General features: G+C 55.6%; 57 protein-coding genes (2 of these 57 cut by a window edge). 37 read left to right on the plus strand and 20 right to left on the minus strand.

The genetic code is table 11. From position 1 onward, the window contains the following. Both QMG90_RS01290 and greB read right to left on the minus strand, forming a co-directional pair. Positions 1 to 397 carry the 5' portion of a Tex family protein gene (locus QMG90_RS01290; protein WP_283282416.1) on the minus strand. It extends 1,937 nt beyond the left edge of the window, so only the first 397 of its 2,334 coding nucleotides appear in the window; the start codon lies at positions 395 to 397; its stop codon lies off the left edge, out of view. Positions 398 to 484: 87 nt separating this feature from the next. Continuing rightward, positions 485 to 958: a transcription elongation factor GreB gene (gene greB, locus QMG90_RS01295; RefSeq protein ID WP_283282417.1), complete on the minus strand. Its 474-nt coding sequence runs from the start codon at positions 956 to 958 to the stop codon at positions 485 to 487. 227 nt (positions 959 to 1,185) lie between these two features. On the opposite strand from greB, the gene ompR reads away from it, so the two are divergent. Together ompR and envZ are read left to right on the plus strand one after the other, a co-directional pair. After that, positions 1,186 to 1,905: an osmolarity response regulator transcription factor OmpR gene (gene ompR / locus QMG90_RS01300; protein WP_001157751.1), complete on the plus strand. Its 720-nt coding sequence runs from the start codon at positions 1,186 to 1,188 to the stop codon at positions 1,903 to 1,905. Further along, positions 1,902 to 3,254: a two-component system sensor histidine kinase EnvZ gene (gene envZ, locus QMG90_RS01305; protein WP_283282418.1), complete on the plus strand. Its 1,353-nt coding sequence runs from the start codon at positions 1,902 to 1,904 to the stop codon at positions 3,252 to 3,254. Before ompR ends, envZ begins: the two co-directional genes overlap by 4 nt. A gap of 55 nt (positions 3,255 to 3,309) precedes the next feature. Here the strand turns inward: envZ and pckA are convergent, their stop codons facing one another. From pckA to QMG90_RS01330, 5 genes are all read right to left on the minus strand, one after another. Then, positions 3,310 to 4,929, minus strand: coding sequence for a phosphoenolpyruvate carboxykinase (ATP) (gene pckA, locus QMG90_RS01310; RefSeq protein WP_283282419.1), 1,620 nt, complete (start codon positions 4,927 to 4,929; stop codon positions 3,310 to 3,312). Between the two features lie 385 nt (positions 4,930 to 5,314). Next, the gene (gene hslO, locus QMG90_RS01315; protein WP_283282420.1) at positions 5,315 to 6,193 is read right to left on the minus strand and encodes an Hsp33 family molecular chaperone HslO; all 879 of its coding nucleotides are present in this window, start codon (positions 6,191 to 6,193) and stop codon (positions 5,315 to 5,317) included. A gap of 24 nt (positions 6,194 to 6,217) precedes the next feature. Then, positions 6,218 to 6,619, minus strand: a complete 402-nt coding sequence (hslR, locus tag QMG90_RS01320) for a ribosome-associated heat shock protein Hsp15 (RefSeq protein ID WP_038158766.1) — start codon at positions 6,617 to 6,619, stop codon at positions 6,218 to 6,220. 2 nt (positions 6,620 to 6,621) lie between these two features. After that, a complete protein-coding gene (gene yrfG / locus QMG90_RS01325; RefSeq protein WP_283282421.1) occupies positions 6,622 to 7,299 on the minus strand; it encodes a GMP/IMP nucleotidase in 678 nt (225 codons plus the stop codon). 60 nt (positions 7,300 to 7,359) lie between these two features. After that, a complete protein-coding gene (locus QMG90_RS01330) occupies positions 7,360 to 9,489 on the minus strand; it encodes an intracellular growth attenuator family protein (RefSeq protein ID WP_283282422.1) in 2,130 nt (709 codons plus the stop codon). A gap of 319 nt (positions 9,490 to 9,808) precedes the next feature. On the opposite strand from QMG90_RS01330, the gene nudE reads away from it, so the two are divergent. Continuing rightward, entirely contained in the window at positions 9,809 to 10,369 is a 561-nt protein-coding gene (nudE, locus tag QMG90_RS01335) for an ADP compounds hydrolase NudE (RefSeq protein ID WP_283282423.1), read from the plus strand. Positions 10,370 to 10,407: 38 nt separating this feature from the next. Here nudE and mrcA read toward each other — a convergent pair whose 3' ends face one another. Then, complete coding sequence (mrcA, locus tag QMG90_RS01340) at positions 10,408 to 12,960, minus strand: peptidoglycan glycosyltransferase/peptidoglycan DD-transpeptidase MrcA (RefSeq protein ID WP_283282424.1); 2,553 nt, start codon at positions 12,958 to 12,960, stop codon at positions 10,408 to 10,410. A 117-nt stretch (positions 12,961 to 13,077) separates the two neighbouring features. Between mrcA and QMG90_RS01345 the strand changes: the two genes are divergently transcribed. The 12 genes from QMG90_RS01345 (at position 13,078) to trpS (ending at position 23,031) form a co-directional block, all read left to right on the plus strand. Then, a complete protein-coding gene (locus QMG90_RS01345; RefSeq protein ID WP_283282425.1) occupies positions 13,078 to 13,866 on the plus strand; it encodes a type IV pilus biogenesis protein PilM in 789 nt (262 codons plus the stop codon). Then, positions 13,860 to 14,396 (plus strand): PilN domain-containing protein, encoded by a 537-nt coding sequence (locus QMG90_RS01350; RefSeq protein ID WP_283282426.1) that lies wholly within the window; start codon positions 13,860 to 13,862, stop codon positions 14,394 to 14,396. Before QMG90_RS01345 ends, QMG90_RS01350 begins: the two co-directional genes overlap by 7 nt. Beyond that, positions 14,380 to 14,817, plus strand: a complete 438-nt coding sequence (locus QMG90_RS01355) for a HofO family protein (protein WP_283282427.1) — start codon at positions 14,380 to 14,382, stop codon at positions 14,815 to 14,817. The genes QMG90_RS01350 and QMG90_RS01355 overlap by 17 nt, the downstream gene beginning before the upstream one ends. Beyond that, a complete protein-coding gene (locus tag QMG90_RS01360; RefSeq protein ID WP_283282428.1) occupies positions 14,807 to 15,205 on the plus strand; it encodes a HofP DNA utilization family protein in 399 nt (132 codons plus the stop codon). The genes QMG90_RS01355 and QMG90_RS01360 overlap by 11 nt, the downstream gene beginning before the upstream one ends. Further along, positions 15,126 to 16,358, plus strand: coding sequence for a DNA uptake porin HofQ (hofQ, locus tag QMG90_RS01365; RefSeq protein ID WP_283282429.1), 1,233 nt, complete (start codon positions 15,126 to 15,128; stop codon positions 16,356 to 16,358). The genes QMG90_RS01360 and hofQ overlap by 80 nt, the downstream gene beginning before the upstream one ends. A 291-nt stretch (positions 16,359 to 16,649) precedes the next feature. Next, positions 16,650 to 17,171: a shikimate kinase AroK gene (gene aroK, locus QMG90_RS01370; RefSeq protein WP_049847064.1), complete on the plus strand. Its 522-nt coding sequence runs from the start codon at positions 16,650 to 16,652 to the stop codon at positions 17,169 to 17,171. 55 nt (positions 17,172 to 17,226) lie between these two features. After that, positions 17,227 to 18,321 (plus strand): 3-dehydroquinate synthase, encoded by a 1,095-nt coding sequence (gene aroB / locus QMG90_RS01375; protein WP_283282430.1) that lies wholly within the window; start codon positions 17,227 to 17,229, stop codon positions 18,319 to 18,321. 61 nt (positions 18,322 to 18,382) lie between these two features. Then, entirely contained in the window at positions 18,383 to 19,645 is a 1,263-nt protein-coding gene (gene damX / locus QMG90_RS01380) for a cell division protein DamX (RefSeq protein ID WP_283282431.1), read from the plus strand. Between the two features lie 82 nt (positions 19,646 to 19,727). Continuing rightward, positions 19,728 to 20,564 carry an adenine-specific DNA-methyltransferase gene (gene dam / locus QMG90_RS01385; protein ID WP_283282432.1) on the plus strand — a complete coding sequence of 279 codons (837 nt, stop codon included), beginning with the start codon at positions 19,728 to 19,730 and terminating at the stop codon, positions 20,562 to 20,564. 38 nt (positions 20,565 to 20,602) lie between these two features. After that, positions 20,603 to 21,280: a ribulose-phosphate 3-epimerase gene (gene rpe / locus QMG90_RS01390; RefSeq protein WP_283282433.1), complete on the plus strand. Its 678-nt coding sequence runs from the start codon at positions 20,603 to 20,605 to the stop codon at positions 21,278 to 21,280. Then, on the plus strand, positions 21,273 to 22,034 hold the full coding sequence (gph, locus tag QMG90_RS01395) for a phosphoglycolate phosphatase (RefSeq protein WP_283282434.1): 762 nt from the start codon (positions 21,273 to 21,275) through the stop codon (positions 22,032 to 22,034). Before rpe ends, gph begins: the two co-directional genes overlap by 8 nt. After that, entirely contained in the window at positions 22,027 to 23,031 is a 1,005-nt protein-coding gene (trpS, locus tag QMG90_RS01400) for a tryptophan--tRNA ligase (protein ID WP_283282435.1), read from the plus strand. The genes gph and trpS overlap by 8 nt, the downstream gene beginning before the upstream one ends. 66 nt (positions 23,032 to 23,097) lie before the next feature. Here the strand turns inward: trpS and QMG90_RS01405 are convergent, their stop codons facing one another. Further along, complete coding sequence (locus QMG90_RS01405) at positions 23,098 to 23,268, minus strand: YhfL family protein (RefSeq protein ID WP_283283861.1); 171 nt, start codon at positions 23,266 to 23,268, stop codon at positions 23,098 to 23,100. Between the two features lie 330 nt (positions 23,269 to 23,598). Here QMG90_RS01405 and yhfZ point away from each other — a divergent pair, with 330 nt between their 5' ends. From yhfZ to QMG90_RS01445, 8 genes are all read left to right on the plus strand, one after another. Continuing rightward, positions 23,599 to 24,504 (plus strand): GntR family transcriptional regulator YhfZ, encoded by a 906-nt coding sequence (gene yhfZ, locus QMG90_RS01410; RefSeq protein WP_283282436.1) that lies wholly within the window; start codon positions 23,599 to 23,601, stop codon positions 24,502 to 24,504. Positions 24,505 to 24,514: 10 nt separating this feature from the next. Further along, positions 24,515 to 24,880, plus strand: a complete 366-nt coding sequence (locus QMG90_RS01415; protein WP_283282437.1) for a PRD domain-containing protein — start codon at positions 24,515 to 24,517, stop codon at positions 24,878 to 24,880. 80 nt (positions 24,881 to 24,960) lie between these two features. Continuing rightward, positions 24,961 to 26,124: a YhfX family PLP-dependent enzyme gene (locus QMG90_RS01420; protein ID WP_283282438.1), complete on the plus strand. Its 1,164-nt coding sequence runs from the start codon at positions 24,961 to 24,963 to the stop codon at positions 26,122 to 26,124. Further along, positions 26,124 to 27,353 carry a phosphopentomutase gene (locus tag QMG90_RS01425; protein ID WP_283282439.1) on the plus strand — a complete coding sequence of 410 codons (1,230 nt, stop codon included), beginning with the start codon at positions 26,124 to 26,126 and terminating at the stop codon, positions 27,351 to 27,353. The genes QMG90_RS01420 and QMG90_RS01425 overlap by 1 nt, the downstream gene beginning before the upstream one ends. Next, a complete protein-coding gene (locus QMG90_RS01430) occupies positions 27,346 to 28,221 on the plus strand; it encodes a phosphotriesterase-related protein (protein ID WP_283282440.1) in 876 nt (291 codons plus the stop codon). Before QMG90_RS01425 ends, QMG90_RS01430 begins: the two co-directional genes overlap by 8 nt. A gap of 10 nt (positions 28,222 to 28,231) precedes the next feature. Then, positions 28,232 to 28,585, plus strand: a complete 354-nt coding sequence (locus QMG90_RS01435) for a DUF2620 domain-containing protein (RefSeq protein WP_038158686.1) — start codon at positions 28,232 to 28,234, stop codon at positions 28,583 to 28,585. 12 nt (positions 28,586 to 28,597) lie between these two features. Next, positions 28,598 to 29,902, plus strand: a complete 1,305-nt coding sequence (locus tag QMG90_RS01440; RefSeq protein WP_283282441.1) for a YhfT family protein — start codon at positions 28,598 to 28,600, stop codon at positions 29,900 to 29,902. Positions 29,903 to 29,917: 15 nt separating this feature from the next. Beyond that, on the plus strand, positions 29,918 to 31,003 hold the full coding sequence (locus QMG90_RS01445) for an aminotransferase class I/II-fold pyridoxal phosphate-dependent enzyme (protein ID WP_283282442.1): 1,086 nt from the start codon (positions 29,918 to 29,920) through the stop codon (positions 31,001 to 31,003). Positions 31,004 to 31,047: 44 nt separating this feature from the next. On the opposite strand, the gene cysG is transcribed toward QMG90_RS01445, so the two are convergent. The 3 genes from cysG to nirB form a co-directional block, all read right to left on the minus strand. Next, a complete protein-coding gene (cysG, locus tag QMG90_RS01450; protein WP_283282443.1) occupies positions 31,048 to 32,421 on the minus strand; it encodes a siroheme synthase CysG in 1,374 nt (457 codons plus the stop codon). A 147-nt stretch (positions 32,422 to 32,568) separates the two neighbouring features. Continuing rightward, positions 32,569 to 32,895, minus strand: a complete 327-nt coding sequence (nirD, locus tag QMG90_RS01455; protein WP_283282444.1) for a nitrite reductase small subunit NirD — start codon at positions 32,893 to 32,895, stop codon at positions 32,569 to 32,571. Next, positions 32,892 to 35,435, minus strand: a complete 2,544-nt coding sequence (nirB, locus tag QMG90_RS01460; RefSeq protein WP_283282445.1) for a nitrite reductase large subunit NirB — start codon at positions 35,433 to 35,435, stop codon at positions 32,892 to 32,894. Before nirB ends, nirD begins: the two co-directional genes overlap by 4 nt. A 240-nt stretch (positions 35,436 to 35,675) precedes the next feature. On the opposite strand from nirB, the gene QMG90_RS01465 reads away from it, so the two are divergent. Next, positions 35,676 to 36,992 carry a cytosine deaminase gene (locus QMG90_RS01465; RefSeq protein WP_283282446.1) on the plus strand — a complete coding sequence of 439 codons (1,317 nt, stop codon included), beginning with the start codon at positions 35,676 to 35,678 and terminating at the stop codon, positions 36,990 to 36,992. A 4-nt stretch (positions 36,993 to 36,996) separates the two neighbouring features. Here QMG90_RS01465 and tsgA read toward each other — a convergent pair whose 3' ends face one another. Next, on the minus strand, positions 36,997 to 38,184 hold the full coding sequence (tsgA, locus tag QMG90_RS01470; RefSeq protein ID WP_283282447.1) for an MFS transporter TsgA: 1,188 nt from the start codon (positions 38,182 to 38,184) through the stop codon (positions 36,997 to 36,999). A 279-nt stretch (positions 38,185 to 38,463) separates the two neighbouring features. Between tsgA and ppiA the strand changes: the two genes are divergently transcribed. The 5 genes from ppiA to argD all read left to right on the plus strand — a co-directional run bounded on the left by ppiA (position 38,464) and on the right by argD (position 41,798). Next, positions 38,464 to 39,036 carry a peptidylprolyl isomerase A gene (ppiA, locus tag QMG90_RS01475; protein WP_283282448.1) on the plus strand — a complete coding sequence of 191 codons (573 nt, stop codon included), beginning with the start codon at positions 38,464 to 38,466 and terminating at the stop codon, positions 39,034 to 39,036. Between the two features lie 105 nt (positions 39,037 to 39,141). Continuing rightward, a complete protein-coding gene (locus QMG90_RS01480) occupies positions 39,142 to 39,309 on the plus strand; it encodes a YhfG family protein (RefSeq protein WP_283282449.1) in 168 nt (55 codons plus the stop codon). Beyond that, positions 39,299 to 39,901: a putative adenosine monophosphate-protein transferase Fic gene (locus QMG90_RS01485; RefSeq protein ID WP_283282450.1), complete on the plus strand. Its 603-nt coding sequence runs from the start codon at positions 39,299 to 39,301 to the stop codon at positions 39,899 to 39,901. The genes QMG90_RS01480 and QMG90_RS01485 overlap by 11 nt, the downstream gene beginning before the upstream one ends. A 30-nt stretch (positions 39,902 to 39,931) precedes the next feature. Next, positions 39,932 to 40,495 carry an aminodeoxychorismate synthase component 2 gene (gene pabA, locus QMG90_RS01490; RefSeq protein WP_283282451.1) on the plus strand — a complete coding sequence of 188 codons (564 nt, stop codon included), beginning with the start codon at positions 39,932 to 39,934 and terminating at the stop codon, positions 40,493 to 40,495. An 82-nt stretch (positions 40,496 to 40,577) separates the two neighbouring features. Continuing rightward, positions 40,578 to 41,798: a bifunctional acetylornithine/succinyldiaminopimelate transaminase gene (gene argD / locus QMG90_RS01495; protein ID WP_283282452.1), complete on the plus strand. Its 1,221-nt coding sequence runs from the start codon at positions 40,578 to 40,580 to the stop codon at positions 41,796 to 41,798. On the opposite strand, the gene QMG90_RS01500 is transcribed toward argD, so the two are convergent. Both QMG90_RS01500 and crp read right to left on the minus strand, forming a co-directional pair. Then, complete coding sequence (locus QMG90_RS01500) at positions 41,785 to 43,875, minus strand: YccS/YhfK family putative transporter (protein WP_283283862.1); 2,091 nt, start codon at positions 43,873 to 43,875, stop codon at positions 41,785 to 41,787. The genes argD and QMG90_RS01500 overlap by 14 nt on opposite strands. 50 nt (positions 43,876 to 43,925) lie before the next feature. Then, positions 43,926 to 44,558, minus strand: coding sequence for a cAMP-activated global transcriptional regulator CRP (gene crp / locus QMG90_RS01505; protein ID WP_000242758.1), 633 nt, complete (start codon positions 44,556 to 44,558; stop codon positions 43,926 to 43,928). Between the two features lie 306 nt (positions 44,559 to 44,864). Here crp and QMG90_RS01510 point away from each other — a divergent pair, with 306 nt between their 5' ends. After that, complete coding sequence (locus QMG90_RS01510) at positions 44,865 to 45,269, plus strand: OsmC family protein (RefSeq protein ID WP_054177842.1); 405 nt, start codon at positions 44,865 to 44,867, stop codon at positions 45,267 to 45,269. 40 nt (positions 45,270 to 45,309) lie between these two features. Here the strand turns inward: QMG90_RS01510 and QMG90_RS01515 are convergent, their stop codons facing one another. The 3 genes from QMG90_RS01515 to QMG90_RS01525 are packed head-to-tail and all read right to left on the minus strand — an operon-like array spanning position 45,310 to position 47,451. Further along, positions 45,310 to 46,179, minus strand: coding sequence for a phosphoribulokinase (locus QMG90_RS01515; protein WP_283282453.1), 870 nt, complete (start codon positions 46,177 to 46,179; stop codon positions 45,310 to 45,312). Positions 46,180 to 46,204: 25 nt separating this feature from the next. Beyond that, complete coding sequence (locus tag QMG90_RS01520; RefSeq protein WP_283282454.1) at positions 46,205 to 46,432, minus strand: YheU family protein; 228 nt, start codon at positions 46,430 to 46,432, stop codon at positions 46,205 to 46,207. Further along, positions 46,426 to 47,451, minus strand: a complete 1,026-nt coding sequence (locus QMG90_RS01525) for a hydrolase (RefSeq protein WP_283282455.1) — start codon at positions 47,449 to 47,451, stop codon at positions 46,426 to 46,428. Before QMG90_RS01525 ends, QMG90_RS01520 begins: the two co-directional genes overlap by 7 nt. A gap of 199 nt (positions 47,452 to 47,650) precedes the next feature. Between QMG90_RS01525 and QMG90_RS01530 the strand changes: the two genes are divergently transcribed. Beyond that, positions 47,651 to 47,956, plus strand: coding sequence for a monooxygenase (locus QMG90_RS01530; protein ID WP_283282456.1), 306 nt, complete (start codon positions 47,651 to 47,653; stop codon positions 47,954 to 47,956). A 50-nt stretch (positions 47,957 to 48,006) separates the two neighbouring features. Here QMG90_RS01530 and QMG90_RS01535 read toward each other — a convergent pair whose 3' ends face one another. Then, positions 48,007 to 49,911 carry an ABC transporter ATP-binding protein gene (locus QMG90_RS01535; protein WP_283282457.1) on the minus strand — a complete coding sequence of 635 codons (1,905 nt, stop codon included), beginning with the start codon at positions 49,909 to 49,911 and terminating at the stop codon, positions 48,007 to 48,009. Between the two features lie 121 nt (positions 49,912 to 50,032). Between QMG90_RS01535 and kefG the strand changes: the two genes are divergently transcribed. The 4 genes from kefG to slyD all read left to right on the plus strand — a co-directional run bounded on the left by kefG (position 50,033) and on the right by slyD (position 53,279). Next, entirely contained in the window at positions 50,033 to 50,587 is a 555-nt protein-coding gene (kefG, locus tag QMG90_RS01540; RefSeq protein ID WP_283282458.1) for a glutathione-regulated potassium-efflux system ancillary protein KefG, read from the plus strand. After that, positions 50,587 to 52,392, plus strand: a complete 1,806-nt coding sequence (kefB, locus tag QMG90_RS01545; RefSeq protein WP_283282459.1) for a glutathione-regulated potassium-efflux system protein KefB — start codon at positions 50,587 to 50,589, stop codon at positions 52,390 to 52,392. Before kefG ends, kefB begins: the two co-directional genes overlap by 1 nt. A gap of 10 nt (positions 52,393 to 52,402) precedes the next feature. After that, on the plus strand, positions 52,403 to 52,603 hold the full coding sequence (locus QMG90_RS01550; RefSeq protein ID WP_038158617.1) for a YheV family putative zinc ribbon protein: 201 nt from the start codon (positions 52,403 to 52,405) through the stop codon (positions 52,601 to 52,603). 94 nt (positions 52,604 to 52,697) lie between these two features. Continuing rightward, entirely contained in the window at positions 52,698 to 53,279 is a 582-nt protein-coding gene (slyD, locus tag QMG90_RS01555; protein WP_049847041.1) for a peptidylprolyl isomerase, read from the plus strand. A 72-nt stretch (positions 53,280 to 53,351) separates the two neighbouring features. Here slyD and QMG90_RS01560 read toward each other — a convergent pair whose 3' ends face one another. Beyond that, positions 53,352 to 53,570 (minus strand): protein SlyX, encoded by a 219-nt coding sequence (locus tag QMG90_RS01560; RefSeq protein ID WP_283283863.1) that lies wholly within the window; start codon positions 53,568 to 53,570, stop codon positions 53,352 to 53,354. 222 nt (positions 53,571 to 53,792) lie between these two features. Here QMG90_RS01560 and fkpA point away from each other — a divergent pair, with 222 nt between their 5' ends. Together fkpA and QMG90_RS01570 are read left to right on the plus strand one after the other, a co-directional pair. Further along, positions 53,793 to 54,611, plus strand: a complete 819-nt coding sequence (fkpA, locus tag QMG90_RS01565; RefSeq protein WP_283282460.1) for an FKBP-type peptidyl-prolyl cis-trans isomerase — start codon at positions 53,793 to 53,795, stop codon at positions 54,609 to 54,611. Positions 54,612 to 54,786: 175 nt separating this feature from the next. Continuing rightward, positions 54,787 to 55,386 carry the 5' portion of a helix-turn-helix transcriptional regulator gene (locus QMG90_RS01570; protein WP_054177832.1) on the plus strand. It continues 123 nt past the right edge of the window, so 600 of the gene's 723 nt are visible here — the first part of the coding sequence; its start codon is at positions 54,787 to 54,789; the stop codon falls past the right edge of the window.

Genomic DNA, 55,386 nt, shown 5'->3' on the forward strand with positions numbered 1-55,386 from the left:
CGTTCCACAGCAAGTCGGCCAGTGGCTCAAGGCCGGCTTCAATGGCAATCTGCCCGCGTGTGCGGCGTTTCGGTTTGTACGGCAGGTAGAGATCTTCAAGCTCAGTTTTGCTGAGCGTACCGTTGATGGCGCCCGCCAGTTCCGGCGTCAGTTTCCCCTGCTCATCAATCGATTTAAGAATGGCCTGGCGGCGGTCTTCCAGTTCTCGCAGGTAGCCAAGACGGGTCTCCAGCTGGCGCAACTGCGTGTCATCCAGACCGCCGGTGACTTCCTTACGATAACGTGCAATAAACGGCACGGTGTTCCCTTCATCAAGCAGGCGAACGGCAGATTCTACCTGTTCGGCTCTGGCCTGAAGTTCACCCGCAATAATGCGGCAGAGCGAATCATTCATCATGGCTTTGTCATCTGTAGCAATAAAAAAACAGGGGATAGTTATACGGACTGACACAGCAAAATGCCAGTCGTGGGGGGCGCTCTCGGACTATTTTACGTACTTGATCTCATTCACGTACCAGCTGGCTTCTCCGGCGGGCGTATTGACCACCGCCAGATCGCCCACCTCTTTTTTCAGCAGGGCGCGCGCCATCGGAGAATCGATGGAGATATAGTCCTTTTGTCCAAATATTTCATCGTAGCCCACGATGCGAAAACGCTTGAGGACACCATCGTCATTTTCGATTTCCACCCAGGCGCCAAAGAAGACTTTGCCTTCCTGCTGCGGGGAATAATCGACGATTTTCAGGTTTTCCAGGCACTTAGTCAGATAGCGCACCCGGCGGTCAATTTCACGCAGGCGCTTTTTGTTGTACTGATAATCCGCGTTTTCACTGCGATCGCCGAGGCTTGCAGCCCACGTCACTTTTTTGGTGACTTCAGGGCGCTCTTCACGCCAGAGGTAATCCAACTCTTTCTTCAGTTTTTCGTACCCTTCGCGGGTAATCAGGGGCGTTTTCATGGTCTTGCCTTACAAACGTTCATACTGATGTGGCGCACTTAACGTATCACAAAGCATAACTGACAGTATTAATAATGATTTATGTGATGGAATGTGCAGTTAAGCTACTGTTAAATATGCTTTGTAACAATTTCGACTAGAATTTATACCAGAATTAACTGGTCGTAGACGTGCACTTTTTTAGAATACAGGCTTTAAAGACTATCGAACCTTTGGGAGTAAGAACGATGCAAGAGAATTATAAGATTCTTGTAGTGGATGACGACATGCGCCTGCGCGCATTGCTGGAACGTTATCTGACCGAGCAAGGCTTCCAGGTTCGTAGCGTCGCCAACGCCGAACAGATGGACCGTTTGCTGACGCGTGAGTCCTTTCACCTGATGGTACTGGATTTAATGCTGCCCGGAGAAGATGGCCTCTCTATCTGCCGTCGTCTTCGCAGCCAGAGCAACCCGATGCCGATCATCATGGTCACGGCAAAAGGGGAAGAAGTGGACCGCATCGTCGGGCTGGAAATCGGCGCTGACGATTACATTCCTAAACCGTTTAACCCGCGTGAACTGCTGGCGCGCATCCGTGCGGTGCTGCGTCGTCAGGCTAACGAGCTGCCGGGCGCGCCGTCCCAGGAAGAGGCGGTGATCGCCTTTGGTAAATTTAAGCTCAATCTCGGTACCCGCGAAATGTTCCGCGAAGACGAGCCGATGCCGCTGACCAGCGGTGAATTTGCGGTGCTGAAAGCGCTGGTGAGCCACCCGCGAGAGCCGCTCTCCCGCGATAAGCTGATGAACCTGGCGCGCGGTCGTGAATACTCGGCGATGGAACGCTCCATTGACGTGCAAATCTCCCGCCTGCGCCGCATGGTGGAGGAAGATCCGGCACACCCTCGTTATATTCAGACCGTCTGGGGTCTGGGCTACGTCTTCGTGCCGGACGGTTCTAAAGCATGAGGCGAATGCGCTTCTCGCCGCGAAGTTCCTTTGCCCGCACGCTGTTGCTGATCGTCACGTTGCTGTTCGTCAGCCTCGTGACGACCTACCTTGTGGTGCTGAACTTTGCCATTTTGCCGAGCCTTCAGCAGTTTAATAAGGTTCTGGCGTACGAAGTTCGTATGCTGATGACCGATAAACTGCAACTGGAGGACGGCACGCAGCTTGTGGTGCCTCCCGCTTTCCGGCGTGAGATCTATCGCGAGCTGGGCATCTCCCTTTACTCCGATGAAGCGGCAGAAGACGCAGGTCTGCGCTGGGCGCAACACTATGAGTTTTTAAGCCAGCAGATGGCGCAGCAACTGGGTGGCCCGACGGAAGTGCGCGTCGAGGTCAACAAGAGCTCGCCGGTGGTGTGGCTGAAAACCTGGCTCTCGCCCAATATCTGGGTGCGCGTACCGCTCACTGAAATCCATCAGGGTGATTTCTCACCGCTGTTCCGCTACACGCTGGCGATCATGTTACTGGCGATAGGCGGTGCCTGGCTGTTTATCCGAATACAGAACCGACCCCTGGTCGATCTTGAACATGCGGCGTTACAGGTGGGCAGGGGAATTATTCCGCCACCGTTGCGCGAATATGGCGCCTCTGAAGTGCGCTCTGTGACCCGCGCCTTCAACCATATGGCGGCAGGGGTGAAACAACTGGCGGACGACCGTACGCTGTTGATGGCCGGGGTCAGCCACGACTTACGTACGCCACTGACGCGTATTCGTCTGGCGACAGAAATGATGGGCGAGCAGGATGGCTATCTTGCGGAGTCCATCAATAAAGATATCGAAGAGTGCAACGCGATAATCGAGCAGTTCATCGACTATCTGCGTACCGGCCAGGAGATGCCGATGGAGCAGGCGGATCTCAACGCCGTACTCGGTGAGGTGGTGGCAGCAGAAAGTGGTTATGAGCGCGAAATCGAAACCGAAATGCAGGCCGGTGAGATCCCGGTTCGCATGCATCCTCTCTCCATCAAACGCGCGGTCGCCAATATGGTGGTGAATGCGGCGCGTTACGGCAACGGCTGGATCAAAGTCAGCAGTGGGAGCGAGCTGAATCGAGCGTGGTTCCAGGTGGAAGATGACGGTCCGGGCATTAAGCCTGAGCAGCGTAAGCATCTGTTCCAGCCGTTTGTCCGTGGCGACAGTGCGCGAAGCACCAGTGGCACCGGTCTTGGCCTGGCCATCGTCCAGCGTATCATCGACAACCATAACGGGATGCTGGAGATCGGCTCCAGCGCGCGGGGTGGGCTGTTGATTCGCGCCTGGCTGCCCATTCCGGTGCCCAGAGCGCTCGGCTCAACAAAAGAGAGCTAAAAAAAAACCGGGTGGCGATAACGCAAACCCGGCTTTTTTATTAGCGTGACCCGACTTACAGTTTCGGCCCGGCACTGATCAGTGCTTCGCCTGCTGGGGTATCAGTATATTTCTCGAAGTTCTCAATAAACAGCGTCGCCAGCGTGTCTGCTTTTTCCTGCCACTGCTCCGGTGAACCGTAGGTGTTGCGCGGATCGAGGATATGGGTATCCACACCCGGCAGCTCGGTTGGGATCTGCAGGTCAAACATCGGCAGCGTAAAGGTTTCTGCGTTGTCGAGAGAACCGTCCAGAATTGCATCGATAATCGCACGCGTATCTTTAATGGAGATACGTTTGCCAGTACCGTTCCAGCCGGTATTCACCAGATAAGCCTTCGCACCGGAAGCCTTCATGCGTTTCACCAGCACTTCTGCGTACTGCGTCGGGTGCAGCGACAGGAACGCTGCGCCGAAGCAGGCAGAGAAGGTTGGCGTCGGCTCAGTCACACCACGCTCGGTACCCGCCAGTTTCGCGGTAAAGCCGGAGAGGAAGTGGTACTGGGTCTGGTCGTCGGTCAGACGAGAGACCGGCGGCAGCACACCGAACGCATCCGCCGTCAGGAAGATCACTTTAGTCGCGTGACCGGCTTTTGACACTGGCTTGACGATGTTCTCAATGTGGTAAATCGGATACGAGACACGGGTGTTCTCGGTTTTGGATGCATCGTCAAAATCGATAGCGCCATCCGCAAGAACGGTGACGTTTTCCAGCAGCGCATCGCGACGGATGGCGTGGAAAATATCAGGCTCGGCCTCTTCGGAAAGACGAATGGTTTTAGCGTAGCAACCGCCCTCAAAGTTGAAGACCCCGTCGTCATCCCAGCCGTGTTCGTCATCGCCAATCAGACGGCGTTTCGGATCGGTGGAAAGCGTGGTTTTGCCGGTGCCGGACAGGCCGAAGAAGACCGCAACATCGCCTTTTTCGCCCACGTTGGCAGAGCAGTGCATGGAAGCAATGCCCTTCAGCGGCAGCAGGTAGTTCATAATAGAGAACATGCCTTTCTTCATTTCGCCGCCGTACCAGGTTCCCCCGATGAGCTGAATGCGCTCGGTCAGGTTGAAGGCAACGAAGTTTTCAGAATTGAGGCCCTGCTCTTTCCACTGCGGGTTGGTGCATTTCGCACCGTTCATGACGATAAAGTCAGGCTTGAACGTCGCCAGATCGTCATCGGTGGGGCGGATGAACATGTTCTTCACAAAGTGAGCCTGCCAGGCCACTTCAGTGATAAAGCGAACCGAAAGACGGGTGTCTTCATTCGCACCACAATAAGCATCAACCACGAACAAACGCTTACCGGAAAGCTGATGAGTAACCAGACCTTTCAGGTGCTTCCACGTTTCAGGGGAGAGCGGTTTGTTGTCGTTTTTTCCTTTGCCTTTGTCGGACCACCAGACGGTATCGCGGGTGGTTTCATCACGAACAATATACTTATCTTTCGGCGAACGGCCGGTAAAAATACCCGTGTCGACGGCGATAGCACCAAGATTCGTTAACACTCCACGCTCGTAACCTTCCAGGTTGGGATTGAGCTCTTCCTGATACAACGTATCGTAGTCGGGATTGTAAACGATATCATGAACGTCGTTGATTCCATAAGCCTTGAGATCCTGCGGGGTTAAACCTTTAACGCGCATTTCACTGCTCCTTAGCCAATATTACTGCCAATGATTGTAGGGTTGTAGAGGGTTTTTGACCGCGACCAGGCTCATAGATTTGCGCATCCGGCCCCCAGACTTTATCTGGTTTTTTCTGACGAAAAACCCTGTAACTCCTTTCACAAGGGTTACGCATTATGGCAGGAATCGCTATTTAATTGGGGGAAATGTTCTTAATTGGTTAAAAAACGGTGTAATTATCTAAATTAATGTGAGGGTAATCGCATTCATGAAAGAAATTAACGAAAGACTTTCAGTGAGAATCGATTCACTTCGCGGTGGTGGCGGGGGATTTTGGCAAAAAAAACGAGAATCTCCTTCTCTAAGACGGGAAGAGAAGGAGAGCATGCTGGGGTTTCGGCGATCAGTGTATTTGTGGATCTGCCGGTGCGGAGTTATTCCGAATTTCTGCGATGTCCATGGCGTTAAAGACATAGTGGTTACCGCAGTAATCACAGTGCATGTCGATCTCGCCTTCATCCGCCAGGATGCTGTTAATTTCTTCATCCGGTAACGTTTTCAGCGCGCCAGCACACCGTTCGCGTGAGCAGGTGCATTTGAATTCCACGTCCTGCGGATCGTAGACCGTCACTTCTTCTTCATGGTACAGACGCCACAGCACATCGTTGGCTGGCAGCGAGAAAAGCTCTTCAGCTTTAATGGTGTCGGTCAGCGTCACCAGATGCTCGAAATCTGCCGTCTGCGCGTTCTGCGCTGGCATCACCTGCAGCAACATACCGCCCGCCGCCGGTTTGCCCTCATGTTCGCCGGTACGGATGATCAGGCGCGTTGGCAACTGTTCAGAGCGCAGGAAATAATCTTCCAGGCATTCCGCCAGCGTCTCGCCTTCGAGACCGACGACGCCCTGATAGCGCTCGCCCTCGTCCGGGGAGATGGTGATCACCAGATAACCATTGCCCACCAGCGTTTTCAGCGACGCATCTTCCGGGATCTCGCCCTGCACACGGGCCACGCCGCGCAATTGCTGCTTGTTGTCGCCGTTAATCACCGCCAGCGTCATCGGGCCATCGCCCTGCAACTGAACGGTAATGTCGCCGGCAAACTTCAGCGTGGCGGTCAGCAGACTGGTGGCGACCAACAGCTCAGACAGCACTTTTTTCACCGGCTGTGGGTAATTGTGGTTGGCGAGGATCTGATCCAGCGTTTCAGAGACTGTCACCAGTTCACCGCGTACGGCATAATTTTCAAACAGATAGCGGTGTAGTTGATCGTGTTGCGTCATAATTTTCTCTCTTACGGGTGACAATTATTCATTCTCACCATGCTTAAATCTCATCAGGTCGCGGCGTTCTTTTTTGTCCGGTCGCCTGTCGGGATGCGGCATCGTCAGCGCATTTAGCTTCCGCGCCTGCGCCATTTTCTCGCGCTTTTCGATGCTTTCAGGTGTCTCTTCATATAACGTCACCGCTTCGCTTGCAGGACGTCGTTGCTCAGTAATGCCTTTAATCACCACGGTACGTTCGTCGTTGCCCTGGCGTAGCGTCAGTACGGCGTTGAGTTCCACCACTTTGCTCGGCTTGCTTCGCTGGCCGTTGTAGTGCACTTTGCCGCCATCCACCATCTCCCTGGCCAGCGCGCGCGTTTTGTAAAAGCGGGCCGCCCAGAGCCACTTATCGAGCCTGACAGCTTCGGTGGGTTTCTCTTTCATGGTCACTCCTTTACAGTGAGTGAGGGGATCAACCGACGATAATCATTTAACCCCGGATGGCGCAGATACTGCTTTTCCGCCAGCCCGGAATCGGGGTTCGTTACGCCCAGACAATAACGAATACCAAACCGGGCAGCCGCGTCCAGGATGGGTTCGCTGTCGTCGATAAACAGCGTTTTTTGCGCCGTAAGCCCCGTCTCTTCCGCCACCGCCTGCCACAACCGCTGATCCTCTTTCGGATAACCAAATGTGTGGGTGGAAAGTAATAAATCAAGGTGCGAGGCGAGACCCGTATGTTCCAGCTTCACGGCCAGATTGTGCGGATGCGCATTGGTCAGCAAAATGCGGCGTTTACCGCTGGATTTCAGCGCATCAAGAAACGGCACGGTGTCGTCACGCAGCACCGCTTGTGGTCCCTGTGCGGTGGTCATCGCACAAATGTCCAGACCGAGGCGCTCGCTCCAGTAGTCCAGACAGTACCAGTTTAGCGTATGCTGGACGGCGTGATACTCCTTGCGGATCACCGTCTGGGCTTCATCCGCGCTGATGCCATGCAGGGCGCCATAAGTTTCAGGCACCAGTTTTTGCCAGAAATGATTGTCAAACGCGAGATCGAGCAGGGTGCCGTCCATATCTAACAGAACGGTATCGACCTCCTGCCAGGCGATGTCAAAATGCATGGTGAAACTCCAGCGAAAAGCAATGCGCGACAGGGTATCACAACCTGTCGCGCTCTGGTGCTAGTCGTGCGCTTCCTGAGAAGGGAGGAGAACCGGATTGTGGCAGCTCTCGTAATATTTATGGATCTCTTCCAGTCGCGTGCGGTGGCGCTGGTAACGGCGGATGGCCTGAATACCGCTGTAGCTAGCGCAAGCCAGCATCGCCAGCATCAGTAGCGTGGTGCCGATGTAACGCCACAACCCGGCGCTGTCAGGGATGCGGTGTAAGTTCACGTGGCGGGTGCCGTTGGCGTCGGTGTAAAGATTGGTGACGATCCCTTCGGCTTTGAACGGCGTGTGCATCAGCATTTGCGCCAGACGCTGAAATTCGCCCCACTGCTCGTGGGCGGGATAATCATAAAGCGCGACGGACGGATAGGGCTGAGAGACCAGATCACTGCCTTCGTCGCTGCTGATGAGGAACCCGCCAGGCGCCGGGCTGTTCAACGCCTGCGCCGCGCGTGCGGTTTCACGCATCACAAACGGGGCGGTGGAGGAACTGACCAGGCTGTCCAGCGATTCAGCGCTGACCGGGCGCAGCAGCACATTCACCCCATCCAGCTTGCCGGAGCTGGCGCGGCGAGTTAACGCCTCCCAGTCTTTGGTGTTGCCGAGGTTCACCAGCGCTGTTTTGAGGCGCACGCACTCGTCGTTCGCAGAGCAGAGATCCTGCGTTTTCAGAACGATATCGGCGAAGTCATCCAGCAGCACCATTCCCGACTTTTGAATAGCGGAGCGCAGCGCCGGGCTGACGCGCGAACTGTCATCCGGCGACGGATGCAACTGACGGTTCACCGCCTGCACCAGCGCCGTGGCTTTGGTGACAATTTCCGATTCCGGCAGCGGTAATGGCGGCGCGTCGTTCCAGATGATCTGCGAACAATCAAACGGCATGAACGGTGAGTTTTCCTGCGCCGTCCAACTGCCCGGTGAATGAATATTACACATCCCGGTGCCGCGGAGCCGCAGCGTATCGCCGACGCGCAGGCCAGATTCTTCCAGTTGGTTCACCGTGGTGGCTTCAATCGTCTGCGCGCCTTTCAGCCATGACAGCGTGAACTTAAACGGCATACTGAGCGGAACGCTGACCCATAGCATCACCACCACTAACAGCGCGCCGCCTGCAATGACAGCGCTGCGCAGCCAGTGCTGTAACGGGAAGTTGCGCACTTCGTCGTGCAACGACAAAAACCGCCCCTGACGCGCAACGTTCCGGTCGAGGTAAATATCGATATCGGTTTGCTGCCCGAGGTCGTTGGCAATCCACGGCTGCCAGTGGCGGGGATAGATCAGATCAATAATACCCAGCGAAATGTTGTTGAGCTGTTCCTGGTTGTTTTCGCCAAACAACCCCCAGCGTTTCGGCGTACCGCGCAGGCAGTGTATTTCGCGTAGCGTGGTTTTCGCCGGTGGCGCAAAAAGCCCCCACAGTCCCGCAGCCAGCAGCAGGATAGCGCCACCGAGCAGCCACGGAACGAACACGTCCGGTGCCAGCAGGCAAAAATAGGCAAGCAGAAACGCCCCGACAATCAACACCGCTTCTCGCAGCCCGTCCGGGCGGCTGAGGGCGTGCTCTTCGCGGGTTTCCTGGCGGATATTCAGCAGCTCAATCTGTTCGCTCTCTTCACCGCGAATTGAGGCCTGCGTTGACGAAGTTTTCTCCAGCGCATATTTGTGGGCTTCGTGGCGGTAGTCGCCCAGCGTATGGCCATTGAGCGAAATGACCAGCGGCAGTGAGTCGGTGTAAATCAATTCAACGCTGTTTTCGTCATTGATGTACTGCTCCCAGAACGGGGGCAGGTGGACTTCAACCGCGTCGAGAAAGTAACGCCATTTGTTGGGATCGTCGGTGGTGATGCCATAGCGGGTGATGGACTGGGTGACGGAATAGACCGTGCCACTCTGCGTGTTAAGGGTCATCGCCACTGGCGCGACACTGGCACCCGAGGCCGGAACCTGCTGAACGCGGCTCAATCCGTCGAGGTAATTTTCAACCGCTGTGCGTTCTTCTTCGGTCAGCTTACGCGAGGCCGCGCCGGTAAACGCGTGCAGCCACGGCAGGCGACGGCGCTGTGGTCGATGCAGGAAAAACCATCCCGCCGCCAGAATGCAGGCCAGTAATACGACGAAGAAGATCAAAAAGGTGCCCATGCGTTTCCTATCTTACTTTTCTTACAGGTTTCGTTGGTTGCATAGTTACAGTTAACGTGAGCCCGTAGGTAGCTATCGGCACGTATCGCGTAGATCTTGAAAGGTTAATTGCACTTAATCGCAATTTGCGAGCTTACCAGAGCAATCCCCTGGGGAATATCAGCAAATTCTCAATTCGATTTCAACCTCTTGACTTTTGTGTGTAATTAAGGATTGATAAAATAGGTTACGAAAATGTAAATAAACGGCAATTCGGATTGCCGAAACCGTGTTGCCTGTCGCACAATGATGCCTGTCATCACTGCAAAGACCCATCACAATGAGCAAATCATTACAGAAGCCCACGATCCTTAATGTCGAAACCGTTGCACGCTCGCGTCTTTTTAATGTCGAAAGTGTGGATCTGGAGTTCAGCAATGGTGTGCGCCGCGTTTATGAACGCATGCGTCCATCGAGCCGGGAAGCGGTGATGATTGTGCCGATTGTTGATGATCACCTGATCCTGATCCGCGAATACGCGGTCGGTACCGAATCCTACGAGCTGGGGTTTTCGAAAGGGCTGATCGACCCGGGCGAAACCGTTTTTGAAGCCGCGAACCGCGAGCTGAAAGAAGAAGTGGGTTTTGGCGCGCAGGATCTGACGTTTCTGAAGAAGCTGAGCATGGCGCCGTCCTATTTCTCCAGCAAAATGAATATCGTGGTGGCTGAAAATCTCTACCCGGAATCGCTGCCAGGCGACGAACCCGAGCCGCTGCCACAGGTTCGCTGGCCACTGACGAATGTGATGGATTTGCTGGAAGAGCCGGATTTCAACGAGGCCCGCAACGTCAGCGCGCTGTTCCTTGTTCGGGAATGGCTGAAAGTGCAGGGACGGCTGTAGCAGAGCAAGAAAAAAGGCGCCAGCGGCGCCTTTTTTGATTAGAACAGTTCGTGGGTTTCACCGTTATCGATAATAGTGGTTCCCACTTCACGTACCGCCTGATGCGTCGGCTGCGTTCCCTCGATAAAATATTCTGCACGACTGTTACTGCCGCTGGCCAGTTGCCCGGTGTAACGGTCAATGTTGATCGTCACCACGCCAGGCGGCGGCGTCAGTGGTTGTTCCGGTACCCCTTCCAGCACGACTTTCATGAAATCGTCCCAGGCCGGTTGCGCACTCTTGGCGCCGCCCTCGTAGCCGGAAATCTGATCTTTGATCGCCCCTGACGCCGTGGTGCGCCCAAGATCGCGACGGTGGTCGTCAAAGCCAATCCAAACCGCCGTCACGACATCCGGGCCGTAACCGGAGAACCAGGCATCTTTGGAGCTGTTGGTGGTACCGGTCTTGCCGCCGATATCGTGGCGCTTCAGATCGCGGCCTGCGCGCCAGCCGGTACCCTGCCAGCCTGGCTCGCCAAAGATGTTGGTATTCAGCGCGCTTTTAATCAGGAATGCGAGTGGCGTGCTGATGACGTGCGGGGCGTATTCCTGACTACCGCTCTGCGCCACCAGCGCCTGGTTTGCCTGCTCAAGCTGCGGCATTGGCACTGTGGAATTTTGCGGTTCCTGCGAGGTCGCAACATCTTCAACGTCTTTGTTTTCCAGCACGTCAGATTTGGCGGTATCACCATAAATCACCGGCAGATTACACTCAGCGCAGGCAATTTTCGGTTTCGCTTCAAACAGTACGCCGCCCTGATCGTTTTCGATTTTGGCAATGAAATAGGGATCCACCAGGAACCCGCCGTTCGCCATCACCGAATAGCCGCGCGCGACCTGCAGCGGTGTGAACGAGGCAGAACCCAGCGCCAGCGATTCGGTATGCACGATGTTCTGCGCCGGAAAGCCGAAGCGCTGCAGATATTCAGCCGCATAATCAACGCCCATCGCCCGCATCGCGCGGACCATCACCACGTTTTTCGACTGCCCCAGCCCCTGACGCAGACGAATCGGACCGGCATATTCGGCAGGCGAGTTTTTCGGCCGCCAGTCAGAACCTGCGCCAGCATCCCAGCGGGAAATCGGCACGTCGTTGAGAATGCTCGCCAGCGTCAGCCCTTTATCCATCGCCGCGGTATAGAGGAACGGCTTGATGTTCGAACCCACCTGACGCAGCGCCTGGGTGGCGCGGTTAAACTTGCTCTGGTTGAAGTCGAAGCCGCCTACCAGCGCAATAATCGCGCCGTTTTGCGGATTGATGGAAACCAGTGCGGAGTTGACGTCCGGTACCTGCGCCAGCCACCAGTTGTCGTCTACGCGGCGCACCCAGATCTGTTGCCCCGTCTGCACAGCGTCTGTCACTTTACGCGGCGTTGTGCCCTGCAAAGTATCCGAACGGTACGGACGCGCCCAGCGGATGCCTTCCATTCGTAATGAAATCGAGGTGCCGTCTGCCAGCATCGCTGTGGCTTCCTGCGGATCCGCCGCTGTCACCACCGCAGGCACCAGCGGCCCGTAAGTCGGCAGACCCTTCAGCGAATCGGTGATACGTTTGTTGTCCCACGCGGCTTCGCCCACTTTCCACAACACGTTTGACGGGCCGCGATAGCCGTGGCGCATGTCGTAATCCATCATGTTCTTGCGCAGCGCATCCTGGGCGGCAAGCTGTGTCTTGCGGGTAATGGTGGTGTAGATGCGATAACCGTCTTCATACGCCAGTTCGCCATAACGGCTGACCATCTCCTGGCGCACCATTTCCGTCAGGTACGGCGCAGAGAAGGCAATTTCCGGCGTGTGGTAGCTGGCGTCGATAGGCTCGCGGAGAGCCTGATCGTACTGCGTCTGCGTGATGTAGCCTTCGCTCAGCATGCGCGACAGCACCACGTTGCGACGGGCCGTAGCGCGCTCCATGGAATAGAGCGGGTTAAAGGTTGACGGCGCTTTTGGCAAACCGGCAATCATCGCCATTTCGCTGAGGTTCAACTGCGCCACAGATTTGCCAAAATAGACCTGTGCCGCCGCGCCAACGCCATACGCGCGATAACCCAGATAGATCTTATTCAGGTAGAGCTCAAGGATCTCATCTTTATTCAGCAACTGCTCAATGCGGATGGCCAGGAACACTTCCTTAATTTTACGCATCAGCGTTTTTTCAGGGCTTAAGAAGAAGTTACGCGCCAGCTGCTGCGTGATGGTACTCGCCCCTTGTGAAGCGTGCCCCGAGAATAACGCGACGCTGGCGGCGCGGAAGATCCCCACCGGATCGACGCCGTGATGCTCATAGAAGCGGCTGTCTTCGGTGGCGATAAACGCTCTTACCAGTTGCGGGGGCATTTCACTCAGCGTGACCGGGATACGTCGCTTCTCGCCATACTGGGCAATCAATTCGCCGTCAGCACTGTAGACCTGCATTGGAATTTGCAGGCGCACGTCTTTGAGCGTCGCAACGTCTGGGAGTTGCGGCTCTATATACTTGTAGAGGCCGTAGATCGAGCCTGCTCCCAGCAGAATGCAACAGACTGCAAGGATCAATAAATACTTTACGAACTTCACCGGAGAATTCCCATTAAGTTTCACTTGGGCAGTTTATAAGCAAACGCGCGGTAGTATAAAGGCAAGCCTGATGCATTGATAGCCGTTAAGGTGACGGCGGATAAGGAGATCGCAAATATGACATTCAGGTGCTGGCAGGTGGGTTTGCATATTCAGCACGAGCGAATCGTGATTGTGGCGGTACAGCGCGAGCGTGTGGGCTGGTCGCTGCGCCGCTGGTGGTCGATTCCGTTACCCGACAGCGGAGCGGAGCGGGGCATTGTTATTCAGTCCGATGACATGGTTAACGCACTCCGTTCCTGGCGGCGCGAATTACCGCTTCAGCATCAGGCGGCTCTGGCGTTTCCCGCCAGCCGGACGTTGCAAAAAATCATCCCGCGCCCGGCAATGACACTCCGTGAGCGGGATTCCACCCAGTGGGTGGCGAGTCATATGGCGAAGCGGATGGAAATGGACGCCGCGGCGCTCTGTTTTGATTACGCCCCCGATGAATCGCCGCGCGAATATCGGGTGACAGTGGCGCAGCAGCGTGAGGTTGTCGCGCTGCAACAGGTAGCGCAGAGACTCAATCTGCAGGCGGTCGCCATTACGCCGGATGCCTGCGCGCTGCGCTATTTCCTGCCTTCTCTGGCTGACCCTGAACAGGGCGTGGTCTGGCGTGATGCCGATGCCTGGCTATGGGCGACGAGCAACCGTTGGGGAGCGACGGGATTTTCGCAAGCGGCGACCCTGAGTGACCTTCACCCGCACGTGCAACAGCCGCTGACGCTCTGCACCGCGCAGCCTGTAACGGCGCCGCATCTTGATCCGTGGGATCTGATCATCAAACGCCAGCCACCGTTGCCGCCTGATAGCGACGCGTTCACTGTTGCCATCGCGCTGGCGCTGGGAGCGAACGCATGGTGAGGCATCAGGTGAATTTTCTCCCCTGGCGTGAACGCCGACAGCAGCGCTGTTTGCGTTTCTGGACGCTGATTTTCTTCAGCACCTTTTTCGTCATTACGTTCGTGTGGTTGCTGATCCGAATAACGCTGGAAAACACGCATTACATTGCGGATCTGCGTTCAACGGCAAATCGCGAACTGGGGCAGGCGCTGGCGCAACGCGAAAAACCGCTCCGGCTGGCGCTACAGCAGGCCGGGGCCCGTCAACAGTGGCAAGCGCGGCGCGCCATGACGCAGGCGTGGCAACCCCGGTTACAGGCGATCGCGACGCATTTTCCTGGGCAGGCATGGTTAACCGAACTGTCGTGGCAAAACAACGTGCTGACGTTGAACGGCTACGCCTCTGCTTTTCCGGCTCTCGCCACGCTGAACGACGCACTGCGGGAACTGCCGGGCCTGAAACCGGCGAAGGTTGGAAAAACCGAGCGGGATGCGCAGGGGCGCTGGCAGTTTACTCTGCGGCTGGAGGGCGCTGATGCGGCAACTCCCTGAACACTGGTGTGCTCTCACGCCGTTAGCCCGCTGCGGCTACTGGCTGGGTGCGGTCCTTTTATTGTCCGTCATCGGCGGTTATAGCCTGCCGTGGGCCGGGAGTGTGCTGAGAACGGATTCCATCCCACGTCAGTGGCAAACGCTGCGGGCGCTGCAAATGCAGGCGGAGCAATATCAACAAACGCTACCCGTCAAAGTGCCCTTTTCACCGCTGGATTTTCAGCGCGAAGGCACGCATCTGGCGCGCTGGCAGCCTGCGGAAACGGGCGGGGAAATGGTGCTGGAAACACTGTGGGCGCAGATCCCATCACTGTTCGCACGTCTTGCTGAGCGCAACATGCAGACCGCCGCGTTCAGTATTCGCCCGGTTGATGGCCGATTGCGGCTGACATTACAACTGGAGGTGATCGATGGCGAATAAAATCATCACCACACTGCTGATCGCCCTGTTACCTGCTCAGGCGGGAATGCGCGACCCGTTCGCGCCACCGGTCGATCGCTGCCACACGGCGGAGCTGACGCAGTGGCATTACAGAGGGAGCGTCGGCCATCAGCAGCGACGCATCGGCCTGATAAAAGACAGCGAAGGAAAATGGCATCGGGTGGAGGCGGGCGGGGTGTTCACGACCGGCTGGCGTCTGGTGACGCTCACTGAATCTGACATGACCGTCGACACGGGCGAAGGGTGCGACCCTGCGCGCTGGACCTGGATCAAGGAAAAAGAAAAAGATGAAAGTATGGATAAGCCTGTGGATCTGTCTGCTGGCGCCGCTGGCGCTGGCCGAAAAGAACGTCTCGCTGGTGGTTGATGAGGTTCCTGTCGCGCAGGTGCTGCAAAGCCTTGCGGTGCTGGAGCAGCGCAACCTGGTGGTGGGGCCAGAAGTCAGTGGCGCGATTTCACTGCACCTGACAAACATTCCCTGGAAACAGGCGCTGCACACGGTAGTGAACAGCGCTGGTCTGGTGCTGTCGCAGGAGGGGCGCGTTCTGTATGTGCATTCGCAGTCATGGCAGAAAGAGAAGCAGGCGCAACAGGAGGCGGAAAATGCCAGGCAACAGCTCGCCACGCCGCTGGTGGGGCAGAGCATCGCGTTTGAATTTGCTGATGCGGCAGAACTGGCAAAAGCGGGGGAAAAGCTTCTCTCGCCACGCGGGAATCTGACGGTCGATAAACGCATGAACCGGTTGGTTGTTCGCGACGACAAAAGCCATACCCAGGCGCTGGTGGCGTGGGCGAAAGAGATGGATCTGCCGGTAGGGCAGGTCGAACTGGCGGCGCATATTGTCACTATCAATGAAAAGAGCCTGCGGGAACTGGGGGTGAAGTGGAGCCTGGCAGAGGCGGAAGGCGCCGTGGGCAGCGGAAAGCTAACGACGCTGGGCAGTGATCTGTCTGTTGCTGATGCGCCGACCCGCGCTGGATTCAACATCGGCCATATTAACGGACGGCTGCTCGAGCTGGAGCTCTCCGCGCTGGAGCAAAAACAGAAGGTGGATATCATCGCCAGTCCGCGTTTACTGGCCTCACACCTGCAGCCCGCCAGCATTAAGCAAGGCAGCGAGATCCCCTATCAGGTGTCCAGCGGCGAGAGCGGCGCCACGTCGGTGGAGTTTAAAGAGGCGGTGCTCGGCATGGAAGTGACACCGACAGTGTTGCAGAACAGCCGTGTGCGACTAAAGTTACGCATTAGCGAAAATATGCCGGGTCAGGTTCTTCAGCAGGCCGATGGCGAAGTACTGGCCATTGATAAGCAAGAAATTGAAACACAAGTGGAAGTCAAAAGTGGCGAAACGCTGGCATTGGGTGGAATATTTTCGCAAAAGAATAAAGCCGCCCGCGACAGCATTCCGTTACTCGGTGACATTCCCTGGCTTGGACAGCTCTTTCGCCACGATGGGAAAGATAATGAACGACGCGAGTTAGTGGTCTTCATCACCCCGCGTATTGTTTCTGTTCATTAAGCAGCAAGCCAGACGGCTTTTTTACGCTGAACACGTTTCAGGTGTTTGACGTACGGATGGATTTAGCATACAAGGGGTACCGATTTTGAGCGTCAGTGGCGAGCCCATCCCTGAAGTGGGCATGCCCGTAGCCCGGTGATCTTTACTGTTGCCAAACCCGCCGGAGTATTGAGATAATTTTTAGTCTGACTCTCGCACTATCGCATATGAGGTTTCAGTTCATGTCCCACTGCGCAGGATGTAAGCGACGTGGGTTTACCATTAACGAATAGTCTTAGTAGTACCGAAAAAATGGCAGAGAAACGCAATATCTTTCTGGTTGGGCCTATGGGTGCCGGCAAAAGCACTATTGGGCGCCAGTTAGCTCAACAACTCAACATGGAATTTTACGATTCTGATCAAGAGATTGAGAAACGCACTGGTGCAGATGTAGGCTGGGTCTTCGATGTAGAAGGCGAAGAAGGTTTCCGCGATCGTGAAGAAAAGATCATCAACGAACTCACGGAAAAACAGGGTATTGTGCTGGCCACTGGCGGCGGCTCTGTAAAATCCCGCGAAACCCGTAATCGTCTCTCCGCACGTGGTGTGGTCGTCTACCTGGAAACCACTATCGAAAAGCAACTGGCGCGCACACAGCGCGACAAAAAACGTCCTCTGTTGCAGGTGGAAACGCCGCCGCGCGAGGTGCTTGAAGCGCTGGCCGACGAACGTAATCCGCTGTACGAAGAGATTGCCGACGTGACGATCCGTACTGACGATCAAAGCGCGAAAGTCGTGGCAAACCAGATCGTCCATATGCTGGAAAGCAACTGATTCTGGCAACAGAAATACGCCAGCGAAAAACAAGCAAATAAGGTGGATGCGCGTTATGGAGAGGCTCACTGTCACGCTCGGGGAACGCAGTTACCCGATCACCATCGCGGCTGGTTTGTTCGACGAATCAGCATCGTTCTTGCCACTGAAATCAGGCGACCAGGTGATGCTGGTCACCAATGAAACCCTGGCGCCGCTGTATCTGAATACGCTCCGCTCTGTGCTTGAAAAGGCGGGCGTGAAGGTCGACAGCGTTATCCTTCCTGATGGCGAGCAATACAAAAGCCTGACCGTCCTGGATCAGGTCTTTACCGCTCTCCTGCAAAAACCTCATGGCCGTGACACCACGCTGGTGGCGTTGGGCGGCGGTGTGGTGGGCGATCTGACCGGTTTTGCCGCGGCCAGCTATCAACGTGGCGTGCGTTTCATTCAGGTGCCGACGACGCTGCTGTCGCAGGTTGATTCCTCCGTGGGCGGCAAAACGGCCGTAAACCATCCGCTCGGCAAGAATATGATTGGCGCTTTCTGGCAACCCGCCTCCGTGGTGGTGGATCTGAACTGCCTGAAAACCCTGCCGACGCGTGAACTTTCTTCTGGTCTTGCTGAAGTCATTAAGTACGGCATCATTCTTGATGGCGACTTTTTTAGCTGGCTGGAACAGAATATTGATGCGCTGATGGCGCTGGATGAAAAAGCAATGGCGTACTGTATTCGCCGTTGTTGTGAGCTGAAAGCCGAAGTTGTTGCAGCAGACGAGCGCGAAACCGGCTTACGTGCTTTACTGAATCTTGGGCATACGTTTGGTCACGCCATTGAAGCCGAAATGGGGTATGGCAACTGGCTGCATGGCGAGGCCGTGGCTGCCGGGATGGTAATGGCAGCGCATGCTTCCGAGCGTCTTGGGCAGTTTAATGCTCAGGATACGCAGCGTATCATTGCGTTGCTCAGGCGGGCAGGGCTTCCGGTAACGGGGCCGCGGGAGATGTCTGCACAGGCGTATTTGCCTCACATGATGCGCGATAAGAAAGTACTGGCTGGTGAGCTGCGTTTAGTGCTGCCGCTGGCAATAGGGAAAAGTGAAGTACGCGGCGGAGTGTCGCACCAGGTAGTTCTGGACGCAATTGCTGATACTCAGCAGGAGCTCAAATAAAAAAGTCAGTTTCAGGTGATGTGCAACCGTCTCAGGCACACGCCTTTTAGTGGGGTGTTAAATGGATGAATTCAAACCAGAAGACGAGCTGAAGCCCGATCCCAGCGATCGTCGTGCTGGTCGTTCTCGTCAGTCTTCCGATCGCGATAATGAGCCACAGATCAACTTTGATGATGTGGACTTTGATACGGACGATCGTCGTCCGACGCACGCCCGCCGGGCGCGTGAAGAGGAAGAAGAGTATTACGAATCTGACGACGAATATGAAGAGCAGGACGCTTCGGTTGAGCGCCGCCCACGTAAACGTAAAAAAGCCGCTGCCAGTAAACCGGCGTCTCGCCAGTACATCATGATGGGGCTGGGGATCCTGGTTCTGCTGTTGCTGATTATCGGCATCGGCTCTGCGCTGCAGGCGCCATCCACGCCTTCTTCAAACGAACAAACCGCATCTACCGAACGCAGCATTGATCTTTCCGGTAGCACGGCGACCGATCAAGCGAACGGCGCCCAACCAGCGCCGGGCGACACCGCTGGCGGCCAGACGGCAAACAATGCGCCGCAGGACGTCTCCGTGCCGCCTATTTCCTCTACGCCGACGCAAGGCCAGGTCAACACGGCACCGGAAGGCCAGCAGCGTGTGGAAGTGCAGGGCGACCTGAACAATGCGCTAACCCAACAGCAAGGCCAGATTGACAACGCCGCGGTTGGCTCCACATTACCGACGGAACCGGCAACCGTTGCGCCAGTGCGTAATGGTGCTGCGGGGACGACGAGTACGGCACCGCGCCAGACGGCCACTACCGAACCCGCACCGCGTCAGACGACGCCTGCTCGCCCGGAACGCAAACAAGCGGTGATTGAGGCGAAGCCACAAACAAAACCACAGGCGACCGCGAAAACCACCACCAGCGCGCCGAAACCGGTCGCGCAGCCAAAACCGACCAGCACCCCGGCCAGCACGCCAGCGGCGACCGCGCAGACAAAACCTGCCGCGACAGCCACGACGGCACCGGCCGCGACGTCTGGCGGCAAAACAGCAGGTGATGTGGCTTCGCTGAAGTCTGCACCGTCAAGCCATTACACGCTGCAGCTCAGCAGTTCGTCTAACTACAACAACCTGAATGGTTGGGCGAAGAAAGAAAACCTGAAAAATTACGTTGTCTATGAGACTACCCGTAATGGTCAGCCGTGGTACGTGCTGGTGAGCGGTGTTTATGCCTCGAAAGATGACGCGAAACGCGCGGTTACCACGCTGCCTGCCGATGTTCAGGCAAAAAACCCGTGGGCAAAACCGTTGCACCAGGTCCAGGCCGATCTGAAGTAATGCATGGGCAAAAGCCCGGAGCGCAGGATGCTGTCGGAGCCCTTCTCCACAGCCGGAGAAAGTGTGTAAGTAGCCAGACAGCATGAAAAAAAATCGCGCTTTTTTGAAATGGGCAGGGGGGAAATACCCCCTGCTCGACGACATCAAAAAGCATTTGCCGAAAGGCGAGTGCCTGATTGAGCCTTTTGTGGGTGCCGGATCGGTGTTTCTCAATACCGATTTTTCCCGTTATATCCTTGCGGATATCAACAGCGATCTGATCAGTCTCTATAACATCGTTAAGACGCAAACGGAGACGTACGTCACAGCCGCGCGTGAAATGTTTACGCCTGTGACCAATACTTCCGAGCTGTACTATCAGTTTCGTGATGAGTTCAACCAGTGTCAGGATCCGCTACGACGCGCGGTGCTGTTTTTGTATCTGAACCGGCATGGTTACAATGGTTTGTGCCGTTACAACCTGAAGGGTGAGTTCAACGTACCGTTTGGTCGTTATAAAAAGCCCTACTTCCCGGAAGCTGAGTTGTATCATTTTGCGCAAAAGGCGCAGAATGCTTACTTCTATTGCGAGTCCTACGCTGACAGCCTGGCGCGCGCCGACAACAAAACCGTTGTCTATTGCGATCCGCCGTATGCGCCGCTTTCTGCGACCGCCAATTTTACGGCGTATCACACAAACAGCTTTAGTCTGGAACAGCAGGCGCATCTGGCACGGCTCGCGGAAGGGCTGGTGAATAACCACATTCCGGTGCTGATTTCGAACCATGATACGGCGCTGACGCGCGAATGGTATCAGCTGGCCAAACTGCATGTCGTGAAAGTGCGACGCAGCATCAGCAGTAATGGCGGCACACGTAAAAAGGTGGACGAACTGCTGGCGCTGTACCGCCCAGTCAACGTATCGACCGCTAAAAAATAATGCACGCGCCGGTCTGCCCGGCGCCCAAGGAGATGCGGATGAAACAGTATTTGATTGCCCCCTCAATTCTGTCGGCTGATTTTGCCCGCCTGGGTGAAGAGACGGCGAAAGCACTGGCTGCCGGTGCGGATGTCGTTCATTTCGACGTGATGGATAACCACTACGTTCCGAACCTGACGATTGGCCCGATGGTGCTGAAATCGCTGCGCAAATACGGCATCACAGCGCCGGTGGATGTGCATCTGATGGTCAAACCGGTTGATCGCATCATTCCTGATTTCGCCGCGGCTGGCGCCAGCATTATTACTTTCCATCCGGAAGCCTCCGAGCATGTTGACCGTTCCCTGCAACTGATTAAAGAACACGGCTGTAAAGCGGGACTGGTGTTTAACCCTGCCACCCCGCTGACCTATCTCGATCACGTTATGGACAAACTTGACGTTATTTTGCTGATGTCTGTCAACCCGGGCTTTGGCGGGCAGTCGTTCATTCCACATACGCTGGAAAAGCTGCGTGAAGTGCGCCGCCGCATTGATGAGTCAGGTTATGACATTCGTCTCGAAGTGGATGGCGGTGTTAAGGTAAGTAATATCGCGGAAATCGCGGCGGCAGGCGCAGATATGTTTGTTGCCGGTTCCGCTATTTTTGATCAGCCAGACTACAAGAAAGTGGTCGATGACATGCGTAGTGAACTGGCAAAGGTACGTCATGATTAATATGCAGTTGATAAAAGGCGTTGCGTTCGATCTCGACGGGACGTTGGTTGACAGCGCGCCGGGGCTCACCGCCGCCGTTGACAGCGCGCTGTATGCGCTGGAACTGCCGGTCGCGGGCGAAGAACGCGTCATCACCTGGATCGGTAACGGTGCGGATGTGTTGATGCAGCGCGCGCTGACCTGGGCGCGCCAGGAGCGCGCAACGCTGCGCGCCACGATGGGCAAACCGTCCGCAGATGACAGCGATATTCCCGCAGAAGAGCAGGTTCGTATTCTGCGTAAGCTGTTTGATCGTTACTATGCCGAGCATGCCGAAGCGGGCAGTTTTCTGTTCCCGGCGGTGGCCGAAACGCTCGGTGCGTTGCATGCCGGTGGTTTGCCGCTGGCGCTGGTGACCAACAAACCAACGCCGTTTGTCGCGCCGATCCTCGAGGCACTGGGCATTGCGCACCTGTTCGACGTTATTATTGGCGGCGACGATGTGCAGAACAAGAAACCGCACCCCGAGCCACTGCTGCTGGTCGCCGAACGTTTAGGTCTTGCGCCGCAAGCGTTGCTTTTTGTCGGCGATTCCCGCAATGATATCCTTGCGGCGAAAGCCGCGGGTTGCCGTTGCGTCGGATTGACCTATGGCTACAACTATGGCGAATCGATCGCGCTCAGCGAACCCGATGTAATTTTCGATCGTTTCGATGAACTACTGCCCGCATTCGGGCTTCCGTACAGTGAACTTCAGGAATTGAAAAATGACTAAGCCCGTTGTTTTTAGTGGCGCACAGCCCTCAGGTGAATTGACCATTGGCAACTATATGGGTGCGCTGCGTCAGTGGGTGAACATGCAGGACGACTATCACTGTATTTACTGCATCGTTGACCAGCACGCCATCACCGTGCGTCAGGATCCACAACAGTTGCGTAAAGCGACACTGGACACCCTGGCGCTGTATCTGGCCTGTGGCATTGACCCGGAAAAAAGCACGATTTTCGTGCAGTCTCATGTGCCGGAACATGCACAGTTGAGCTGGGCGCTGAACTGCTACACCTATTTCGGTGAGCTGAGTCGCATGACGCAGTTTAAGGATAAATCAGCCCGTTACGCGGAAAACATCAACGCTGGTCTGTTTGATTACCCGGTGCTGATGGCGGCAGATATTCTGCTGTATCAGACCAATCAGGTGCCGGTAGGCGAAGACCAGAAACAGCATCTGGAGCTGAGCCGCGACGTTGCCCAGCGCTTTAACGCCATCTACGGTGATATCTTCAAAGTGCCAGAGCCGTTTATTCCGAAATCCGGTGCGCGCGTGATGTCGCTGCTGGAGCCAACGAAGAAGATGTCCAAGTCTGACGATAACCGTAACAACGTGATCGGTCTGCTGGAAGACCCGAAATCCGTGGTGAAGAAAATCAAACGCGCGGTGACCGACTCCGACGAGCCACCAGTGGTGCGTTACGACCTGCAAAACAAGGCCGGGGTGTCGAACCTGCTGGATATCCTCTCTGCCATCACCGGCAAGAGCATTCCTGAGCTGGAGCAGCATTTCGAAGGCAAAATGTACGGTCATCTCAAAACGGAAGTGGCTGATGCCGTCGCCGGTATGCTGAGCGAGTTGCAGGAGCGTTATCACCGCTACCGCAACGACGAAGCCTTCCTGCGACAGGTGATGAAAGCGGGCGCGGAGAAAGCGCGTGCGCGGGCATCTGTCACGCTGAATGCGGTCTACGACGCGATTGGTTTTGTCGCGCATCCATAAGTCATGAAATGCCAATAAAAAAACCGGGGAAACCCGGTTTTTTTATGCTGTGCGCCGGTAACCAGATTATTGTTCCGCCGCCGGGCCGCAACCGCCGATGATTTTCGAAATAGAAATGGCGGGATGTAAGAGGTAATCGTAACTACAGTTTTTGCTTTTATTGTCGATGTGACCCGTACAGGCGGTCAGTGTAGACAGCGCGCCAAGCAGCGCAATGATTTTAATGGTTTTTCCCATCATGACATCCTTGCTGGTAATGTATTGAATATCCACAGCGCATAAATAATGCAGTGGTTTAAAGGATTAATCCGTTAATAATTCACGATGAATCCAGCCGGGGAATTTAAGCAATTATTCCGGACGCGACAATGGTTGACGGGCTGAAACCGGAGTAGTAATCCGGACTTGAAATATCGTTATTGTTGATGTCAGTTTCCATTCCCAATGTATACGGCGGCAGCCATTGCATTTAGTTATGTGACCAGATTCGCTGTTTACACTTTCCTCGCTTGTGCTTTATCTTCACTTTAATGAATATAAAAATATTCAATTTACTGAAGATTTGTAATGCGCAGAACATTCATCAAGAAAGAGGGCATGACGTTAACCACGCTGGCGCGCTATCTGCTAGGGCAGAAATGTGGTAACCGATTGAAAACCATCGAAGAACTGGCTACGGAATGTGGCTCATCGGTGGGGTTAACCCAGGCAGCCCTGAAAACGCTGGAAGCAGAAGGGGCGATTCGCATTGAGCGACGCGGGCGTAATGGAAGCTACCTGGCCGACATGAATCATAAAGCGCTGTTGTCGCATGTGGATATCCGCAATGTCGTGTGTGCCATGCCACTGCCCTACACCCGGTTATACGAAGGGTTAGCCAGCGGCCTGAAATCGCAGTTTGAGGGTATACCTTTTTATTTTGCCCACATGCGTGGCGCGGATGTTCGCGTGGAGTGTTTGCTGAACGGTGTTTACGACATGGCCGTGGTCTCCCGGCTGGCCGCTGAAAATTATCTGAACAGTAATGCGCTTTGCATGGTGCTGGAACTGGGAGCGCAAACCTATGTGGGCGAACACCAGTTGATTTGCCGGAAGGGCGAAGCCAAAAACGTGCGCCGCGTGGGCATCGATAACCGCTCTGCGGACCAGAAGATCATGACCAGCCTCTGGTTCTGCGAACGTGAGATTGAGCGGGTCGATGTGCCCTATCACGAGAGCTTACACCGCATTGTGAAGGGCGATATTGACGGCGTTATCTGGAACGTCGCGGTTGAATCGGAGCTTGTTGTGCTGGGGCTCGAGGCGATTCCGCTGAAAGGTGATCCGCGCTTTGTGCAGGCGACGGAAGCGGTGGTGCTGACCCGTGCGGATGATTATCCGATGCAGCATCTGATTGAAACCGTCGTAGATAAGCCTGCGCTGCTGGCTCATCAGCAACGGGTAGTGAATGAAGAGCAGGATCCCAGCTATTGAGGAGTGCGGGATGGAAAATCGACTCAACCTGTTGTGTCAGGCGGGCGTGATCGACCAGGACATTTGCGACGGCATGTTGCAGGTGGTGCGGAAAATGGACGCGGAATTATCCCTGCCGGTGTTTAGCGAGCAGGGGGAGATGGCAGTAACGCACATGGCGAACGCGCTGATGCGCAGTCGCCGCGGCGAAGTGATTGCGCCGCTGGATGCGGAACTGCTTGAGGAAATGCAGCAGTCGGCATTCTGGCCGCACATCCTCACCGCGCATCAGGCGTTGTTGCAAGGATTTGCGGTCAAGCTTCACGCCAATGAAGAGGGGTATTTGCTGGCTAATCTGTATGGATTATGGCTGGCGGCAAACGAAGGTCATTCATGATGACGCAGCGTGTTTTATCAGAACTTAAATATTCAAAAAAATGAATATTTGGCATTCAGGGAACAGAAACTGAGGCTTACATGTTTATAAACGCATTGAAACGTCAGAATCCCGCGTTAATTAACGCGGCACTCCGGCTCTGGCAGCAGGGCAGCATCGCGCCAGACAGTTGGGTGATAGATGTCGATCAGGTACTGGAAAACGGCAAACGGCTGCTGAGCGTTGCCCGTGAGCACGGCATCTCGCTGTATCTGATGACCAAGCAGTTCGGGCGCAATCCCTGGCTGGCGGAGAAGCTGCTGGCGCTCGGTTATCAGGGCGTGGTCGCCGTCGATTTTAAAGAGAGCCGGGTGATGCGTCGCGCCGGGCTGAAGGTCGCGCACCAGGGGCATCTGGTGCAAATTCCGCATGACCAGGTGGCGGAAGCCGTTGCGCAGGGAACCGACATCATCACGATCTTCACGCTGGAAAAGGCGCGTGAAGTATCAGCGGCGGCGGTGAGCGCAGGCCGGACGCAGGCGGTGATGCTGAAAGTGTATGGCGAGAATGACTTTCTCTATCCGGGGCAGGAGAGCGGTTTTTCGCTGGCAGAGCTGGAGGGGGTCGTCGCTGAGCTACGCCAGTTGCCGGGGCTGCAACTGACCGGACTGACGCATTTCCCCTGCCTGTTGTGGGATGAATCACTGGGCGAAACGGTGCCGACGCCAAATCTGCTGTCGCTGGTGACAGCGAGAAAACGGCTGAAAGAGGCCGGTGTTGAGATTACGCAACTGAACGCGCCGTCGGCCACCAGCTGTACCACATTGCCGCTGCTGGCATCGTTTGGTGTTACCCACGGCGAGCCCGGTCATGCGCTGACCGGCACCATGCCAGCGAACCAGCAGGGCGATCAGCCTGAGCGTATTGCCATGCTGTGGCTGAGCGAAATCTCGCATGACTTTCAGGGGCGCAGCTATTGCTATGGCGGCGGCTACTATCGCCGGGGGCATGCACGCAATGCGCTGGTCTACCCGCGCGGCAGCGACACGCCGCTGGAGACGTCCCTGAAACCGTTAAACGACAGCAGTATCGATTATTACCTGGCGCTCAGCGAACGGTTCCCTGTCAGTAGCGCCGTAATCTGCTGTTTCCGTACGCAAATCTTTGTCACCCGTAGTGATGTGGTGCTGGTGGAAGGTATCCAGCACGGCGAACCGCGCATCGCTGCCTGCTATGACAGTCTGGGAAATCTTCTGGAGGCGTAATGGCGCGTTTTGTGGTGTTGGTGATCGACAGTTTTGGGGTTGGCGCAATGGACGATGTACCTCGGGTCAGGCCGCAGGACCTCGGCGCGAACACGTGCGGTCATATCCTTGAGCATCTGCCGACGTTGCGGCTACCCACACTCGAAAAACTCGGCCTGATGAACGCGTTGGGCGCAACGCCCGGCGTCATGCGACCTTCACCCACCGCCACCTGGGGTGTGGCAGAGTTGATGCATGAAGGCGGCGATACGTTTATGGGGCATCAGGAAATTCTCGGCACCCTGCCGCGTACGCCGCTACGGATGCCGTTCAGCCAGGTAATCGACAAGGTTGAAGCCGCACTCCGAGCGGAAGGCCGGAAAACACAGCGCTGCGGCGATGGCCCGTACTGGTTGCTGGTTGATGATGCCGTGGCGATTGGCGACAACCTCGAAGCCGATCTGGGGCAGGTTTACAACATTACCGGCAACCTCAGCGAGATGTCTTTCGACGAGGTGAAAGCGATTGGACGGATTGTTCGCCAGCAAGTGGAGGTCGGGCGCGTGATTGCTTTCGGCGGGCGCCTTGCCAGCACGCAGCAACTGTGGGACGCCGCTGAAACCCGCGACGGTATTTATGTCGGCATCAATGCACCGCGCTCTGGCGCCTATGACGACGGATTCCAGGTGGTGCATATGGGTTATGGCGTTGATGACAGCGTTCAGGTACCTGCCCGGTTACACGCCGTCGGCGTTCCCACGGTGCTGGTCGGTAAAGTAGCTGATATCGTTAATAATCCCCATGGTGAAAGCTGGCAAAACCTGGTGGACAGCCAGCGGATCATGGAGATCACGATTGATGCGCTGAACCGCCAGCAAAACGTATTTATTTGCACCAACATCCAGGAAACCGATCTGGCAGGTCATGCGGAAGACGTTGCGCGTTATGCTGACCGGCTTCAATTGGTTGATCGGTATCTGGCGCAACTGATGGTGGCGATGCGCCCGGACGATTGCCTCGTGGTGATGGCTGATCACGGCAATGACCCGACCATCGGTCACAGCCGACACACCCGCGAGAAAGTGCCGGTGCTGGTCTGGCAGCCAGGCTTACCGCCTGCTGAGTTGGGCGTACGCACGTCGCTTTCGGATATCGGCGCCACCGTCTGCGATTTCTTTGGCGCCCACCCGCCAGAAAATGGCCGCTCCTTTCTTCCGCTCCTGAAAACCGCGAGGAACCGACATGATTGACAGCACCGGGTACACCTACGCACACGAACACCTTTATATCGATTTGTCGGGTTTTAAGGGCGATATCGATTGTCGGCTGGATCAGTACGCGCTCATTTGTGATGAGATGCGGACGCTGATGAACCTGGGCGTGCGCAATATTATCGAAATGACCAACCGTTACATGGGCCGCAACCCGCAGTTTATGCAGGATCTGATGCGCGACACCGGCATCAACGTCGTGGCCTGTACCGGCTATTATCAGCATGATTTTTACCCCGAACATGTGGCGACCCGCAGCGTCAAAGCGCTGGCGCAGGAGATGATCGATGAGATCGAAAAGGGCATTGAAGGCAGCGAGCTAAAAGCGGGCATCATTGCGGAAATCGGCTCCAGCAAAGGGACGATCACCGATCTGGAGAAAAAGGTCTTTAACGCCGCGGCAATAGCACATCACGAAACGGGCCGTCCGCTTTCCACACATACGTCGTTCAGCACGATGGGGCTGGAACAACTGGCGCTGCTCTCCGGCTACGGCGTGGATCTCTCTCGCGTGGTCATCGGGCATTGCGACCTGAAAGACAATCTCGACGACATTCTGCGGATGATCGATCTCGGCGCTTATGTGCAGTTCGACACCATCGGCAAAAACAACTATTACCCGGATGCAAAACGCATCGACATGCTTCATGCCTTGCGTGACAGAGGCTTACTCCATCGCGTGATGCTTTCCATGGACATTACCCGACGCTCTCATCTGAAGGCCAATGGTGGCAATGGCTACAGCTATTTGCTCACTACCTTTGTGCCGCTGTTGCGTCAGTCCGGTTTCAGCCAGGCGGATGTGGATGTGATGTTACGTGACAACCCTTCGCAATTTTTCCAGTAAGGACAGAGAAATGAAAAAGATCGGTGTGGCTGGTTTACAGCGTGAACTTATCAAAAAGACCATCGAAACGTCTGCGCCTGGCTGTTTTGAAGTGTTTATTTACAACGACATGGAAGCAGCGATGAAGGTCAAGGCAGGACAGCTGGATTACTACATCGGAGCCTGTAATACCGGGGCGGGCGCGGCGTTGTCGATAGCCATCGCCGTTATTGGGTTTAACAAGAGTTGTACCATCGCCAAACCCGGTATCAAGGCAAAAGAGGATCACGTCGCGAAGATGGTGGCAGAAGGGAAAGTGGCATTTGGCCTTTCTGTTGAGCATATTGAGCACGCGATTCCAATGCTTATCAACTACTTAAAATAAAAAGGCACGTCTATGGCCCTTTACATTCAAATAATAGTGGTCGCTTTGCTTACCGGGATGACGGCGTTACTGGCGCATCGTTCCGCCGCAGTTTTTCATGACGGGATCCGCCCGATCCTGCCGCAACTGATCGAAGGTCATATGAATCGCCGTGAGGCAGGCAGTATCGCCTTTGGCTTAAGCATCGGCTTCGTCGCTTCGGTGGGGATCTCTTTTACGCTGAAAACCGGGCTGCTCAACGCCTGGCTGCTTTTCCTTCCTACCGATATCCTCGGGGTGCTGGCGGCAAACAGTATTCTGGCATTTGGACTGGGCGCTATCTGGGGCGTTCTGATCCTCACCTTCCTGCTGCCGGTTAACCACCTGCTCACCTCGCTGCCGGTGGATGTGCTGGGGTCGCTCGGCGAACTGAGCTCGCCGGTAGTCTCCGCTTTCGCCCTCTTCCCGCTGGTGGCTATCTTCTATCAGTTTGGCTGGAAAAACAGCGTGGTTGCCGCCGTGGTGGTACTGGTGACGCGCGTGCTGGTGGTGCGTTTCTTCCCGCATCTGAACCCAGAATCGATTGAGATCTTCGTCGGGATGGTCATGTTGCTGGGGATCGCTATTTCTCACGACTTGCGTCATCGCGACGAGCAGGACACGGACATGAGCGGGATCTCGGTGTTTGAAGAGCGAACCTCCCGCATCATCAAAAATCTGCCCTACATTGCTATCGTCGGGGCGCTGATCGCCGCCGTCGCCTGCATGAAGATTTTTGCCGGTAGCGAAGTGTCGATTTTCACCCTCGAAAAAGCCTATTCCGCTGGTATTACGCCAGAAGAGTCACAGACGCTGGTGCATCAGGCGGCGCTGGCTGAATTTATGCGCGGCCTTGGGTTTGTGCCGCTGATTGCCACCACCGCGCTGGCGACCGGGGTATACGCTGTCGCCGGGTTCACCTTCGTTTACGCGGTAGGGTATCTGGCACCGAACCCGTGGATTGCCGCCATTCTTGGCGCGATTGTGATTTCCGCGGAAGTGCTGCTGCTGCGCTCCATCGGTAAATGGCTGGGACGCTACCCGTCGGTGCGCAACGCGTCGGATAACATTCGTAATGCCATGAATATGTTGATGGAAATGGCGCTGCTGGTCGGCTCTATCTTCGCTGCCATCAAAATGGCCGGCTATACCGGTTTCTCCATCACCGCCGCGCTCTATTTCCTCAACGAATCGTTAGGGCGCCCGATTCAGCGTATGGCGGCGCCGGTGGTCGCAGTGATGATCGCCGGGATTGTGCTCAACATTCTTTACTGGTGCGGGTTGTTTATTCCCGCGTAGCACTGAGGTCGTGTGATGAAGACGTTTCCCCTCAAAAGCATGTCGCTGGTTGAGGCCCAACAAAAACAGTTTGCGCTGGTGGACGCCATCTGCCGCCATTTCCCGGGGGCGACGTTCCTGAACGGCGGCGATCGGGGGCTGGTGCCAGGGCTTAACCAGCCGCAGGCGACGCAGCGCGTGGAAGCGGTGCTGGCGGATTTTTTCCACGCGCAAGCGGCAGTACTGGTGCAGGGCGCAGGGACTGGCGCGATCCGCGCCGGGTTGGCGGCGCTGATCAAACCGGGGGGCAGATTACTCATCCATGATGCGCCGGTCTATCCGACCAGTGCCACGCTCATCGAGCAAATGGGTCTGTCGTTGATTCGGGTCGATTTCAATAACGCACGGGCGCTGGCGATGGCGCTCGCCCGTCAGCAACCGGATGCGGCGTTAGTGCAGCATACCCGGCAGCGGCCAGAGGACAGCTATGTTCTGGAGGATGTGCTGGCACAACTGGCGCAGGCCGGGATCCCCACGCTCACCGACGATAACTATGCGACGTTGAAAGTGGCGCAGATTGGCTGCGAATGTGGCGCGACGTTGTCGACCTTCTCCTGCTTTAAGCTGTTTGGCCCGGAAGGCGTCGGCGCGGTGATTGGCGATGCGCATGCCGTGGCACGCATTCGCGCCATGATGTACTCCGGCGGCAGTCAGATCCAGGGGCCGCAGGCGCTGGAAGTGCTCCGCGGACTGGTGTTCGCGCCGGTAATGCATGCGGTGCAGTCAGAGGTGACGGAACGCCTGATGCTGGCGCTGAACCGGGGGGCAATTCCACAGGTGAAGCAGGCGACGATTGCCAATGCGCAGTCCAAAGTGCTGCTGGTGACTTTTCATCAACCAATAGCAGCACAGGTACTGGAAAAAGCCAGCCAGTTCGGGGCGCTGCCCTGGCCGGTGGGGGCGGAATCAAAATATGAACTTCCGCCACTGTTTTACCGGCTCTCCGGGACGTTCCGCGAGGCGAATCCGGGTATGGAGCACACGACCATTCGCATCAATCCTAACCTGTGTGGTGACGAGACGATCCTGCGGATTTTGCGCGAAAGCTGCGAAGGGATGTAGCGTGATACGCCCCCCCGGCAACCGTGGCTGCCGGGCGCGGCAATTTAGTGATAAGAAAACCAGTTCAGTTTTTCACGCAGGCTGACCACGCGGCCGATGATAATCAATGACGGGCTGACGACCTGTTGCGCCAGTTCGCCAAGCTCCGCCAGCGTACCGTCCACCACACGCTGTTTGATAGCAGTGCCATTCTCCACCAGCGCAACTGGCATGTCTGCTTCCATTCCGTGTTCCAGCAGTTTTTGTTGAATGGTCGCGGCCTGATTCAACCCCATATAGAACACCAGCGTCTGCTTTTCGGCGGCCAGATTATGCCAGTCGAGTTCGCTGCCGGTTTTCAGGTGGCCGGTGACCAGACGAACGCTCTGCGCGTAGTCACGGTGCGTCAGTGGGATCCCCCCATAGGCGGAACAACCGGACGCGGCGGTGATCCCCGGTACGACAGAGAATGGGATCCCGGCTTTGCACAGCGTCTCCAGCTCTTCGCCGCCGCGGCCGAAGATAAAGGGATCGCCGCCTTTCAGGCGCACCACGCGTTTGCCTTTCTGCGCCTCACGCAGCAGAATTTGATTGATCTCCTCTTGCGGTACGCAGTGATAACCGGCGCGCTTGCCGACAAACACGCGGTCAGCGTCGCGGCGCACCAGATTCATGATGTCATCGGAGACCAGACGGTCATAAACCACGATATCCGCCTGCTGGATCTGCTGCAGCCCTTTCAGGGTCAGCAACCCGGCATCACCCGGCCCGGCACCCACCAGCACCACTTCGCCACGGTTATCCAGATCTTCGCTGAGCAACTGCTCGGTGGTTTCAGTAATGGCCTGTTGATCCTGATTCGCCAGCGACTGCGCCAGCCTGTCGTTCACAAACAGTTTTTCCCAGAAGCGGCGGCGTTCGCTCATCGTAGCGAACTGTTTTTTTACCCGCGCGCGCAACTGACCGGCATAGTGCGCCACCTGGCCCAGATGCTGCGGCAGGATCGCTTCCAGTTTTTCGCGCAGCAGACGCGCCAGCACCGGGGAAGTACCACCGGACGAGACGGCGACCATCAACGGCGAACGGTCGATGATTGACGGCATGATAAAGCTTGCCTGTTTTGGCGCATCGACCACGTTACAGAAAATACGGCGCGCTTCCGCCGCCTGACTGACCCGCTCGTTAACCTGTTCATCGTCGGTGGCGGCAATCACCAGCCAGCTGGTGTCGAGCAGGGATGGATTAAAATCGCCCTTCACCAGTGTCACGCTGCCGCTTTCAGCCCAGACGGTGAACTGAGGGACAACATCACGGGCATTGACGGTCAGTCGTGCGCCTGCATCCAGCAGCAATCTGGCCTTGCGCTCGGCAACATCGCCACCGCCGACCAGTAAACAGTCGCGATCGCGCAGTTGGCAGAATATTGGCAGGTGATCCACGGGGTAACCTCACGGAATGAACAAGAGAAATGCGGGGATGCGTCATGGCGGTAAGGATAACAGCAGTCATCGTCCGGAATACACGATTTTTCCTGCTGCTCTCCTTCTCCATTCATACGTTTTTGGTATTACTTATTCCCAAAACGATCAGGCCTTCAACTGTACCTGTCCGTCTTTAACGCGGGCATCAAAATGGGCGACGGAGTGGTTTTCGTCTTCCATGCACTTGCCGTCGCGCAGGCGGAAGCGCTGTTTTTTCAGTGGGCTGGCGACCCATAGCTCACCGTCATGTTCGGCAATCAGACCGCGGGACAATACGCTGGCCTCGAAGAATGGATCGATGTTACTGATGGCAAACACCTGCTCGTCGCGGTGAGGGCGGAAAACCGCCACCTGCTGGTGGCCCAACAGGGCGCAGACGCCGGTTTTCGGCAGGATATCGTCGATACTGCAGATGGTTATCCACTGGCTCATGCGTTTTCCTCCACCAGAGTGACCGGAATGCGCTCATAGGGCGTGGCCGGGCGATGCTGTGCACGTTCAGGAACGATCTGCACATTCGGGTCGCGTTGGGTGCTGTTGATAAAGTGTCTGAAGCGAACCTGTGCCGCCGGGTTGTTGACGGTTTCCGTCCATTCGCAGGCGAACGCCGCGCGCAGGCGTTCCAGCTCGGCTTCCAGTTGCGCGTTCAGGCCGAGTTTGTCGTCGATGATGACGCTCTTCAGGTAGTCGATGCCGCCTTCCATCGCGTCCAGCCACGGCGCGGTACGCGTCAGCTTATCGGCGGTGCGGATGTAAAACATCATGAAGCGATCGAGGTAGGTGATCAGTGTGTCGCGATCGAGGTCGGCAGCCAGCAGATCAGCGTGGCGTGGTTTCATCCCGCCGTTGCCGCAGACGTACAGGTTCCAGCCTTTCTCGGTAGCGATAATCCCCACATCTTTACCCTGCGCTTCTGCACATTCGCGGGTGCAGCCGGAGACGCCGAATTTCATTTTGTGCGGAGTGCGAATGCCCTTGTAGCGGTTTTCCAGCTCAACGCCGAAGCCGACGCTGTCGCCCACGCCATAACGGCACCAGGTGCTGCCGACGCAGGTTTTCGCCATACGCAGCGCTTTGGCGTATGCGTGACCCGTTTCGAAGCCAGCCTCAATCAACTGACGCCAGATTTCCGGCAGATCATCTTTCTGCGCGCCAAACAGACCGATACGCTGGGAACCGGTGATTTTGGTGTACAGGTTAAATTCGGCAGCGATGCGACCGACCGCTATCAGTCCTTCCGGAGTGATTTCGCCACCCGCAGAGCGCGGAATAACCGAATAGGTGCCATCTTTCTGGATGTTCGCCAGGAAGTTGTCGTTGGTATCCTGCAACGGCGTCAGTTCCGGTTTCAGGATATAGTCGTTCCAGCAGGAAGCCAGCAGGGAACCGACGGTCGGTTTACATACTTCGCAACCGTAGCCCTGACCGTGTTTTTCCAGCAGCTCGTCGAAGGTTTTGATGCCTTCCACGCGGATGAGGTGATACAGCTCCTGGCGCGAATAAGCAAAGTGTTCGCACAGGTTATGGTTCACTTCAATGCCCTGTTTCGCCAGCTCGGCATTCAGCACCTGCGTCACCAGCGGAATACAGCCGCCGCAGCCGGTTCCGGCTTTGGTTTCGGCTTTCAGCGCCGCCACGGTGTGGCAGCCTTTGTTGATGGCGGCGATCAGCGCACCTTTAGTAACGTCAAAGCAGGAGCAAATTTGCGCGCTGTCCGGTAGCTTATCCACCCCGATCGCCGGTTTACCGCCTGCGGCATGCGCGGGCAGGATCAGCGAGTCCGGGTTATCCGGCAGTTCGATGGCGTTCAGCACCAGTTGCAGCAGGTTGCCGTAGTCACTGGTATCGCCCACCAGCACCGCACCGAGCAGGGTTTTGTTGTCGGCGCTGACGATCAGCCGTTTATAAACTTCTTTGCTTTCGTCGAGGTAGACGTAGCTGCGGCACGCTGGCGTGCGGCCATGCGCATCGCCAATGCCACCCACATCCACACCCAGCAGCTTCAGTTTGGCGCTAAGATCGGCACCTTCAAAGACGTTTTCGCGACCGATGATATGGTCAACCGCCACCTGCGCCATTTTGTAGCCCGGGGCCACCAGACCATACACGCGGTTGTTCCAGCTGGCGCATTCGCCGATGGCGTAGATATCCGGATCGGAAGTCTGGCAACAGTCGTTGATCATGATGCCGCCACGCTGCGCAACTGCCAGACCGCACTGGGTGGCGAGTTTGTCGCGCGGACGAATGCCGGTTGAGAAGACAATAAAGTCGACTTCCAGCTCGCTGCCGTCAGCAAAGCGCATGGTTTTACGCGCGTCGGTGCCTTCCTGAACGATCTCTTTGGTGTTTTTACTGGTGTGTACGCGCACACCCATGCTTTCGATTTTACGTTTTAACTGCTCGCCGCCCATCTGGTCGAGCTGTTCCGCCATCAGCATCGGCGCGAACTCGATCACATGGGTTTCGACACCGAGGTTTTTCAGCGCGCCAGCGGCTTCCAGACCGAGCAGACCACCACCGACCACCGCGCCGCGTTTGCTGCGACGGGCACAGGATTCAATGGCATTGAGATCTTCTATGGTGCGGTAAACGAACGTGTCCTGCGTTTCTGAGCCTTTGATCGGCGGGATCCACGGATAAGAACCGGTCGCCATGATCAGCTTGTCGTAAAACACCGTGCGGCCCGCGCTGGAGTGGATCACTTTCTCCTGACGGTTGATGGTGATCGCCCGTTCACCGACCAGCACTTTAATGCCATGCTTCTCATAAAATCCTTCGCGGACCAGCGAAAGTTCTTCCGCTGTGTGATGAGAGAAGTAAGATGACAGGTGGACGCGGTCGTAGGCGATGCGGGGTTCTTCACAGAACACGGTAATGTCGAACTGGTCGGCGGGCGCTTTATCAAGGAGATCCTCAATAAAGCGGTGACCGACCATGCCGTTACCGATGATAGCGAGTCTGACTTTGCTCATTTTAGCCTCGATTTCTTTTCTATTACCGCCTACCTTAACGATTCAGCAACCCTGCTTATTGATGTAAATCAAATGCGCCTTCACCTACCACTTAATGGGTATCTCTATGATTTGTCAGGATTTTAATAAGTTGTGGAAAAGGCAGGCTTTTTTGTTTTGTACTTTTTGTGTACAAAATGAGGTGAAAAAACGCGCAGAGCAGACATGGCAGCATAATCCCGTATCCACAGGAGAGAAGGCATGACAACCGCACCACTCTGGCTGATACAAAACGTCCATTTAGCGGATCGCGAGGGTTTATGGCAGATAGCGATCGATAAAGGCCGTTTCGGCGCGATTACTCCTATGGGAGAAGCCAGAAACGAAAATTATGAAGTGCTGAATGCCCGTGGCGGACTGGCGATCCCGCCGTTTATCGAACCGCATATCCATCTTGATACCACTCAGACGGCTGGCGAACCGCACTGGAATCAGTCAGGCACGTTGTTTGAAGGGATTGAGCGCTGGGCTGAACGCAAGGCGTTGCTCAGTCACGCCGACGTCAAAGCCCGTGCCTGGAAAACGCTGAAGTGGCAAATCGCCAACGGCATCCAGTTTGTGCGCACCCATGTGGATGTTTCTGACCCGACACTCACCGCACTGAAGGCGATGCTGGAAGTGAAGCAGGAGGTGGCGCCGTGGGTGGAGCTACAGATCGTGGCGTTTCCCCAGGAGGGGATCCTCTCTTATCCCAACGGCGAGGCATTGCTTGAAGAGGCGCTGAAGCTCGGCGCAGATGTGGTCGGGGCGATCCCGCATTTCGAATTTACCCGCGAATATGGCGTTGAGTCGCTGCACATCGCCTTTGCGCTGGCGAAGAAATATGACCGGCCGCTGGATATCCATTGTGATGAAATTGACGACGAACAGTCGCGTTTTGTTGAAACCGTGGCCGCGCTGGCGCTTAAAGAGGGCATGGGCGCGCGTGTCACCGCCAGCCACACCACTGCCATGCACTCTTATAACGGCGCATACACGTCGCGTCTCTTCCGCCTGCTTAAGCTGTCAGGCATTAACTTTGTGGCTAACCCGCTGGTGAATATTCATCTGCAGGGACGCTTTGATGATTACCCGAAACGCCGTGGCATCACGCGCGTAAAAGAGTTGCTGGCGGCGGACATTAACGTCTGCTTTGGTCATGATGACGTGTTCGATCCGTGGTACCCGCTGGGCACCGGCAATATGCTGCAGGTGTTGCATATGGGGCTGCATGTCTGCCAGATGATGGGTTATGGGCAAATCAATGACGGCCTGACGCTTATCACTCACAACAGTGCGCGCACCTTCGGGCTGAAGGACTACGGCATCGCTACCGGAAACCCGGCGAACCTGGTGATACTGCCTGTGGAGAATGGTTTTGAAGCGGTACGGACGCAGTCGCCGGTGCGCTGGTCAATTCGTCAGGGGAGAGTAATTGCCACGACCCAACTGGCGCAGACATGGGTGCAAACGGATAGTGGTGGAGAAGAGGTCTTTTTTACCCGCAACAGCCCCTTTGCCAGCGACAAAGGGGCATAAAAGCTTAGTGAGACGCCGTTGCCGCCACGTTGTGCTGGCGATGGCGGGTAACGAAGCCGAGAACGAAGCACATCACGAACACGACGGCGTACAGACCGTTCGCCGTCATCAGCGCCGCCTGTGGGCCGCTATGCGCAACGATCGGGCCAGTGACGACGAAGGTCAGCATGGTGCCGATGGTGCCGCAGGTCAGCACGAAGTTCACCAGTTTCGGTGAAGCCACTTTGGTTTGCTGAGAGCCGAGCGTGATGATTGAGGTGTAAATGGCGCTGGAGAAGAAGCCGAGCGTCAGAATGAACCACGGCATGTGCTCCGGCGAACCGGTGATGAACAGGTACATCAGGACGGTCGCCATGCCGGCCAGTACAGTCAGAATGCGTTGCAGATCGAAGAAACGCAGAATGAAGCTGAACGCCCACATGCCGAACATGTATGACATCCAGAAGTCACTCACCAGTTTGCCTGCGTCGTTCAGGCTCATGCCCAGCCCTTTCGCATATTCCGGCACCCAGGAGATGAAGCCCAGTTGGCCGAGGATGTAGCACAGCGCGGCAATGGACAGAAACAGCACGCCAATGCCCCATTTCTCTTTCGCCACCGGCTCGTCGCTGACCTGCGCTTTTTTACCCAGTACCGGGAATTCACAGCCAAAGGTTAGCAGGAAGATAGCGACGTAGACCAGACCGATGCAGGCGTAAACCCAGTACCACTCAATGCTGCGCGCCAGTAAAATCGCGGCAACCATCGGGAAGATCATCCCGGCCATGCTGAAGAACGAGTCGGTGAATAACAGACGCGCGCCGCGCTGACGGCCTTCGTACATATGGGTAATCAGGAAGGTCCCGATCGACATGGTGATCCCGCTGACCAGACCCAGCACAAACATGGCGGCGGAAAACAGCGCCAGGCTGTGGCTGAGCATCAGGCCCGCAACGGCCAGCACCATCAGGATAAAGCCAAATCGCAACTGTGTTTTTAATGGCACGATTTCCATCAGCCAGGCATTCAGAAAAATGGAAATCAGAATGCCTGCGTTGAGGAATGTGAATGTGTTACTCATACTGGATACAGGCAGATGGAAGTACTCCGCGATGTTCCCCATCACCATCCCGGTGACGATCACCAACGCGCCAGTGAGGGCGTAGGAGAAAAAGCTGATCCATGTAAGCTTGATTCGGTTGCTGTTAGTCATTGACTGGCCTGTGAATGGAAGTGTAAAGCGCATTGACATCGCGCTGAGCGAACAGATTTTATTCGTTCGGGTGATGTAATTAAATGTTTATTCTGAAATGAAGAGAGCATTGCAAACATTTTCGTGATTGATGTCACGTTTTTAGGACAGAAAAACCGGGGCTCAGGCCGTTACAATTGTGTCTGTCAGGTAAAATTAGGTAAATCACTGGCCTGGGGTGAGAAGGCTCTTTAGAATCAAGCCACTCGCTACTGTTACTGCACCCGTTAAGGAACACGCATGCTCAAATCAACACTGGCGGCGGTCGCTGCCGTCTTCGCATTCTCAGCTATTTCTCCTGCGGCTCTGGCAGCAAAGGGCGATCCGCATGTGTTGCTGACGACCTCCGCGGGGAATATTGAGCTGGAACTGGATAAGCAGAAAGCGCCGGTATCTGTCGAAAACTTCCTGACCTACGTGAATAGCGGTTTCTATAACAGCACCACGTTCCACCGCGTTATCCCGGGTTTTATGGTTCAGGGCGGCGGTTTTACCGAGCAGATGCAGCAGAAACAGCCGAATCCGCCGATCAAAAACGAAGCCGATAACGGCTTGCGCAATACCCGCGGCACCATTTCTATGGCGCGTACTGCTGACAAAGACAGCGCCACCAGCCAGTTCTTTATCAACGTCGCCGATAACGCCTTCCTTGACCACGGTCAGCGTGATTTTGGTTACGCCGTGTTTGGTAAAGTAGTGAAAGGGATGGATGTGGCAGACAAAATCTCCCAGGTGCCTACGCACGATGTCGGCCCGTACCAAAATGTGCCGTCAAAACCGGTCGTCATTCTCTCCGCGAAAGTCCTGCCGTAACGCGTCTTCGCGCGGGTGTCAGCACCCGCGCAATGGTGACCTCCCTGCGTAACTGATAATTGCTGCTTATACTTGTGGCAAACAGGGGACGATCAGTGAGGTCACATGAAACCACTCACCGAAAAGCAAAAATCCCGATGCTGGGAACGAAGCCGTAACGTCAATTTTCAGGCCAGCCGCCGCCTGGAGCGTGTGGATATTCCACTCATTACGCTGAATGCCGATGAGATAGAAGAACGTCTTGACGCGCTGAGGAGGCATTATGAGCGATAAATACGGCAACGATCGCGATCCTTACCTTTACCCCGGTCTGAACGTGATGCGAAACCGCCTGAACATCCACCAGGCAGACCGGCTGGAACAGGCTGCGTATGAAATGACCGCCCTGCGCGCCGCGACGCTGCAACTTGGCCCACCTGCGCGGGGGTTGCCGCATTTGTGCGCCATTCACCATCATCTGTATCAGGACATCTTTGACTGGGCGGGCGAATATCGCGAAGTTGATATTTATCAGGGTGATACCCGCTTCTGCCATTTCGCCTATATCGAAAAAGAGGGTAACGCCCTGATGCAGGATCTGGAAGAAGAGGACTATCTCGCGGGCCTGAGCGAAGACGAGTTTGTGGAGCGCCTCAGCCACTACTATTGCGAAATCAACGTGCTACATCCGTTCCGGTTGGGCAACGGGCTGGCGCAACGGATTTTCTTTGAGCAACTGGCGATCCACGCGGGTTATCAGCTCGACTGGCGGGGTATTGATCCTGCGGCCTGGGCGCAGGCCAATCAGAATGGTGCCATGGGCGATCTGCGCGAACTTAACGCAATCTTCCGTAAAGTGGTCAACGAAGCGCGGGAAAGTGAGTAGAATAGGGCGGTTTTTTGTTCCGGAGCCGCCATGATCCTGCTGATTGATAACTACGATTCGTTTACCTGGAACCTCTACCAGTATTTTTGCGAGCTTGGCGCAGAGGTGGTCGTTAAGCGTAACGATGAAATTACACTGGCGGAGATCGCGGCGCTGGCGCCGAAAAAAATCGTCATCTCCCCCGGCCCCTGCACACCGGATGAATCCGGCATTTCGCTGGACGTGATTCGCCACTATGCCGGTAAACTGCCGATCCTCGGCGTTTGCCTCGGGCATCAGGCCATTGGCCAGGTGTTCGGCGCTACTATCGTGCGGGCCGCCAGAGTTATGCATGGTAAAACCTCGACCATTACGCACAATAATCAGGGCGTTTTTCGCGGGCTGAATAACCCACTTACCGTCACGCGCTACCACTCTCTGGTGATCGACCCGCCGACGTTACCCGCCTGTTTTGAAGTGACGGCGCGCAGCGATAGCGGTGAAATCATGGGCATCCGCCACCGCGAATGGGATCTGGAAGGGGTGCAGTTTCACCCGGAAAGCATTCTCAGCGAACAGGGGCTCGACCTGCTCGCCCGGTTTATCCATCGCTGAATTGTAGTTGCCTTTGGGTGATTTTTTATGCATATTTTATGAGTAATTTCTCATAATTTGCTGCATGAAAGGTGGTCAAGGCATGGCAACTGAACAACCTGCAATTACCCGCGCAACATTCGATGAAGTGATATTGCCCATTTATGCGCCAGCGGAATTTATTCCGGTGAAGGGCAAAGGCAGTCGGGTATGGGATCAGCAGGGCAAAGAATACATTGATTTCGCGGGCGGCATTGCGGTCACCGCGCTGGGGCATTGTCATCCACAACTGGTGGCAGCGCTGCATGCGCAGGGCGAAACGCTGTGGCATACCAGCAACGTGTTTACCAATGAACCAGCGCTGCGTCTCGGTCGTAAGCTTGTCGACGCCACCTTTGCTGAGCGCGTGGTGTTTATGAATTCCGGGACAGAAGCGAACGAAACCGCCTTCAAGCTGGCGCGCTACTATGCCTCGACGCGTCACAGCCCTTATAAAACCAAAATCATTGCCTTCCACAACGCATTTCACGGGCGCTCGCTGTTTACCGTTTCCGTCGGCGGCCAGCCGAAGTATTCCGACGGCTTTGGCCCGAAACCGGCCGATATCATCCACGTGCCGTTCAACGATCTGCATGCGGTAGAAGCGGTGATGGACGATCACACCTGCGCGGTGGTGGTGGAGCCGGTTCAGGGCGAAGGCGGCGTAACGGCGGCAACACCTGCGTTTCTGCAAGGGCTGCGTGACCTGTGCGATAAGCATCAGGCACTGCTGGTGTTTGATGAAGTGCAATGCGGCATGGGGCGCACCGGCTCGCTGTTCGCCTATATGCACTATGGCGTGACGCCAGATATTCTCACCAGCGCGAAAGCCCTGGGCGGCGGTTTCCCCATCAGCGCGATGCTGACAACAGAGGAGATCGCCAGCGCGTTTCATGTGGGTTCTCACGGCTCCACCTACGGCGGTAACCCGCTGGCCTGTGCGGTGGCTGGCGCGGCGTTTGACATCATTAATACGCCGGAAGTGCTGAGCGGTATCCAGGTGAAACGTGAGCGCTTTGTGCAGCATTTACAGCAGATCGACGCGCAATACGATCTGTTCAGCGATATTCGTGGCATGGGGCTACTGATTGGCGCGGAGCTGAAACCACAGTATCAGGGCCGGGCGCGGGACTTCCTCTACGCCGCGGCAGATGCAGGGGTCATGGTGCTCAATGCCGGGCCGGATGTCATGCGTTTTGCGCCATCGCTGGTGATTGACGAGGCCGATATTGACGAAGGCATGGCACGCCTGGCGCAGGCGGTGAAAGCCGTTATTGCGGCATAGTTTTTCCGAAGCGTTTGGTCAGCCAGATGCCGTGATGCGGGCGCTGGCGCCAGGCTACCGAGGAGATAGTGTGCATGGTATTCAGGTGCCCCAGCACACGCTGAAGATGCTGTTCCATGGTGCTTAACGCGCCGTGGGACAGCGTTTCCGGCGACTCCATAATGTTGGCATCGCCGCTGCTTCCCGCCTCATCATATTCCAGTCGCTGTTGGCAGCGCTGCAGAGCAATTTCGCAAGACTGCAGATAACGTTGCGCCAGATCAGGCGTCAGCATAGTGTGTTCGCGTGCCAGCGTCGTCATGGCGTTGATATGCTCGACGATAAACTGGCTGTGCGTGACCCACAATTTCATATCTTCCAGGTAACGGGTGTTAAAACCGGGCTCCTGCATCGCCTGATTGAGCGAGTTAAACAGGGCGTTGTGCGCCTGATTGACGCGCATCCGCTGATACGCCAGCGCCGGGGCTTGCGGATCGTCACTCAGGATTAAGCGGATGGCATCCTGATCCGCTTCCAGCGCATCCATGGCGTTTTTACGCAGCAGCCCGCTTTGCCATTGCGGCCACAGCCAGACCATGCCGCCAAACGCAATCAGACAGCCAATCACCGTATCGATAAACCGAGCGACGATAAATTCCTCGCCGTTCAGCGTCAGTATCTGGATGGTGAATACGGCGGTGACTGTAAAGCCGACGGTCGCCCAGCCGTAGTTTTTGCGAATAATCAGATAGCTGACGAGCGTAATCACCAGCATCGCCGACAGCGTATAGCTTTCGGGAACGTGGAAGTGCAGCGCAGCGCCGACAATAAACAACCCCGCCAGCGTTCCGGCGGCGCGATGGAAAATACGTACTCGCGTCGCGCCATACCCGTTTTGCGTCACCAGCAGGATGGTCATCAGGATCCAGTACGGTTTTGGCAGATGCAGCGCGGTCCCCATCAGGCTGGCGATGCTTAACATGACGCTGATCCGCGCGGCGCTACGCAGCGCGGAGGATTTCAGCGACAGATAACTTTTCAGCGCCGGGAACACCGGCAGACGGCGTGTTTTGTCGGCCATCAGATCGCGCGGATAGAGCGGTCGCTGGGTGCGCAGAACGCGGGCAATGCGGCTGAAATGCCAGGCGCAGAACTGGCCGACCGGGTTATCGGGGTGCTGATCGGCGATTTTCTCCAGCGCGCCGATTTGCTTATCCATACTGAAGCGGCTGGGGTAGCGATGATAGAGGATGTCGTCCGCCAGCACCCGCAGACGTGCGGCGACAGTCTGTGCGTTCCAGCGAATTACCGCTTCCGCGTGGCTGCGCTCCACCAGTTTCTGCACCTCTTCGGGCTGGTGGAGGCTGACGGAAATATGCTCCTGTAAATCCAGCCCAACCTGAAATGCACGCAGCAGACGTTTGTAATCGCGGTTTTTATTGGCGGCCAACATATGAAGCTGCTGGTAACACTGGGTGATCAAATCCACCGTTTTTTGCTGGCGCGTCAGTAACGGCGGAAGCGCGGTGTTCGGGTCGGTGTGCTGCGTCAGCATGCTGTATTTGGCTTCACAGTATTCCGCCAGTTGGCGGTAGAACAGGCTCAGGGATTCACGCAGTGGCTGCTCTTTCCACATCCAGAACCAGAACCAGTTAAACAGCCCATACCATAGCGTGCCGAGCGCATAGAGCAGCAGTGGCTGCCAGACCGGCATGTTTCCCGCCAGACTGAGCGTAAAAATAGCGGCGATGAGTGAGGCTGGCAGCAGGCGGGCATGCAGCGGACTGATCTCCGCCGTGACACCCAGTAGCAGGGTCAGACTGGTGAGGATCACGGGCAGCGGAACGTCGCGGGCCAGCAATAACTGGACTATCAGGCTGCAACCCGCGAACAGCGTGCCGCCAATAATCAGGCGTTTGAAAAAGCGTTTATGCGGTGTATCCAGCCCGGCGATGTTGCAGCAGGCGGGGACCAGCGAGAAGAGTAAACCGTGCTGTAGCTGACCGAAAAGCAGACCCACAATCACAGGGAGAGACAACACCAGCGTCTGTCGCAGTGCGTAGTTAACTTCCGGGTGATAAATCAGTCGACGCCACATGAAGAAAGCAAAACGGCGCGTTGTGTTTGGCAACGCGCCGCCGGGCTGTATTAGCGGGTACCGTATACGACGATGGTTTTACCGTGCGCGGAGATCAGGTTTTGATCTTCCAGCATTTTCAGGATACGACCCACAGTTTCGCGGGAGCAGCCGACGATCTGGCCGATTTCCTGACGGGTGATCTTGATCTGCATGCCGTCCGGGTGAGTCATGGCATCTGGCTGTTTGGCCAGGTTCAGCAGCGTCTGCGCGATACGGCCGGTAACGTCCAGGAAGGCGAGGTTACCCACTTTCTCGGAAGTGACCTGCAGACGACGAGCCATCTGAGACGAGAGGCGCATCAGGATGTCAGGGTTAACCTGGATGAGCTGACGGAATTTTTTATAGGAAATTTCAGCCACTTCACAAGCCGTTTTGGCGCGCACCCACGCACTACGTTCCTGCCCCTCTTCAAAGAGGCCTAATTCACCGATGAAATCGCCCTGGTTCAGGTAAGAAAGAATCATCTCTTTACCCTCTTCATCCTTGATGAGTACAGCCACCGAGCCTTTCACGATGTAATACAACGTTTCTGCCTTTTCACCCTGGTGAATCAGCGTGCTCTTTGACGGGTACTTATGAATGTGGCAATGAGACAAGAACCATTCGAGTGTCGGGTCTGTTTGCGGTTTGCCAAGCACCATGTGCGATTATCCTCTGTTATAAGCTGTCTCCAGCGGCGTTAACTTCAGCCACTGGGTTGCAATCGAATTCTTCCCGATACCTGGGAAGGGGCTGATAAAATAATAATAACCAGCCAGTAATGTGATGTCCTCTGCATACATGCACTACTTCATAAGTATCACTGTAGCATCTCGTCTGTTTTAGCATAGCTTTTCCCGGCTGTCTCCTGGTGTCTCGCTTCAGCATGACGCAGGTCGACTTCCGTTGCGAGAAAAGTTATGTGCGCGTAATCTGAGAAGAAAATTGCAAACCGGGAGTTAAAAAATATGCAAGCGCGTGTGAAGTGGATTGAGGGGCTGACCTTCCTCGGCGAGTCAGCCTCAGGACATCAAATTCTTATGGATGGGAACTCCGGGGATAAGGCTCCCAGTCCGATGGAAATGGTGCTGATGGCAGCAGGCGGCTGTAGCGCTATCGACGTGGTTTCTATCCTGCAAAAAGGGCGTAACGACGTGACCGATTGTGAGGTCAAACTGACCTCCGAACGCCGCGAAGAAGCCCCCCGTTATTTCACCAGTATTAACCTTCATTTCATTGTGACGGGAAAAAGTCTGAAAGACGCGGCGGTTTCCCGCGCGGTGGATCTTTCAGCGGAAAAATACTGCTCTGTGGCATTGATGCTCGAAAAAGCCGTGACGATTACGCATTCATACGAAGTGATCGAAGGCTAACGACCTGGGCGGGTAACATTGCGCTTACCCGCCTGCGTGGTTAACCGATTTTCTTGCCTTCCATAATCCGCTTCACCAGCGGCATCATGATCAGTTCCATCGCCAGCCCCATTTTGCCGCCCGGCACCACCAGCGTATTCATATGTGAAATGAACGAGCCCTGTAGCATCGCCAGCAGCCAGGGGTAATCGATACCTTCCAGATTACGGAAATGAATAACAACAAAGCTTTCATCCAGTGACGGAATGCCTTTAGCCGCGAACGGGTTGGAGGTGTCGACGGTTGGCACGCGCTGGAAGTTAATATGGGTGCGCGAAAACTGTGGTGTGATGAAATTAATGTAGTCTTCCATCGAGCGAACGACGGAATCCATCACCGCTTCGCGTGAATGACCGCGCTCACTGGTATCGCGGATGAGTTTCTGGATCCACTCCAGGTTAACGATAGGCACCACACCGACCAGTAAATCCACATGGCTGGCGACATCGTGATCGTGCGTGACGACACCGCCGTGCAGCCCTTCATAGAACAAAACGTCGGTCGGTTCCGGCAGCGGTTGCCAGGGCGTAAAGGTGCCTGGCACCTGATTCCAGGGAACGGCTTCGTCATAGGTGTGCAGATATTTTCGCGATTGACCTTTCCCGGAACGTCCGTATTCGCGGAAAGTCTGCTCCAGCAGACCAAAGTCATTCGCCTCGGGACCAAAATAGCTGATGTGCTTTCCCAGGTCGCGCGCCTTACGGATGGCCATGTCCATTTCCGGGCGGGTATAACGGTGAAAACTGTCACCTTCCACTTCGGCCGCATGCAGTTCAAGTTGGGCGAAGATCTTACGAAAGGCGAGGCTGGTGGTCGTGGTTCCAGCACCACTGGAGCCTGTGACGGCAATCACCGGATGTTTGGCAGACATAGCGAACAACTCCCTGAATGGGTTCTTAGTCGGGTGAGTCGTGGAACTGCGAGCGGGGCATGATATTGACCGTCTCGTGAAGTTCAGACCAGATAAGCACGGCATCACCGTTTTGTAACTGTCGTTTGACGTCAGCGACTTTATCTTTTAGCGAACGTTCATGTTCACCATAGTCTGTGCCTTCACGTAAGACAAAGCTTTCAATCAAATTGTCCAGCGTCTCGGGCGGCAACTCCTGCCAGGGAATCAACATGACGGTACCCCCAGCCAGCGGCTCAGCCAGTCCGGAATGCGCTTTTCCAGCCACATCTCCGGCTTACGCCATGTGCCTCCCACAAACCCCACATGGCCACCATGCTCGGTCAGTTGATACTCAACATTCACTGGCAGATGCGTTTTGGGCGGAATGGAGTGGTGATCCATAAACGGATCATCCTTTGAGTGGATAATCAGCGTCGGTTTCGTTACGTGGCTTAATACTGGCATCGCGCTGCACTGGCGATAATAGTCCAGCGCATCGGCGAAACCGTGGATTTTCGCGGTGATCAAATCGTCGAAGTCACGAATGCGGCGCACGGCTTTCAACTGGCGTAAATCAACGGGCAGCGTACCGGGATAGGCCTTCAGCTTCCGCGCGGCGTTGGCTTTCAGAAGATTCAACAGATAGCGTTGGTAGACGCGGGAAAAACCTTTGTTCATGTGGTAGCTGCAGGCTTCGAGCATAAATGGCGCGGAGACGATGACCGCCGCCTCCAGCGGAACCGCATCGCCCTCTTTCGCCAGCAGACAGCCGAGCATATTGCCGCCGAGGGAATAGCCCACCGCCGCTGTCGGCACGTCGCCAAATTCACGACGCAGCCAGTGCAGGAACCAGGTACCGTCTTCGGTTTCGCCGGAATGGTAGATGCGTTCGTTGCGATTCGGTTCACCGCTGCAGCCGCGAAAATGCATCACCACGCCCAACCAGCCGCGCTGCCTGGCTGCATGAATCAGACCATGTGCATAAGGGCTGTGCAGGCTGCCTTCCAGGCCATGGAACACCACCAGGCGGGGTTTATGCCGCGCCTGCGCGGGATCTTCGCTCCAGGCCAGATCGACGAAATCGCCATCAGGGAGCTCCAGCCGCTGCCAGTGCGGAGTGAACTGTAATTTCCGGCGAATAAGCCGCGGCAGCATCGTCTGCAGGTGACGATTGCTGCCACCCCGCATGGGAATAAATGCGGCGCTGTCGTCCGGCGGAATGTCGATTTCAACAGGGGTAATCTGAGCCATAATTGTGCGATGTCTTCAACTAATCAGTGTTTACTATACCTTCACTCTACATTTGTGTTTATGAAAATGAGGCAAATGGTGCAGATTTCGGCGGTTATCTTCGTATTGGTCGGTTGGGGCACGAATTGCGCCAGCTGTCGCGAAAAACATGGTATTTTTTGTGGTTATACTTAAGGCCAACTCATTCCAGGAGGGAATAATGTCCAGAAAATTATTGCAGATCCATTTCAGTTTTAACGGCCCGTTTGGCGAGGAGATGTCCCGCCAACTGGTGGATCTTGCCAGGTCGATTAATGAGGAGCCGGGGTTCATCTGGAAGATCTGGACGGAGAGCGAAAAGCACCACGAAGCCGGTGGTATTTACCTGTTTGAATCCGAAGAGACGGCGCTGGCGTACGTGGAAAAACATGCTGCGCGCCTGAAAGCATTTGGCGTCGAGGAGGTGATTTCCAAACTCTTTGATGTGAATGCGACGCTGACGGGCATTAACCACGGCAATATCTGATTCATCAGAAAAAAACAGGCTTTGTCATCCACAAAGCCTGATTTCTACGGTTAGCTTTCCTGCTGCATCTGTTCGAGCTGTTCCTGGGCCTCCAGCCACGCCATTTCACAGGTCTCGAGACCTGACTTTGCGCTGGCCTGTTGTTGCAGACATGCCGTCAGCTCGTTTTTGCGTTCGGGATCGTACAACCCGCTGTCGCCGAGTTTCTCTTCTGCCTGCGCCAGTTGCGCGTGCAGTTTTTCCATCTCTTTTTCTAAGCGGGCAATCTCTTTACGCAGTGGCTGGGTTTGCGCGCGAAGCTCAGCGTCACGGCGCTTCTGGTCTTTACGCGCCTGCGCGCTGTTGGCGTTGTCTTTTGAGGTTTCCGCAGGCTGATTTTCCTGTTTCTGAACGTCACTCAGCCATTGCTGATAATCATCCAGATCGCCATCGAAAGGTTCCACTTTACCATCATGCACCAGATAAAGATCGTCGGTCGTCGAACGCAGCAGATGACGGTCGTGCGATACCACCACCAGCGCGCCTTCGAATTCGATCAACGCTTCGGTCAGCGCCTGGCGCATGTCGAGATCGAGGTGGTTGGTCGGTTCGTCGAGCAGCAGCAGATTAGGGCGCTGCCAGACGATCAGCGCCAACACCAGTCGCGCTTTTTCGCCGCCAGAGAAGCGGGCGGTATGTTCGCTGACCTTATCGCCCTGGAAACCAAAGCCGCCGAGATAATCGCGAAGCTTCTGCTCCAGTTCCTGCGGCGCGAGGCGGGCAAGATGCTGAAGTGGGGATTCGTCGGCGCGTAAGAATTCCAGCTGATGCTGCGCGAAGTAGCCGAGCTTAATGCCTTTCGCCAGACCAATGTCGCCGCTTACTGGTGCCAGTTCGCCCGCCAGCAGCTTAATCAGTGTCGATTTCCCCGCACCGTTACGGCCCAGCAGACCGATGCGCGAGCCCGGCACCAGATTCAGCTTGATGGAGTCGAGGATAATCCGCTCGCCATAGCCCGCGCTGACCTTTTCCATTTTCAGCAACGGGTTGGGCAGACTTTCCGGCGCGCGGAAACTGAAATGGAACGGGTTGTCGACATGCGCAGGCGCAATAAGCTCCATGCGCTCGAGCATTTTAATGCGACTCTGCGCCTGACGGGCTTTCGTCGCTTTGGCGCGGAAACGCTCGATGTAGCTTTGCAGATGCGCAACGCGCTGCTGCTGGCTTTCGTACATCGCCTGTTGTTGTGCAAGGCGCGTCGCACGTTGACGCTCGAACGAGCTGTAGTTGCCGGTGTACTCGAACATCGTTTCCTGCTCGATATGAATAATCTTATCGACCACCGGATCCAGAAAGTCGCGATCGTGAGAGATCAGGATCAGCGTGCCCTGATAGCTTCTCAGCCATTTTTCCAGCCAGATCACCGCGTCGAGATCGAGGTGGTTGGTCGGTTCATCGAGCAGTAGCAGATCGGAGCGGCAAATCAGCGCCTGCGCAAGGTTAAGGCGCATGCGCCAGCCACCGGAGAAATCGCTGACCGGGCGTTCCAGCTGTTCATTGCTGAACCCCAGACCGTGCAGCAGGCTGGAGGCGCGAGCGCGGATGGTCCAGGCGTCGATGGCGTCCAGTTTGCCGTGGACGGTCGCAATCGCATGGCCGTCATTGCGCTCGTTGGCTTGCTGAAGTTCGGCTTCCAGCTGACGATATTCGCGGTCACCGTCAATGACATAGTCTAAAGCGGGTTCCGGTAATGCCGGTGTTTCCTGATTGACCCACGCCAGCTGCCAGTTTCCTGGATAAGTAAAACTACCGGCATCGGCGGCGATCTCATTTTTTAGCAGCGCCAGCAGCGTGGATTTACCGCAGCCGTTTTTACCCACCAGCCCGACCTTTTGCCCGGGGTTGATGGTTGCGGTGGCGTTTTCCAGCAGGACGCGAACGCCGCGACGAATTTGTAACGAGGAGAAAACAATCATAAGGCGCCGTATGTTCAGACTATGTTAATTTGTCATTATGATAATGTAAGGTGTGAGCAATTTGCCGCACCGGGCCGACATGGTAGCCCAAAACGACAACGATTCAAAAACCGGGAGGGGAATGATGTCTCAGACAGCGAAGGTTTTGCTGCTGTATGCCCATCCGGAATCTCAGGACTCGGTGGCGAACCGGGTTCTGCTTAAGCCGGCACTGCAGCTCAGTAACGTAACGGTACACGACCTGTACGCACATTATCCTGACTTCTTTATTGATATCCCTCGCGAGCAACAGTTGCTGCGCGAGCACGATGTGATCGTTTTTCAGCACCCGCTGTATACCTACAGTTGTCCGTCGTTACTCAAAGAGTGGCTCGACCGCGTGCTGAGTCGGGGGTTCGCCAGCGGAGTGGGGGGGAACCAACTGGCGGGAAAGTACTGGCGTAGCGTGATCACCACGGGTGAGCCGGAAGCGGCCTATCGTCACGACGGGCTGAATCGCTATCCGATGAGCGACATCCTGCGGCCGTTTGAACTGACGGCGGCGATGTGCCGTATGCACTGGATGAATCCGATCATTATTTACTGGGCCCGCCGTCAACCGACGGAAGCGCTGGCCAGCCACGCTAAAGCCTATGGCGAATGGCTGGCGTCACCTGTTACGACGGGAGGTCTTTAATGGAAGGATCGGATCTGCTGTTGGCGGGGGTGATATTTTTGTTTGCGGCGGTGGTTGTGGTGCCGTTTGCGGCGCGTCTGGGCATCGGCGCGGTGCTGGGTTATCTGCTGGCGGGGATCGCTATTGGCCCCTGGGGACTGGGATTCATCAGCGATGTCGATGAAATCCTCCATTTCTCCGAACTCGGGGTGGTGTTCCTGATGTTCATCATCGGGCTGGAGCTGAATCCGTCGAAACTCTGGCAGCTACGACGCTCTATTTTTGGTATTGGCGCGCTGCAGGTCGCCTTTAGTGCGGCGATCCTGGCGGGTTTGCTGATCCTGACCCAGTTCTCGTGGCAGGCGGCGGTGGTTGGCGGTATTGGACTGGCGATGTCGTCTACCGCGATGGCGTTACAGCTGATGCGCGATAAAGGCATGAATCGCAGCGAGGCAGGGCAGCTGGGATTTTCGGTGCTGCTGTTCCAGGATTTGGCCGTCATCCCTGCGCTGGCGTTGGTGCCGCTGCTGGCCGGAACCGGCGATGAACACCCTGACTGGATGAAAATCGGCCTGAAAGTGCTGGTGTTTGCCGGCGTGCTGGTCGGCGGGCGATTCCTGCTGCGACCGGTGTTCCGCTTCATTGCGGCCTCGGGTGTGAGGGAAGTGTTTACCGCCGCGACGCTGCTGCTGGTGCTCGGATCGGCGCTGTTTATGGATGCGCTGGGCCTGTCGATGGCGCTGGGGACGTTTATCGCCGGGGTGCTGCTGGCGGAGAGCGAGTATCGCCACGAACTGGAAATCGCTATCGATCCGTTTAAAGGTTTGTTGCTGGGGCTCTTTTTCATCTCCGTTGGCATGTCGCTGAATCTCGGTGTGCTGTACACGCATCTGTTGTGGGTGGTGGTCAGTGTGGTTGTGCTGGTGGCCGTAAAAACACTGGTGCTTTATGTGCTGGCGCGGGTTAACGGTCTGCGCAGTTCGGAACGGATGCAGTTTGCCGGGGTGCTCAGTCAGGGCGGTGAATTCGCCTTTGTGCTGTTTTCCAGCGCGTCATCGCAGCGGCTGTTCCAGGATGATCAAATGGCGCTGCTGCTGGTGACTGTCACGTTGTCGATGATGACCACGCCGTTGTTGATGAAAGCAATTAATGCACTGCTCTCCCGTCGCCTGAATACGCCGGAAGAAGAAGACGAAGCGCCCTGGGTGGAAAACGATAAACCGCAGGTGATTGTGGTGGGTTTTGGCCGTTTCGGTCAGGTGATTAGCCGTTTGCTGATGGCTAACAAAATGCGCATTACCGTGCTGGAGCGTGATATCAGCGCCGTCAACCTGATGCGAAAATATGGCTATAAAGTGTATTTCGGTGATGCCACGCAGGTGGAACTTCTGCGTTCCGCTGGCGCAGAGGATGCACAGTCCATTGTGATCACCTGCAACGAGCCGGAAGATACCATGAAGCTGGTGGAAGTCTGCCAGCAGCATTTTCCGCATCTGCATATTCTGGCGCGAGCGCGGGGGCGTGTCGAAGCGCATGAGTTGCTGCAGGCGGGTGTCAAACTTTTCTCCCGTGAGACCTTTTCCAGTGCGCTGGAACTGGGGCGCAAGGCGCTGATTTCTTTAGGCATGCACCCGCATCAGGCGCAGCGTGCGCAACTGCATTTTCGGCGACTCGACATGCGCATGTTGCGCGAACTAATGCCAGTACATACCGATACTCAGCAGATCTCCCGCGTTCGGGAAGCTCGGCGCGAACTGGAAGAGATTTTCCAGCGAGAAATGCAACAGGAACGACGCCAGCTGGACGGCTGGGACGAATTTGAATAGAAGGTGAACGATGAGCGTGCGTAAACGTTTTATTGCAGGGGCGAAATGTCCGGCATGCCAGGCGCAGGATTCTCTCGCCATGTGGCGTGAGAATAATGTTGATATTGTTGAGTGTGTTAAGTGCGGACACCAGATGCGCGAGGCGGATAAAGAGGCCCGCGAGCATGTTCGCAAAGACGAGCAAGTGATCGGCATTTTTCATCCGGAGTAGCGATCTGCGCCGTCTTTTTTTAAGCTAGTGGGTACACGGGTGCAGAATTCCGCTACAATCTGCGCCACTATTCTTCCCATGCTCAGGAGATATCATGAAAGTAGCAAAAGACCTGGTGGTCAGCCTGGCCTATCAGGTACGTACAGAAGACGGTGTGTTGGTTGATGAGTCTCCGGTGAGTGCGCCGCTGGACTACCTGCATGGTCACGGTTCCCTGATTTCCGGCCTGGAAAACGCGCTGGACGGTCACGAAGTGGGCGACAAATTTGATGTTGCTGTTACCGCAAACGATGCCTACGGCCAGTATGATGAAAACCTGGTGCAGCGTGTGCCGAAAGACGTCTTCATGGGCGTTGACGAACTGCAGGTAGGCATGCGTTTCCTGGCTGAAACCGATCAGGGTCCGGTTCCGGTTGAAATCACTGAAGTTGAAGACGACCACGTCGTGGTTGATGGCAACCACATGCTGGCGGGCCAGAACCTGAAATTCAACGTTGAAGTGGTTGCGATTCGCGAAGCGACGGCGGAAGAACTGGCTCACGGCCACGTTCACGGTGCGCATGATCATCACCACGATCATGACCACGACCACGACGGTTGCTGCGGCGGCCACGGCCATGACCACGAACATGGTAAAGGTGGTTGTGGCGGTCACGGCGGTTGCGGCTGCCACTAAATACCCATTGTCTTTCAGGCTGCAGGGGCGTTGTTAAAAGATAAAGCGGGGAAATCCCCGCTTTTTTTCGTTTTAATAATGCGGCGGCGGTGTCTCTTCGGACTGTGCCGCAATCTGCGAAGGCTGGCTGGCTTTAAGCTTTTCTGTCATCAGACGAATGTGATCGCGCAGTTTTGCCATCTCCATCTCATGAGCCGTCACGGTTTGATTCAGGTCTTCAATGGTGACCTCCTGAAACGCCAGTCGACTCTCTAATTCTGCCAGTCGCGCTTCCAATGTTTTGTCGCTCATCATTGACCCCCTGTTCTGAAATAGTCGCGGCGGATTCTACTTAACTTTACGATTCTTCGCAGCTTTCCGTCGTTGGCCAGGAAACTAATTTACACAAAAATAGTCTGAAAAGACGCGATATTCAGGAGCGTTCGTATGTAGATTTCTTTTGCAACGATTTATAGTACGCTTCTCATTTACGTTAACCCTGGGGCGAGAGATGCCCCGGCCCTGGAGAGATGGATGAAATCATTTTTTAAAGTAACGCTTCTGGCGACCACAATGGCCGTAGCCCTGAACGCGCCGCTGGCATTTGCTGCTGATGCTGCAAAACCTGCCGCGGCTGCCGACAGCAAAGCTGCGTTCAAAAACGACGACCAGAAGTCCGCTTACGCCCTGGGAGCATCATTGGGTCGTTACATGGAAAATTCCCTGAAAGAGCAAGAGAAACTGGGCATTAAACTGGATAAAGATCAGCTGATCGCCGGTGTTCAGGATGCTTTTGCCAATAAAAGCAAACTCTCCGATCAGGAAATCGAACAGACCCTGCAGGCTTTCGAAACCCGCGTGAAGACTTCTGCTCAGCAGAAAATGGAAAAAGACGCTGCTGATAACGAAGCGAAAGGTAAAACCTACCGCGACACCTTCGCCAAAGAGAAAGGCGTGAAAACCTCCTCTACCGGTCTGCTGTATAAAGTAGAAAAAGAAGGTACCGGCGATGCGCCGAAAGACAGCGACACTGTTGTCGTGAACTACAAAGGGACGCTGATCGACGGTAAAGAGTTCGATAACTCTTATACCCGTGGCGAACCGCTGAGCTTCCGTCTGGATGGCGTTATCCCTGGCTGGACTGAAGGTCTGAAGAACATCAAGAAAGGCGGCAAGATCAAAATGGTCATCCCGCCGGATCTGGCTTACGGCAAAACCGGCGTCCCGGGCATCCCGGCTAACTCTACGCTGGTCTTTGATGTCGAGTTGCTGGATATCAAACCAGCGCCAAAGGCAGACGCTAAACCTGAAGCTGCCGCGGATGAAAAAGCCGCTGAAACCAGCAAAAAATAAGGCAATCAAAGCCGCCGCCTCACAGGGCGGCGGTTTTTTTATTTCAGGGTAGATATAATTAACACTGGAAAGCGCCTAATGCGCTGTATTACCTTAGATGCCCTTAGAATGATGATGATGATGAGCCTGCCCTGACCATCTAACGACAGGCTCCTGAAAAGGAGTGCTTTTTTTCATGTCCAGGTCGCTATTAACCAATGAAACCAGTGAACTTGATTTACTGGATCAACGTCCTTTTGAGCAAACCGACTTTGATATTCTTAAATCCTACGAAGCGGTCGTGGACGGGTTAGCGATGCTTATCGGCTCCCATTGTGAAATTGTGTTGCACTCTTTGCAGGATCTTAAGTGTTCGGCCATCCGTATTGCTAACGGCGAGCACACCGGGCGCAAAATCGGATCGCCAATTACCGATCTTGCTCTGCGCATGCTGCACGATATGACCGGAGCAGATAGCAGCGTTTCCAAATGCTATTTCACTCGCGCTAAAAGTGGCGTGCTGATGAAGTCTGTCACCATTGCCATTCGCAATCGCGATCAGCGTGTCATCGGCCTGCTGTGCATCAATATGAATCTGGATGTTCCGTTCTCGCAGATTATGGGCACCTTTATTCCGCCGGAAACGCCGGAAGTAAATTCGCAGGTCAACTTTGCCTCTTCCGTTGAAGATCTGGTCACCCAGACGCTGGAATTCACCATCGAAGAAGTTAATGCCGATCGTAACGTTTCAAATAACGCTAAAAATCGCCAGATCGTCCTTAATCTTTATGAAAAA

Origin of the sequence: Trabulsiella odontotermitis, assembly GCF_030053895.1 — a bacterium.
Classification (GTDB): domain Bacteria; phylum Pseudomonadota; class Gammaproteobacteria; order Enterobacterales; family Enterobacteriaceae; genus Trabulsiella; species Trabulsiella odontotermitis_C.

Bases quoted from the DNA above. Each gene is read 5' to 3' on its own strand.
- greB (WP_283282417.1), bottom strand. From the start codon at position 958: ATGAAAACGCCCCTGATTACCCGCGAAGGGTACGAAAAACTGAAGAAA.
- ompR (WP_001157751.1), top strand. From the start codon at position 1,186: ATGCAAGAGAATTATAAGATTCTTGTAGTGGATGACGACATGCGCCTG.
- envZ (WP_283282418.1), top strand. From the start codon at position 1,902: ATGAGGCGAATGCGCTTCTCGCCGCGAAGTTCCTTTGCCCGCACGCTG.
- pckA (WP_283282419.1), bottom strand. From the start codon at position 4,929: ATGCGCGTTAAAGGTTTAACCCCGCAGGATCTCAAGGCTTATGGAATC.
- hslO (WP_283282420.1), bottom strand. From the start codon at position 6,193: ATGACGCAACACGATCAACTACACCGCTATCTGTTTGAAAATTATGCC.
- hslR (WP_038158766.1), bottom strand. From the start codon at position 6,619: ATGAAAGAGAAACCCACCGAAGCTGTCAGGCTCGATAAGTGGCTCTGG.
- yrfG (WP_283282421.1), bottom strand. From the start codon at position 7,299: ATGCATTTTGACATCGCCTGGCAGGAGGTCGATACCGTTCTGTTAGAT.
- QMG90_RS01330 (WP_283282422.1), bottom strand. From the start codon at position 9,489: ATGGGCACCTTTTTGATCTTCTTCGTCGTATTACTGGCCTGCATTCTG.
- nudE (WP_283282423.1), top strand. From the start codon at position 9,809: ATGAGCAAATCATTACAGAAGCCCACGATCCTTAATGTCGAAACCGTT.
- QMG90_RS01345 (WP_283282425.1), top strand. From the start codon at position 13,078: ATGACATTCAGGTGCTGGCAGGTGGGTTTGCATATTCAGCACGAGCGA.
- QMG90_RS01350 (WP_283282426.1), top strand. From the start codon at position 13,860: ATGGTGAGGCATCAGGTGAATTTTCTCCCCTGGCGTGAACGCCGACAG.
- QMG90_RS01355 (WP_283282427.1), top strand. From the start codon at position 14,380: ATGCGGCAACTCCCTGAACACTGGTGTGCTCTCACGCCGTTAGCCCGC.
- QMG90_RS01360 (WP_283282428.1), top strand. From the start codon at position 14,807: ATGGCGAATAAAATCATCACCACACTGCTGATCGCCCTGTTACCTGCT.
- hofQ (WP_283282429.1), top strand. From the start codon at position 15,126: ATGAAAGTATGGATAAGCCTGTGGATCTGTCTGCTGGCGCCGCTGGCG.
- aroK (WP_049847064.1), top strand. From the start codon at position 16,650: ATGGCAGAGAAACGCAATATCTTTCTGGTTGGGCCTATGGGTGCCGGC.
- aroB (WP_283282430.1), top strand. From the start codon at position 17,227: ATGGAGAGGCTCACTGTCACGCTCGGGGAACGCAGTTACCCGATCACC.
- damX (WP_283282431.1), top strand. From the start codon at position 18,383: ATGGATGAATTCAAACCAGAAGACGAGCTGAAGCCCGATCCCAGCGAT.
- dam (WP_283282432.1), top strand. From the start codon at position 19,728: ATGAAAAAAAATCGCGCTTTTTTGAAATGGGCAGGGGGGAAATACCCC.
- rpe (WP_283282433.1), top strand. From the start codon at position 20,603: ATGAAACAGTATTTGATTGCCCCCTCAATTCTGTCGGCTGATTTTGCC.
- gph (WP_283282434.1), top strand. From the start codon at position 21,273: ATGATTAATATGCAGTTGATAAAAGGCGTTGCGTTCGATCTCGACGGG.
- trpS (WP_283282435.1), top strand. From the start codon at position 22,027: ATGACTAAGCCCGTTGTTTTTAGTGGCGCACAGCCCTCAGGTGAATTG.
- QMG90_RS01405 (WP_283283861.1), bottom strand. From the start codon at position 23,268: ATGGGAAAAACCATTAAAATCATTGCGCTGCTTGGCGCGCTGTCTACA.
- yhfZ (WP_283282436.1), top strand. From the start codon at position 23,599: ATGCGCAGAACATTCATCAAGAAAGAGGGCATGACGTTAACCACGCTG.
- QMG90_RS01415 (WP_283282437.1), top strand. From the start codon at position 24,515: ATGGAAAATCGACTCAACCTGTTGTGTCAGGCGGGCGTGATCGACCAG.
- QMG90_RS01420 (WP_283282438.1), top strand. From the start codon at position 24,961: ATGTTTATAAACGCATTGAAACGTCAGAATCCCGCGTTAATTAACGCG.
- QMG90_RS01425 (WP_283282439.1), top strand. From the start codon at position 26,124: ATGGCGCGTTTTGTGGTGTTGGTGATCGACAGTTTTGGGGTTGGCGCA.
- QMG90_RS01430 (WP_283282440.1), top strand. From the start codon at position 27,346: ATGATTGACAGCACCGGGTACACCTACGCACACGAACACCTTTATATC.
- QMG90_RS01435 (WP_038158686.1), top strand. From the start codon at position 28,232: ATGAAAAAGATCGGTGTGGCTGGTTTACAGCGTGAACTTATCAAAAAG.
- QMG90_RS01440 (WP_283282441.1), top strand. From the start codon at position 28,598: ATGGCCCTTTACATTCAAATAATAGTGGTCGCTTTGCTTACCGGGATG.
- QMG90_RS01445 (WP_283282442.1), top strand. From the start codon at position 29,918: ATGAAGACGTTTCCCCTCAAAAGCATGTCGCTGGTTGAGGCCCAACAA.
- nirD (WP_283282444.1), bottom strand. From the start codon at position 32,895: ATGAGCCAGTGGATAACCATCTGCAGTATCGACGATATCCTGCCGAAA.
- nirB (WP_283282445.1), bottom strand. From the start codon at position 35,435: ATGAGCAAAGTCAGACTCGCTATCATCGGTAACGGCATGGTCGGTCAC.
- QMG90_RS01465 (WP_283282446.1), top strand. From the start codon at position 35,676: ATGACAACCGCACCACTCTGGCTGATACAAAACGTCCATTTAGCGGAT.
- tsgA (WP_283282447.1), bottom strand. From the start codon at position 38,184: ATGACTAACAGCAACCGAATCAAGCTTACATGGATCAGCTTTTTCTCC.
- ppiA (WP_283282448.1), top strand. From the start codon at position 38,464: ATGCTCAAATCAACACTGGCGGCGGTCGCTGCCGTCTTCGCATTCTCA.
- QMG90_RS01480 (WP_283282449.1), top strand. From the start codon at position 39,142: ATGAAACCACTCACCGAAAAGCAAAAATCCCGATGCTGGGAACGAAGC.
- QMG90_RS01485 (WP_283282450.1), top strand. From the start codon at position 39,299: ATGAGCGATAAATACGGCAACGATCGCGATCCTTACCTTTACCCCGGT.
- pabA (WP_283282451.1), top strand. From the start codon at position 39,932: ATGATCCTGCTGATTGATAACTACGATTCGTTTACCTGGAACCTCTAC.
- argD (WP_283282452.1), top strand. From the start codon at position 40,578: ATGGCAACTGAACAACCTGCAATTACCCGCGCAACATTCGATGAAGTG.
- QMG90_RS01500 (WP_283283862.1), bottom strand. From the start codon at position 43,875: ATGTGGCGTCGACTGATTTATCACCCGGAAGTTAACTACGCACTGCGA.
- crp (WP_000242758.1), bottom strand. From the start codon at position 44,558: ATGGTGCTTGGCAAACCGCAAACAGACCCGACACTCGAATGGTTCTTG.
- QMG90_RS01510 (WP_054177842.1), top strand. From the start codon at position 44,865: ATGCAAGCGCGTGTGAAGTGGATTGAGGGGCTGACCTTCCTCGGCGAG.
- QMG90_RS01515 (WP_283282453.1), bottom strand. From the start codon at position 46,179: ATGTCTGCCAAACATCCGGTGATTGCCGTCACAGGCTCCAGTGGTGCT.
- QMG90_RS01520 (WP_283282454.1), bottom strand. From the start codon at position 46,432: ATGTTGATTCCCTGGCAGGAGTTGCCGCCCGAGACGCTGGACAATTTG.
- QMG90_RS01525 (WP_283282455.1), bottom strand. From the start codon at position 47,451: ATGGCTCAGATTACCCCTGTTGAAATCGACATTCCGCCGGACGACAGC.
- QMG90_RS01530 (WP_283282456.1), top strand. From the start codon at position 47,651: ATGTCCAGAAAATTATTGCAGATCCATTTCAGTTTTAACGGCCCGTTT.
- QMG90_RS01535 (WP_283282457.1), bottom strand. From the start codon at position 49,911: ATGATTGTTTTCTCCTCGTTACAAATTCGTCGCGGCGTTCGCGTCCTG.
- kefG (WP_283282458.1), top strand. From the start codon at position 50,033: ATGATGTCTCAGACAGCGAAGGTTTTGCTGCTGTATGCCCATCCGGAA.
- kefB (WP_283282459.1), top strand. From the start codon at position 50,587: ATGGAAGGATCGGATCTGCTGTTGGCGGGGGTGATATTTTTGTTTGCG.
- QMG90_RS01550 (WP_038158617.1), top strand. From the start codon at position 52,403: ATGAGCGTGCGTAAACGTTTTATTGCAGGGGCGAAATGTCCGGCATGC.
- slyD (WP_049847041.1), top strand. From the start codon at position 52,698: ATGAAAGTAGCAAAAGACCTGGTGGTCAGCCTGGCCTATCAGGTACGT.
- QMG90_RS01560 (WP_283283863.1), bottom strand. From the start codon at position 53,570: ATGAGCGACAAAACATTGGAAGCGCGACTGGCAGAATTAGAGAGTCGA.
- fkpA (WP_283282460.1), top strand. From the start codon at position 53,793: ATGAAATCATTTTTTAAAGTAACGCTTCTGGCGACCACAATGGCCGTA.